This is a genomic window from Campylobacter troglodytis, from assembly GCF_006864425.1.
In the GTDB taxonomy this organism is placed as follows: Bacteria; Campylobacterota; Campylobacteria; order Campylobacterales; family Campylobacteraceae; genus Campylobacter_D; species Campylobacter_D troglodytis.
In genome coordinates this window covers 1-56555 of the sequence record NZ_QHLI01000006.1, presented here as the reverse complement: position 1 = coordinate 56555, position 56555 = coordinate 1, and the positions used below count along the sequence as shown (strand labels likewise).

Annotated in this window: 61 protein-coding genes and 6 pseudogenes (1 of these 67 running past the window's edge); 29 read left to right on the top strand and 38 right to left on the bottom strand. The window is 36.4% G+C overall.

Annotated features, from left to right (window positions below; translation table 11 throughout):
- From DMC01_RS02565 to murJ, 5 genes are all read right to left on the bottom strand, one after another.
- On the bottom strand, nucleotides 1-49 hold the beginning of the coding sequence (locus tag DMC01_RS02565; protein ID WP_142692730.1) for a quinone-dependent dihydroorotate dehydrogenase. Its footprint begins 1010 nt before the window's first position; only the first 49 of its 1059 coding nucleotides appear in the window; it begins with the start codon at nucleotides 47-49; its stop codon lies beyond the left edge, outside the window.
- 349 nt (nucleotides 50-398) lie between these two features.
- Entirely contained in the window at nucleotides 399-2174 is a 1776-nt protein-coding gene (locus DMC01_RS02560; RefSeq protein WP_246058953.1) for an ABC transporter ATP-binding protein, read from the bottom strand.
- Nucleotides 2175-2202: 28 nt separating this feature from the next.
- Complete coding sequence (locus DMC01_RS02555) at nucleotides 2203-2412, bottom strand: hypothetical protein (protein WP_142692729.1); 210 nt, start codon at nucleotides 2410-2412, stop codon at nucleotides 2203-2205.
- Nucleotides 2402-3946, bottom strand: a complete 1545-nt coding sequence (gene cysS, locus DMC01_RS02550; protein ID WP_142692728.1) for a cysteine--tRNA ligase — start codon at nucleotides 3944-3946, stop codon at nucleotides 2402-2404. The genes DMC01_RS02555 and cysS overlap by 11 nt, the downstream gene beginning before the upstream one ends.
- Before the next feature lie 225 nt (nucleotides 3947-4171).
- Nucleotides 4172-5617 (bottom strand): murein biosynthesis integral membrane protein MurJ, encoded by a 1446-nt coding sequence (gene murJ, locus DMC01_RS02545; RefSeq protein ID WP_142692727.1) that lies wholly within the window; start codon nucleotides 5615-5617, stop codon nucleotides 4172-4174.
- A gap of 484 nt (nucleotides 5618-6101) precedes the next feature.
- On the opposite strand from murJ, the gene DMC01_RS02540 reads away from it, so the two are divergent.
- Genes DMC01_RS02540 through DMC01_RS02515 form a run of 7 tightly spaced genes read left to right on the top strand, consistent with a single transcriptional unit; the run spans nucleotide 6102 to nucleotide 12123 of the window.
- The gene (locus tag DMC01_RS02540) at nucleotides 6102-7964 is read left to right on the top strand and encodes a FapA family protein (protein ID WP_142692726.1); all 1863 of its coding nucleotides are present in this window, start codon (nucleotides 6102-6104) and stop codon (nucleotides 7962-7964) included.
- Nucleotides 7937-8488, top strand: coding sequence for a Holliday junction branch migration protein RuvA (gene ruvA, locus DMC01_RS02535; protein WP_142692725.1), 552 nt, complete (start codon nucleotides 7937-7939; stop codon nucleotides 8486-8488). The genes DMC01_RS02540 and ruvA overlap by 28 nt, the downstream gene beginning before the upstream one ends.
- Nucleotides 8489-8497: 9 nt before the next feature.
- Entirely contained in the window at nucleotides 8498-9550 is a 1053-nt protein-coding gene (locus DMC01_RS02530) for a D-alanine--D-alanine ligase (protein ID WP_142692724.1), read from the top strand.
- Nucleotides 9550-9759, top strand: coding sequence for a type II toxin-antitoxin system Phd/YefM family antitoxin (locus DMC01_RS02525; protein ID WP_142692723.1), 210 nt, complete (start codon nucleotides 9550-9552; stop codon nucleotides 9757-9759). Before DMC01_RS02530 ends, DMC01_RS02525 begins: the two co-directional genes overlap by 1 nt.
- Before the next feature lie 2 nt (nucleotides 9760-9761).
- Complete coding sequence (locus DMC01_RS02520) at nucleotides 9762-10505, top strand: alpha/beta fold hydrolase (RefSeq protein ID WP_142692722.1); 744 nt, start codon at nucleotides 9762-9764, stop codon at nucleotides 10503-10505.
- Nucleotides 10502-10663: a hypothetical protein gene (locus DMC01_RS13130; RefSeq protein WP_185908629.1), complete on the top strand. Its 162-nt coding sequence runs from the start codon at nucleotides 10502-10504 to the stop codon at nucleotides 10661-10663. The genes DMC01_RS02520 and DMC01_RS13130 overlap by 4 nt, the downstream gene beginning before the upstream one ends.
- 35 nt (nucleotides 10664-10698) lie before the next feature.
- Nucleotides 10699-12123, top strand: coding sequence for a Mur ligase family protein (locus DMC01_RS02515; RefSeq protein ID WP_142692741.1), 1425 nt, complete (start codon nucleotides 10699-10701; stop codon nucleotides 12121-12123).
- Between the two features lie 654 nt (nucleotides 12124-12777).
- Here DMC01_RS02515 and DMC01_RS02510 read toward each other — a convergent pair.
- The 5 genes and pseudogenes from DMC01_RS02510 to DMC01_RS14425 all read right to left on the bottom strand — a co-directional run.
- Entirely contained in the window at nucleotides 12778-13134 is a 357-nt protein-coding gene (locus DMC01_RS02510; RefSeq protein WP_142692721.1) for a RidA family protein, read from the bottom strand.
- A gap of 81 nt (nucleotides 13135-13215) precedes the next feature.
- Nucleotides 13216-13338 carry a hypothetical protein gene (locus DMC01_RS15755; protein ID WP_282432229.1) on the bottom strand — a complete coding sequence of 41 codons (123 nt, stop codon included), beginning with the start codon at nucleotides 13336-13338 and terminating at the stop codon, nucleotides 13216-13218.
- A gap of 106 nt (nucleotides 13339-13444) precedes the next feature.
- On the bottom strand, nucleotides 13445-13570 hold the full coding sequence (locus DMC01_RS15750) for a hypothetical protein (protein ID WP_282432228.1): 126 nt from the start codon (nucleotides 13568-13570) through the stop codon (nucleotides 13445-13447).
- Complete coding sequence (locus tag DMC01_RS02505) at nucleotides 13570-13755, bottom strand: hypothetical protein (RefSeq protein ID WP_142692720.1); 186 nt, start codon at nucleotides 13753-13755, stop codon at nucleotides 13570-13572. The genes DMC01_RS15750 and DMC01_RS02505 overlap by 1 nt, the downstream gene beginning before the upstream one ends.
- A 301-nt stretch (nucleotides 13756-14056) precedes the next feature.
- Nucleotides 14057-14275, bottom strand: a pseudogene (locus DMC01_RS14425) (GntT/GntP/DsdX family permease); the annotation flags it as partial.
- Nucleotides 14276-14429: 154 nt separating this feature from the next.
- On the opposite strand from DMC01_RS14425, the gene DMC01_RS02495 reads away from it, so the two are divergent.
- Nucleotides 14430-14642, top strand: coding sequence for a hypothetical protein (locus DMC01_RS02495; RefSeq protein ID WP_142692719.1), 213 nt, complete (start codon nucleotides 14430-14432; stop codon nucleotides 14640-14642).
- Here the strand turns inward: DMC01_RS02495 and DMC01_RS02490 are convergent.
- On the bottom strand, nucleotides 14639-14857 hold the full coding sequence (locus tag DMC01_RS02490; protein ID WP_282432230.1) for a GntT/GntP/DsdX family permease: 219 nt from the start codon (nucleotides 14855-14857) through the stop codon (nucleotides 14639-14641). The genes DMC01_RS02495 and DMC01_RS02490 overlap by 4 nt on opposite strands.
- Before the next feature lie 173 nt (nucleotides 14858-15030).
- The gene (locus DMC01_RS02480; protein WP_142692717.1) at nucleotides 15031-15255 is read right to left on the bottom strand and encodes a hypothetical protein; all 225 of its coding nucleotides are present in this window, start codon (nucleotides 15253-15255) and stop codon (nucleotides 15031-15033) included.
- A 364-nt stretch (nucleotides 15256-15619) separates the two neighbouring features.
- On the opposite strand from DMC01_RS02480, the gene DMC01_RS14715 reads away from it, so the two are divergent.
- Nucleotides 15620-15913 (top strand): helix-turn-helix domain-containing protein, encoded by a 294-nt coding sequence (locus tag DMC01_RS14715; protein WP_246058950.1) that lies wholly within the window; start codon nucleotides 15620-15622, stop codon nucleotides 15911-15913.
- Between the two features lie 678 nt (nucleotides 15914-16591).
- Here DMC01_RS14715 and aat read toward each other — a convergent pair.
- From aat to DMC01_RS02425, 10 genes and pseudogenes are all read right to left on the bottom strand, one after another.
- Nucleotides 16592-17254: a leucyl/phenylalanyl-tRNA--protein transferase gene (aat, locus tag DMC01_RS02470; protein WP_246058949.1), complete on the bottom strand. Its 663-nt coding sequence runs from the start codon at nucleotides 17252-17254 to the stop codon at nucleotides 16592-16594.
- A gap of 868 nt (nucleotides 17255-18122) precedes the next feature.
- Nucleotides 18123-20252 carry an AAA family ATPase gene (locus tag DMC01_RS02465; protein WP_142692715.1) on the bottom strand — a complete coding sequence of 710 codons (2130 nt, stop codon included), beginning with the start codon at nucleotides 20250-20252 and terminating at the stop codon, nucleotides 18123-18125.
- Nucleotides 20249-20539 carry an ATP-dependent Clp protease adaptor ClpS gene (locus tag DMC01_RS02460; RefSeq protein WP_142692714.1) on the bottom strand — a complete coding sequence of 97 codons (291 nt, stop codon included), beginning with the start codon at nucleotides 20537-20539 and terminating at the stop codon, nucleotides 20249-20251. The genes DMC01_RS02465 and DMC01_RS02460 overlap by 4 nt, the downstream gene beginning before the upstream one ends.
- Entirely contained in the window at nucleotides 20526-21131 is a 606-nt protein-coding gene (locus tag DMC01_RS02455; RefSeq protein ID WP_142692713.1) for a TlpA disulfide reductase family protein, read from the bottom strand. The genes DMC01_RS02460 and DMC01_RS02455 overlap by 14 nt, the downstream gene beginning before the upstream one ends.
- 424 nt (nucleotides 21132-21555) lie before the next feature.
- Nucleotides 21556-22014 carry an SsrA-binding protein SmpB gene (smpB, locus tag DMC01_RS02450; protein ID WP_142692712.1) on the bottom strand — a complete coding sequence of 153 codons (459 nt, stop codon included), beginning with the start codon at nucleotides 22012-22014 and terminating at the stop codon, nucleotides 21556-21558.
- Nucleotides 22011-22772 (bottom strand): 4-(cytidine 5'-diphospho)-2-C-methyl-D-erythritol kinase, encoded by a 762-nt coding sequence (locus DMC01_RS02445; protein ID WP_142692711.1) that lies wholly within the window; start codon nucleotides 22770-22772, stop codon nucleotides 22011-22013. The genes smpB and DMC01_RS02445 overlap by 4 nt, the downstream gene beginning before the upstream one ends.
- The gene (csrA, locus tag DMC01_RS02440) at nucleotides 22769-22996 is read right to left on the bottom strand and encodes a carbon storage regulator CsrA (RefSeq protein WP_142692710.1); all 228 of its coding nucleotides are present in this window, start codon (nucleotides 22994-22996) and stop codon (nucleotides 22769-22771) included. The genes DMC01_RS02445 and csrA overlap by 4 nt, the downstream gene beginning before the upstream one ends.
- Nucleotides 22990-23808, bottom strand: a complete 819-nt coding sequence (gene truB, locus DMC01_RS02435; RefSeq protein WP_142692709.1) for a tRNA pseudouridine(55) synthase TruB — start codon at nucleotides 23806-23808, stop codon at nucleotides 22990-22992. The genes csrA and truB overlap by 7 nt, the downstream gene beginning before the upstream one ends.
- Before the next feature lie 386 nt (nucleotides 23809-24194).
- Entirely contained in the window at nucleotides 24195-26333 is a 2139-nt protein-coding gene (locus DMC01_RS02430; protein WP_142692708.1) for an ATP-dependent helicase, read from the bottom strand.
- 77 nt (nucleotides 26334-26410) lie between these two features.
- Nucleotides 26411-26845, bottom strand: a pseudogene (locus tag DMC01_RS02425) (hypothetical protein); the annotation flags it as partial.
- A 273-nt stretch (nucleotides 26846-27118) separates the two neighbouring features.
- Between DMC01_RS02425 and trpB the strand changes: the two are divergent.
- From trpB to DMC01_RS16370, 6 genes and pseudogenes are all read left to right on the top strand, one after another.
- Entirely contained in the window at nucleotides 27119-28297 is a 1179-nt protein-coding gene (trpB, locus tag DMC01_RS02420; RefSeq protein ID WP_142692707.1) for a tryptophan synthase subunit beta, read from the top strand.
- Nucleotides 28290-29027, top strand: a complete 738-nt coding sequence (gene trpA, locus DMC01_RS02415; RefSeq protein WP_142692706.1) for a tryptophan synthase subunit alpha — start codon at nucleotides 28290-28292, stop codon at nucleotides 29025-29027. Before trpB ends, trpA begins: the two co-directional genes overlap by 8 nt.
- 62 nt (nucleotides 29028-29089) lie before the next feature.
- Nucleotides 29090-29512 carry a hypothetical protein gene (locus DMC01_RS02410; protein ID WP_142692705.1) on the top strand — a complete coding sequence of 141 codons (423 nt, stop codon included), beginning with the start codon at nucleotides 29090-29092 and terminating at the stop codon, nucleotides 29510-29512.
- The gene (gene fliN / locus DMC01_RS02405; protein ID WP_142692704.1) at nucleotides 29509-29820 is read left to right on the top strand and encodes a flagellar motor switch protein FliN; all 312 of its coding nucleotides are present in this window, start codon (nucleotides 29509-29511) and stop codon (nucleotides 29818-29820) included. Before DMC01_RS02410 ends, fliN begins: the two co-directional genes overlap by 4 nt.
- Entirely contained in the window at nucleotides 29820-30575 is a 756-nt protein-coding gene (locus DMC01_RS02400) for a hypothetical protein (protein WP_142692703.1), read from the top strand. The genes fliN and DMC01_RS02400 overlap by 1 nt, the downstream gene beginning before the upstream one ends.
- Nucleotides 30576-31072: 497 nt before the next feature.
- Nucleotides 31073-31777, top strand: a pseudogene (locus DMC01_RS16370) (hypothetical protein); the annotation flags it as partial.
- Nucleotides 31778-31843: 66 nt separating this feature from the next.
- Here DMC01_RS16370 and recR read toward each other — a convergent pair.
- From recR to DMC01_RS02380, 3 genes are read right to left on the bottom strand one after another with little or no spacing between them, the layout of a single operon-like run.
- Entirely contained in the window at nucleotides 31844-32419 is a 576-nt protein-coding gene (gene recR / locus DMC01_RS02390) for a recombination mediator RecR (RefSeq protein ID WP_142692701.1), read from the bottom strand.
- A gap of 9 nt (nucleotides 32420-32428) precedes the next feature.
- On the bottom strand, nucleotides 32429-33682 hold the full coding sequence (locus DMC01_RS02385; RefSeq protein ID WP_142692700.1) for an ArsS family sensor histidine kinase: 1254 nt from the start codon (nucleotides 33680-33682) through the stop codon (nucleotides 32429-32431).
- Complete coding sequence (locus DMC01_RS02380) at nucleotides 33679-34353, bottom strand: response regulator transcription factor (RefSeq protein WP_142692699.1); 675 nt, start codon at nucleotides 34351-34353, stop codon at nucleotides 33679-33681. Before DMC01_RS02380 ends, DMC01_RS02385 begins: the two co-directional genes overlap by 4 nt.
- 120 nt (nucleotides 34354-34473) lie before the next feature.
- Between DMC01_RS02380 and dnaJ the strand changes: the two genes are divergently transcribed.
- A complete protein-coding gene (gene dnaJ / locus DMC01_RS02375; protein WP_142692698.1) occupies nucleotides 34474-35583 on the top strand; it encodes a molecular chaperone DnaJ in 1110 nt (369 codons plus the stop codon).
- A 162-nt stretch (nucleotides 35584-35745) separates the two neighbouring features.
- A pseudogene (locus tag DMC01_RS16365) lies at nucleotides 35746-36079 on the top strand (hypothetical protein); the annotation flags it as partial.
- A gap of 1780 nt (nucleotides 36080-37859) precedes the next feature.
- On the opposite strand, the pseudogene aroE reads toward DMC01_RS16365, so the two are convergent.
- Nucleotides 37860-38663 (bottom strand): annotated as a pseudogene (aroE, locus tag DMC01_RS02365) (shikimate dehydrogenase); the annotation flags it as partial.
- A 1-nt stretch (nucleotide 38664) separates the two neighbouring features.
- On the opposite strand from aroE, the gene DMC01_RS13120 reads away from it, so the two are divergent.
- Entirely contained in the window at nucleotides 38665-38832 is a 168-nt protein-coding gene (locus DMC01_RS13120) for a hypothetical protein (protein WP_185908623.1), read from the top strand.
- A gap of 53 nt (nucleotides 38833-38885) precedes the next feature.
- Here DMC01_RS13120 and DMC01_RS13115 read toward each other — a convergent pair whose 3' ends face one another.
- The 10 genes from DMC01_RS13115 to gatC form a co-directional block, all read right to left on the bottom strand.
- Entirely contained in the window at nucleotides 38886-39023 is a 138-nt protein-coding gene (locus DMC01_RS13115) for a hypothetical protein (protein ID WP_185908621.1), read from the bottom strand.
- Nucleotides 39024-39212: 189 nt separating this feature from the next.
- Nucleotides 39213-39404: a hypothetical protein gene (locus tag DMC01_RS02360; protein WP_142692695.1), complete on the bottom strand. Its 192-nt coding sequence runs from the start codon at nucleotides 39402-39404 to the stop codon at nucleotides 39213-39215.
- A 58-nt stretch (nucleotides 39405-39462) separates the two neighbouring features.
- Entirely contained in the window at nucleotides 39463-40287 is an 825-nt protein-coding gene (locus DMC01_RS02355; RefSeq protein WP_142692694.1) for an SPOR domain-containing protein, read from the bottom strand.
- Between the two features lie 11 nt (nucleotides 40288-40298).
- Complete coding sequence (locus DMC01_RS02350) at nucleotides 40299-40844, bottom strand: DUF1882 domain-containing protein (RefSeq protein ID WP_142692693.1); 546 nt, start codon at nucleotides 40842-40844, stop codon at nucleotides 40299-40301.
- Complete coding sequence (locus DMC01_RS02345; protein ID WP_142692692.1) at nucleotides 40831-41139, bottom strand: hypothetical protein; 309 nt, start codon at nucleotides 41137-41139, stop codon at nucleotides 40831-40833. Before DMC01_RS02345 ends, DMC01_RS02350 begins: the two co-directional genes overlap by 14 nt.
- A complete protein-coding gene (locus DMC01_RS02340) occupies nucleotides 41136-42380 on the bottom strand; it encodes a serine hydroxymethyltransferase (protein ID WP_142692691.1) in 1245 nt (414 codons plus the stop codon). Before DMC01_RS02340 ends, DMC01_RS02345 begins: the two co-directional genes overlap by 4 nt.
- 2 nt (nucleotides 42381-42382) lie before the next feature.
- A complete protein-coding gene (lysS, locus tag DMC01_RS02335; protein WP_142692690.1) occupies nucleotides 42383-43987 on the bottom strand; it encodes a lysine--tRNA ligase in 1605 nt (534 codons plus the stop codon).
- Nucleotides 43987-44457: a Fur family transcriptional regulator gene (locus DMC01_RS02330; RefSeq protein WP_142692689.1), complete on the bottom strand. Its 471-nt coding sequence runs from the start codon at nucleotides 44455-44457 to the stop codon at nucleotides 43987-43989. Before DMC01_RS02330 ends, lysS begins: the two co-directional genes overlap by 1 nt.
- An 11-nt stretch (nucleotides 44458-44468) precedes the next feature.
- Nucleotides 44469-45041 carry a CvpA family protein gene (locus DMC01_RS02325; RefSeq protein ID WP_142692688.1) on the bottom strand — a complete coding sequence of 191 codons (573 nt, stop codon included), beginning with the start codon at nucleotides 45039-45041 and terminating at the stop codon, nucleotides 44469-44471.
- 10 nt (nucleotides 45042-45051) lie between these two features.
- Nucleotides 45052-45333 (bottom strand): Asp-tRNA(Asn)/Glu-tRNA(Gln) amidotransferase subunit GatC, encoded by a 282-nt coding sequence (gene gatC / locus DMC01_RS02320; RefSeq protein WP_142692687.1) that lies wholly within the window; start codon nucleotides 45331-45333, stop codon nucleotides 45052-45054.
- A gap of 117 nt (nucleotides 45334-45450) precedes the next feature.
- On the opposite strand from gatC, the gene DMC01_RS02315 reads away from it, so the two are divergent.
- Genes DMC01_RS02315 through DMC01_RS02290 form a run of 6 tightly spaced genes read left to right on the top strand, consistent with a single transcriptional unit; the run spans nucleotide 45451 to nucleotide 50927 of the window.
- Nucleotides 45451-45999 carry a hypothetical protein gene (locus DMC01_RS02315; RefSeq protein WP_142692686.1) on the top strand — a complete coding sequence of 183 codons (549 nt, stop codon included), beginning with the start codon at nucleotides 45451-45453 and terminating at the stop codon, nucleotides 45997-45999.
- Nucleotides 45996-46991, top strand: coding sequence for a hypothetical protein (locus tag DMC01_RS02310; RefSeq protein ID WP_142692685.1), 996 nt, complete (start codon nucleotides 45996-45998; stop codon nucleotides 46989-46991). Before DMC01_RS02315 ends, DMC01_RS02310 begins: the two co-directional genes overlap by 4 nt.
- Before the next feature lie 41 nt (nucleotides 46992-47032).
- A complete protein-coding gene (locus DMC01_RS02305; RefSeq protein ID WP_142692684.1) occupies nucleotides 47033-47665 on the top strand; it encodes a type III pantothenate kinase in 633 nt (210 codons plus the stop codon).
- A gap of 24 nt (nucleotides 47666-47689) precedes the next feature.
- Nucleotides 47690-49033: an FAD-dependent oxidoreductase gene (locus tag DMC01_RS02300; protein WP_142692683.1), complete on the top strand. Its 1344-nt coding sequence runs from the start codon at nucleotides 47690-47692 to the stop codon at nucleotides 49031-49033.
- A 56-nt stretch (nucleotides 49034-49089) separates the two neighbouring features.
- A complete protein-coding gene (pyk, locus tag DMC01_RS02295; protein WP_142692682.1) occupies nucleotides 49090-50535 on the top strand; it encodes a pyruvate kinase in 1446 nt (481 codons plus the stop codon).
- Between the two features lie 2 nt (nucleotides 50536-50537).
- Nucleotides 50538-50927 carry a hypothetical protein gene (locus tag DMC01_RS02290; RefSeq protein WP_142692681.1) on the top strand — a complete coding sequence of 130 codons (390 nt, stop codon included), beginning with the start codon at nucleotides 50538-50540 and terminating at the stop codon, nucleotides 50925-50927.
- A 25-nt stretch (nucleotides 50928-50952) separates the two neighbouring features.
- On the opposite strand, the gene DMC01_RS13110 is transcribed toward DMC01_RS02290, so the two are convergent.
- Together DMC01_RS13110 and DMC01_RS14705 are read right to left on the bottom strand one after the other, a co-directional pair.
- Complete coding sequence (locus DMC01_RS13110) at nucleotides 50953-51096, bottom strand: hypothetical protein (protein WP_185908619.1); 144 nt, start codon at nucleotides 51094-51096, stop codon at nucleotides 50953-50955.
- 26 nt (nucleotides 51097-51122) lie between these two features.
- A pseudogene (locus tag DMC01_RS14705) lies at nucleotides 51123-51278 on the bottom strand (IS1595 family transposase); the annotation flags it as partial.
- 291 nt (nucleotides 51279-51569) lie between these two features.
- Here DMC01_RS14705 and ribH point away from each other — a divergent pair.
- The 5 genes from ribH to DMC01_RS02265 all read left to right on the top strand — a co-directional run bounded on the left by ribH (nucleotide 51570) and on the right by DMC01_RS02265 (nucleotide 55447).
- Nucleotides 51570-52040, top strand: a complete 471-nt coding sequence (gene ribH / locus DMC01_RS02285) for a 6,7-dimethyl-8-ribityllumazine synthase (RefSeq protein WP_142692680.1) — start codon at nucleotides 51570-51572, stop codon at nucleotides 52038-52040.
- A 1-nt stretch (nucleotide 52041) separates the two neighbouring features.
- Nucleotides 52042-52434: a transcription antitermination factor NusB gene (gene nusB / locus DMC01_RS02280; protein WP_142692679.1), complete on the top strand. Its 393-nt coding sequence runs from the start codon at nucleotides 52042-52044 to the stop codon at nucleotides 52432-52434.
- Nucleotides 52431-53111: an orotidine-5'-phosphate decarboxylase gene (gene pyrF, locus DMC01_RS02275; RefSeq protein WP_142692678.1), complete on the top strand. Its 681-nt coding sequence runs from the start codon at nucleotides 52431-52433 to the stop codon at nucleotides 53109-53111. The genes nusB and pyrF overlap by 4 nt, the downstream gene beginning before the upstream one ends.
- Before the next feature lie 293 nt (nucleotides 53112-53404).
- A complete protein-coding gene (locus DMC01_RS02270; protein ID WP_142692677.1) occupies nucleotides 53405-54613 on the top strand; it encodes a saccharopine dehydrogenase family protein in 1209 nt (402 codons plus the stop codon).
- 399 nt (nucleotides 54614-55012) lie between these two features.
- Complete coding sequence (locus DMC01_RS02265; RefSeq protein ID WP_142692676.1) at nucleotides 55013-55447, top strand: hypothetical protein; 435 nt, start codon at nucleotides 55013-55015, stop codon at nucleotides 55445-55447.
- Nucleotides 55448-56555: the final 1108 nt, after the last annotated feature.

The window sequence follows — 56555 nt, the reverse complement described above, 5'->3', positions numbered from 1 at the left end:
TTTCAGGGTCCAAAAGAAAGAGGGCTTTTTTGAAATAATCATAATTCATCTTCGTCCTTTGCGTGAATTTTAGCACAGTTTCTTAAATTTGACAGCATTTGAAAAGTCTTGCCTTTTTACTCATACTTATCATTTTTGTGCAGAGGCTAAAAAATATTTCTTATGTTTTACAAAGGCTTTATTTTAAAAAAAATATTGATTTTAGATGAAATACCATATTTGTCATTCTAAGACTGTGCCAAGAATTTACGAATTTATGAAGAATGCCTTAAATTTAATGAATTCTTCGTCCATAGGCTAATGACAAATCAACACTTTTTTAAAAAAGATCCTTTACAAAAAGCGAAAAAGCTTAGAGTTTTAAAAGCCTCTAATAAATTCAACACTCTATAAAAAGCTTAATATTCAAGCTCCTCAGCCGTTTTTTGCTTGAATTTTTGATACAGCTCACAGCTTTTCATAAGTTCTTCGTCTGTGCCTATGTCAAGCACCTCGCCCCTGCTTATAACTACGATTTTATCGGCATTTTCTATGGTTGTTAGACGGTGCGCAATTATTAAAATGAGATGATTTTTTTTAAGTGCCTCTATGGTCGCCATTACGAGCTTTTCGCTTTCATTATCAAGTGCAGAAGTGGCTTCGTCAAAGATTAAGAAATTTGGACGCTTATACAAGGCTCTTGCTATGGCTATTCTTTGCTTTTGTCCGCCGCTTAAATTCTTGCCGTGTTCGTTAATTTGAGCGTAAATGCCCCCCATAGCCTCTACAAATTCAAGGGCATTTGCTTGTTTTAGAGCATCCACAACTCGCTCTTCGTCAAATTCCTCGCTGTAAGCTATGTTTTGAGCAACTGTATCGTTGAAAAGGTAGATATTTTGAGTTACCAAAGCGATTTTAGCCCTCAAGGACTCTAAATCATACTCGCTAATGTCGTTTTGATTTATGAGAATTTGCCCTGAGTTTTTATCATAAAAACGCACTAAAAGGTTGATAATAGAGCTTTTCCCACCCCCACTAGGACCAGCAAGTGCGATGATTTTACCCCTTTGCAAATCAAAGCTCACATTTTTAAGCACTTCCTTGCCTTCTTCGTAGCTAAAATTCACATTTTTAAGGCTTATCTTGTCGATTTTTTCTAAATTTTTATCTCCACTTTTAATTTCAGGCAATAAATCCAAAAGAAAAAAGGTTCTTTCACAAGCAGCCACAGCCCCTTGAATGCCCCCATAAAGCCCTGCTAGACTTTTAATAGGACCATAAGCCATAAACAAGGCTGCTATAAAGCTTGAAAAGGAGCCGGGCGTCATATTTCCAGCTATGACCTCGCGTCCGCCTATTACTATGACGGCTGCAACGCCTATGGCACCAAACATTTCCATTAAGGGAGTTACAAGAGAGCCTATCCTAGCACCCTTTAAGCCTATTTTGGCTAGGGCATTGTTGTCAAGGTTAAATTTCGCAATTTCCTTTGCCTCGGTGTTATCAGCCTTGATTAGCTCTATGTTTTGATAAATTTCATTAAGACGTGAGTTCATATCAGCACCCTTTTCTTGCCCCCTACGCCCAAGGGTTTTAAGCTTTTTAGCAAAGATATTTAAAGGATACACAGCACAAGGGACAACTATAAGGGCGATTAGGGCTAGCTTTGGGCTTTGATAAATGACAACGGCTAAAAGCCCTATGAGTTGAATTAATTGCTTTAAAAACTCAGGCACAGTGCCTACTACTATGCTTTGAATGGCTCCAATGTCGCCTGTGGTGCGAGACATAAGCTCTCCGGCTCGGTATTTGGCAAAAAAAGCCATATCGAGCCGTAGCAAGTGCGAGAGCATCATTTCTCGAAGCTTGGTGATTAAATCAATGCCTATGTAGGCTAGGTAGAAGCCCTGCAAGTAAGCCCCAAAATCCTTCATAAAATAAAACAAAATCACCCCAGCAGGTAAAACATAAAGCATAGTCATATCTTTATTTATGAAAATCTCATCAATGACGGGCTTTAAAAGCCAAGCACTTAGCGCTGTGCCTGCTGCACCGATAATCATACCAAATAAAACTATGGCAAAATACTTTGCATAGTGCCTATAATAATGCTTAAACTTGCCAAGCACCTGCCAAATAGTCATATCCTTGTGCTGTTTTTCTTTTAACTCTGATTTATAGACATCGTCTTTCATAGCTTTCCTTAAATTTTGCTTGAATTTTTTAGTTTTTTAAAAATTTGCTAAAACTCGTCATTGCGAGCGAGTGTAACGAGCGTGGCAATTTATAGTTTAAAAAGCCCTCTTTGCTATTTTTAAAAAGGCTAAATAAATTCACGCTTTTTTTGAAATGGTTAAGGCTAACAGTCTGCCACTTGTCCATTGCCACAGTTTTACTTCGTCCAATCTCGCAATGACGATTTTCACTCAGCATTTTTCTCCCAAATAGTGCCTTGTGCTGTATCTTGCAAGATGATCTTTTGCCTTGCTAAGTCGTCTCTAAGCTCATCAGCAAGGGTGAAATTTTTAGCCTTTTTTGCCGCGTTTCTTTGTGCGATTTTTGCCTCAATTTCTGTTTTAAGCTCAGCACTCACGCCAAATTGAAAATACTCATTTGTGTTTATAAAACCCACACCAAAAATCATAGCACAGTCTTTTAAACTAGTTTCAATGCTTTCTTTTAATGCTGAATTTTTAGGGCTTTCATCAAGTTTTGCATTTGAGCTTATGATAAACTCATCAAAAAAAGACAAAGCCAAAGAAACATTTAAATCATCGCTTAAAGCCTTTAAAATGCTTTGTGCTAGCTCGCTTTGAAATTTAAATTTTTGTGAATTTTCTTTTAAAGCTTGTGTGTCTTTGTTTGAAGGGACTAAGTTTTGTGAATTTAAGCTTGAATTTAAAATAGAATTTGTCTGTGTTTCTTTGCTTGAATTTTCATTTAAATTTGGCTCAAAATCCCTAAATTCAGCCAAATTCAGCCGCTTTTTAAGCCTATAAAGCTTATCAAGCCTTTTTTTTGCTACTTCTAAATCGCTTAAAGCATAGTTAAAATCACTTCTGTAATGAGTTTGAAGTAAATAAAAACGCAAAACCTCGCCATTGAATTCACGCAAAGCGTCCTTGATGAAAAAGCTATTATTTAGGCTTTTGCTCATCTTTTCGCCCTTGATTTTAACAAAGCCATTATGTAGCCAAATGCGTGCAAGCTCGCCCCCACAAGCACAGCGGTGTTGTGCGGCTTCATTTTCGTGGTGTGGAAAGAGCAAATCTGCTCCCCCGCAGTGAATGTGAAGTGTGTCAAAAAGGGCATTTATCATAGCCACGCATTCTGTGTGCCAGCCCGGACGCCCCTTGCCAAAAGGCGACGTGGGGTAGAAATTTTCGTCAAAGCCAAAGGAAGTGGGGTCGAAGCTTTCATCAAATTTCCACAGCACAAAATCGCTTTCGTTTTTCTTTGCAACCTCATTTTCAAGGCGGCTTTGATTTTCGCCCAAAGTCCTATGAGATAGGCTTAGATACTCGCTATCCTTTGAGCTATCAAAATAAACCCCATCAGACAAAGTATAGGTAAAGCCCTTTTTTTCAAGGCTTTCAATTAGTTTTATCATTTGAGAAATGTATTCAGTAGCCCTTGGCTTGAATTTTGGCTCTAAGACATTTAATGCCTTCATATCGGCTTCATAAGCCTTTATATAATGCTCTGTCAGGGCTTTGAGCGTTAAATTTTGCTCTTTCATTTTGTTTAGAATTTTATCATCAAGATCCGTGTAATTTCTTGCAAAATTCACGCAAAAGCCCAAAGCAAGTAAGGTTCGGTGTAATAAATCAAAGCAAACAGCAGATCTTGCGTGTCCTAAATGAGCATCATCATATACGGTTGCTCCGCAAAGATAGATATTTATAATGCCATTTTTATCGGCATTTAGCTCAATTTTTGCCTTTGTTTTGCTATCATACAATCTCATATCTTTTCCTTAAAAACTATAATTTAAATTCAAGCTTTTTTATAAACTTAGTCAAAACTTCAAAAAATTCAAGCTTCTTTTATTAAACTTAAACAAAAACTCATAAAATTCAAGCTTTTTGTTGAATTTAGCTAAAACTTCATAAAATTCACAGTTTTAAAATTTAACCAAAAAATTCAAAAAATTCAAAGTTTGCTTAGCCAAGAATTCACAATTTTTAAAACCCTAAATAATAAACTCATAAATATTAACAAAAAAGCCTATTATATGTGCTTTAAACTCAAATAAAACAAGGCCAAAAATCGCCAAAAAAATCATCCCCAAAAGCATTTTTTTAAGATTTATAAGCCCCAAAAACGCTCGCACGCCAAACTCTTTTATATTCGCACCAAGCAGATAAAAGGCACTCAGTGAGCTAGCCAAAGCAACTCCTAGCACCTTAAATTCAGGGCTTTCAATGACTAAGATAAAAATTATAGAAAAGCTAGCAGAAATGCCAAGTGCCTTGAAAGCTATGATGGCGGCGATTTTTTGCTTGAATTTCGCATAAAGCCACAAAGAAAGCAGTTTTTGCAAGCCAAAAGGCAAAAGCCCTACTAGATAAGCCATAAGCACAAAGGCTGTGATCTTTGAGTCATTACTGCCAAAATTGCCCCGCTCAAAGAGTAAAGTAGTGATTTCAGGAGCAAAGATAATGCCTAAAATGCTTGCCATTACAAGCATAAAGCTTAAAGCTGCAAGGGCTTTTTGCATAAAATTCAAAGCCAAAGCCTCCTCCCCACTTTTAAGCTGTTTTAGGATTTTTGGGAAAGAAACCTGAGTTAAGGCTATGGCAAAGAGGGCAAGGGGCAACTGAAAAACGCGGTTAGCATAGTAAAGATAGGAAATTGATCCTGTGATTAAAAAGCTAGCTATGGTGGTATCAAGCAAGGTGCTTAATTGAGTAGCTGAGGAGCCTAGTACGCCGTGAAAGAAGTTTGAGTAGAAATTATCAAGCCTTGTTTTAAGCCTTTTAAGGCGAAGACTAAGCCACATTGCCTTGAATTTAAGGCTATTTCTAAGGGCTATTAGGTGTAAGATAAGCTGTGCTAGTCCGCTTAAAACGATGGCATAGGAAAAATAATACATATTTTGCAAGGGACTGGTCTCATCTACAAAAAAGACGCAAAGGACTATGGAGAGATTAAAAAGTGCAGCTGAGAAGGAGGTGATAAAGAATTTATGCTCATAATTTAAAAGGGCTGCGAGTAGGGTTACTAAGAAGATAAAAAAAAGATACCAAAAATTTATGGCTACAAGTGGAGAGGCTAGCTTGATGGTCTCTTCATTAAAGCCAAAGGCAAAGAGCTTTGTAAAAAAGCCCGCAAAAAAATTCACTAGCAAACAAAGCAAAAGCACGGCCAAACCAAATCGAAGCAAGACGGCTACACAAAAGGCACCCTTTTTTCTAGCCCTTGTGAAATTTGGCAAGAAGCTTTGTCCGAAGGCTCCTTCTGCAAAGATCCTACGAAAAAAGGCTGGCATCTTTAAGGCTACAAAGAAGACATCGCTATAAAGTCCAGCTCCTAGGTATAAGGCTAGGATAATGTCTCTTGCAAGTCCTAAAACACGGGAAAAGAGTATGCCAAGGGCATTTGTGATGAAGTTTTTAAAGATGAGATTTTTAGCCATCTCTGCCTTTTTGGGTGATTAAATCAAGCTTTAATTGTAACGAAAATTTATTAAAATTATATATAATTTTTTAGTTTATGTCGATTTATAACATAGACTTGTAGTTTTGACAAGAATGGTGCTTGTAAGCTTGGTGCTTGTTAAGAAGGGATTTTTATAAATAAAGTTGTGGCTTTATATGAAAAAATGCCTTTGTAAAAGAGGCTTTGCTAACAAAACTTTGCTTACAAAAGAAGCTGTGTTTTTGTAAAAAACTTGACAGCAAAAAAGATCTTTTGCAAAAATTGCTTTAATGGATAAACTGAGTTTGCTAAAAATGCTAGAATTTAGTCAAGAAAGATCTTTGGCAGAAGAAGCTAAAAATTTAGCCAAAAAAGATCGTTTTATAAAGAGGCTAAACTTTACTAAAAGCTAGACTTTAAAGCGCTAAGACAAAGAGCTTTGATGCTTTAAAGAACAATAATTTTACTAAGAAAGAGTTTTTATGGATGCTATATGGACTAAGGATCCTTACGAGGAGCTTTTAAAAGAAAGTGCGAGTTTGGGAGTAGGTGTTAAGGCACTTGATTACACCCTACTTAGCTATACTACAAATTACAGCCTTGATGATAGAGAATTTCAAGAACTTGGCGAAAAGGATCTTTTTATCTTTGATGATGATGATGTTTTTTTGGATGATAAGTTAAAAATTTCGCAAAATTATAAGATCAAGATCAAGCAAATCAACCCCCACGAAGCTCATATCTCTCAAAAGGTAACATTACTAAATAATAAAGATTATACAAAATTACTAATTGATCTAGATCTAAACGGGGTCAGCTTTCACTCAAACATAGCTATGGAAATTTTGCAAGAAATTTATAAAAAGATGATAAAAAATAAATTATTATTGGGGCTTAGGATGGGCAAATTTAAAGAAGATCTTTTACATACCCTAAAAGCATTTAGGGCTAAAACCTTGCATAATAACAAGGCTAGATTGCTTTTAGCCAAAGGAATTCCTTCTATCTCAGCTCATGTTGAAAGCCTAACTCTAAGCTACAAGGATAAGATCCACGAAAACAAAAATGTCCTTCAAAAGGTAAGCATCATAGGTGTCAATGAAGGAGATCTTATCTTAAAGCACATCCAGCCAGGTCAGGGCAAAAGAGGAAGGAATTTAAGATTAGAATTCATAGAACCTCATATCCCACCCCAGCAAGATATAAAATTTTCTGTGTCTGAAAACCTAGAAGGAAGGGATATATGTGAGATAGGCGCTAAGTCTCATATAACTGAGTATTATGCAAGGAAAAAGGGCTTTATAAGCTTAAAAGAAGGACATTTTGACATAGAAAACGACTTAGAGCTTAGCTCGGTTACCTTTAAGGAATTTGGAGCTGTTTTAGGAGGCACAGATAATAATATCACCATAAATGTAAAAAGCAATTCTCAATTAGAAGATGCTGTGGGTTCGGGCGTTCACATAGAGTGTGAGACCCTAACAGTTAATGGCATAGTAGGAGGAAATACTGTGTTAAGGGCAAAGACTGTTAAGGTTTATGGGATCACTTCTCCTACTGCAAAGATCTACGCTCAAAATGCTTATATATCAACCCACAGAGGCTTTGTGGAGGCTGAGTATGTGGATATAGATAGCGTTGAAAATGGGGTTGTTAAGGCCAAACACATAGCCAAGCTTAAAAAAAGCCTAGGAGCAAATATCACAGCCTCTCTCATTTGGATAAATTCCCTAGCAGCAAATAATAATATCACCTTTAATCAAATCACAGTCATAGAAACTTGCTCAGGTGCAAATAATAAATTCACAGTTAAACCCGTTTTAGATGAAACAAAGGATCCTATGAATGATTTAGAAGAGCTTGAATTAAGAGAAAGAAAACTGCCAGAACTAATAGAAAAGCTTGAAGAAACCATAAATTCAAGTCAAAGTGCGGTAGAAAAGATCAAAAAAAAGATTGATCAGCTTAAAAAGCAAAATCTGCCTGTTCCTAATAATTTCAATCAAATGTTAAGGCAGTTTGTAAATTATAATCACAAATTAAGTGCTCTTCACAAAGAAGAAAGCCAATTAAAGCTAAAAAAAGAAAAGCTCATAAAGTATTTACAAGAGCTAGACCATGAGCTTTTTGATTCAAGACTAATTAATAAAGGCTCTAAGTGGAGTGATATGTGCTCTGTGAATTTTATGTTTTCTCATTCTAAACTTAGCTATGCTACAAAAAAGGATGAGGAGATCAAGCTTTTTTACGCAAGAAGGGATCAAAATGATCAGGTTAGAATAGAACAAAACACCAAATTCGAGGACAAGGATCTGGAATGGTTGAAGGAATCGAAGGCACAGTAAGTCATAAGGAGCCAACCTTCATAGTGCTTAAAACAAATGGGGGTGTAAGCTACGGCATAAGTGTCTCGCTTTTTTGCTCCGCACACCTTGAAAAGGGACAAAAAACCGAGCTTTTCACCACTATGATAGTAAAAGAGGACTCACAAAGGCTTTATGGCTTTTTGGATAAGAACGAGCAAAAAATGTTTGAGCTTTTGTTAAAGGTAAATGGCATAGGCGCGACAACGGCAATGGCGGTTTGTTCTAGCCTTGATACAAATTCTTTTTATGCAGCCTTGCATTCAGGAAACGAGGAAGCCTTTAAAAAGGTAGCTGGAATTGGACCAAAGAGTGCTAAACGCATTATAATTGAGCTTGGCGATGCTAAAATAGCCCTTGAAAGCACTGATGAGGGCAAAGCTCAAGCCCTACAAGCTCTCTTATCGCTTGGCTTTAAGCAAGATAGGGCTTTAAAGGCATTAAGCGAGTGCAAGGCTAGTAGCACAAGCGAGCTTATAAAAGAAGCGCTTAAAAAACTTTCATAAGGATAAAGGGTGAATTACGGGGTGATTTTTGGAGGCAATTCTTACGAACACGAGATTAGCATAATCAGTGCTGTGGTGCTTAAAAAGGTATTTCGTGGGGAGATGAGCTTTATCTTTTGTGATGAAAATAGAAGATTTTGGCTAATTTCAAACGACAAAATGAATGCTAAGACCTTTAGCGGTGGTGCTTACTTAAAAGAAAAAGAGCTTTTTTTAAGGCAGGGGGGCTTTTATCACAAAGGTGCTTTTGGAGAAAAGCCCTTAAACTGCGAGGTTTTTATAAATTTAATCCACGGCAGGGATGGAGAAGACGGCAAGCTAGCAAGCCTTTGTGAATTTTATGGCTTAAAATACATAGGACCACGTATTGAGGCTAGCGTGCTTTCATTTAACAAAGCCCTGACAAAGCTTTACGCTCAAAAGGTTGGCGTTAAAGCCCTGCCTTACACACTTTTAAAGCGTTATGATGAAAGCTCACTCTCTCAAAGCCTTGAATTTCCTTGCATCATAAAGCCAGCAAGACTTGGAAGCAGCATAGGAATTAGCGTTGTAAATGATAAAAAAGAGCTATCCTATGCCCTTGATGTGTCCTTTGAATTTGATGAGGAAGTGCTTGTCGAGCCTTTCATCAAAGACATTAGGGAGTTTAATCTAGCAGGGTGTAAGATAAAAGATGAGTTTGTTTTTTCTTTAATCGAGGAGCCTAAAAAAAAGGAACTCTTAGATTTTGAGCAAAAATATCTTAGTTTTTCAGGGCATAGCAAAGTTAGTGAGGCTACTTTAAGCGAGGAAATGAAGGGCAAATTCAAAGAAGCCTTTGTAAAAATTTATGAGCCACTTTTCAGGGGCGCTTTAATTAGATGTGATTTTTTCCTCATAGAAAATGAGGTCTATATAAACGAGATAAATCCAAATCCAGGCTCTATGGCAAACTATCTTTTTGAGGATTTTAGCGTGGTGCTAGAAAGGCTTGCAAGAAGTGTTTCTATGGGCTGTGAGAAAAGGCTTAAAATCGAGTATGCCTTTTTACACTCCATAAACGGACAAAAGGGGAAACTTTAATGGCTAGTTTTAGCAAGGATGAGATTTTCACCGCAACTGAGGTGGTTCGCAATTTTAGCTCTATTTTAAGCAAGGTAGGTGAAAACAAAAGGATAGTCATCCTAAAAAACAACAAATTTGAGGCTGTAATGCTGAATTTAAAGGAGTATGAGAGGCTTTTAAATGCTGTTGAGCTGCTTGAAAACATCTATAAGCATCAAAAGGCTTAAAAATGGCATTAGCAAGGCTAACTTACGAAAATGATACTTTGAATTTAAGCTACGAGCTAGTAAATGCTAACAAGACCTCGCAAGTGCTTATCCTACACGGCTGGGGAGCAAACAAGGAGCTTATGAAAAGGGCTTTTGAAAAGGAGTTAAACGAGCTTTGTCATATTTATGTGGATTTATGTGGCTTTGGTAAATCAAGCATTGCAAAGTCCTTAAATAGCCTTGATTACGCAAAGATTATATCTCTTTTTTTAAGGCAAAAAGAGCTTTCACCGCAAATTATCATAGGACATTCTTTTGGAGGCAAAATCGCCACGCTTTTAAGCAAGGATTTAGCTTTAAAATGCCTAGTTTTGCTTTCTTCTGCTGGAATTCTTTGGCAAAAAAGCCTTAAAGTTAGGGCGAAAATAGCCCTTTTTAAAATGCTTAAAAAACTTGGCTTTGCTTCTTTTAAACACCTCTTTGTAAGTAAGGATGTAGAGGGTATGAGCGAGATAATGTATGAAACCTTTAAAAAGGTCGTTGATGAGGATTTTAGCGAGGCTTTTAATGAAGTGGAGTGCAAAACCCTCATCTTTTGGGGAATTGATGACAACGCAACGCCTTTAAAAAGTGGGGAAAAAATTCACACCCTCATTAAAAATAGCGAATTTTACCCACTAAATGGGGGGCATTTTTTCTTTTTGGAAAATGCTAAATTCATAGCCGAACGAATTTTAAGTAGCTTTAAAAAGGATAAAGCGTGAATTTTTTTAAAAAACTCTTTGAAAATTTAAACGAGGGCTTGAATTTAAATTCAAGCAAAGAGGGCTTAAATTTCGCTACAAGCGATAAGTGTTTAAATTCAGCAACAAGCCATATGTTAAAAAATGAAAACTTAACTCAAAGCAAGGACAAAACGTGAATTTTTTTGAAAATTTGCTTGATACGCCTGAATTTATCACCCACTTTAATGACATAGCAAGTTTAATCATCTTAAATTTCGCCCTTGCCTTTTATCTAATCACCGCCTTGCAGTGGTATAATTACAAGTTAAGCCGAGTAGCCTTTCATTTTACCCGTTTTTCTTGGCATATTTATTTTATCTTTTTGCCCTGGTTTGTTTATATCATCTTTTCTCGCTTTTTTCTCATATACGCTCTTGTCTTTTGGTTGCCTTTTTTGTATCTGTGGCACAAGAAACTTGATAAAAAGCTAGTTTTTACCACAAAGATAAAAGCCTTTTTTGCCTTTTTAACGCTTTTTATTTTGCTTTTTATATTTTTAAGCCTTGAATTTAACTTCACAGCAAATGTCTTGCCACTCATTTTTGCTCTCATAGTGCTTAAAATCTTTGAGCTAGCTCAAACTCGCTATTTTTTAAAAAAAGCCCACAAAAAACTAGCCGCAAACAAGGATTTAAAAATCATTTTAATCACAGCAAGTTTTGGCAAAACAAGCATTAAAAACTTCCTCTTTGAGTGCTTAAAGGCTGATTTTGTGGTGCATAAAAGCCCAAGAAGCGTAAATACCCTGCTTGGCATAGTAGCTGACATAAATGAAAATTTGCCCTCAAACGCTGAGATTTACATAGCCGAAGCAGGTGCAAGAAAAAAAGGCGACATTTTGGATATAACACGCCTTTTAAGCCCTCAAATAGTCATAATCGGCGAGCTAGGGGGGGCGCATTTGGAGTATTTCAAAAGCCTTGAAAATATCCGCACCACAAAGCTTGAAGCCTTACAAAGCGTGAATTTAAAAAGGGCTTTTTGTCATAGCTCAACCTTGCAAAATGAAGATGAAACTTGCGAAATTTACGACAAACATTTAAAAAGCGTAAATTCTAGCCTTGATGGGCTTGAATTTGAGCTTGAAATAAAGGGCAAAAATGAAAGATTTAATGCAAATTTGCTTGGAGGCTTTAACGCGCAAAATCTTTGTGCTTGTGTGCTTTGCGGACATTTTTTGGGCGTAAGTTTAAACACGCTTAAAAATGTGGTTTCAAAAATGTCAAGCGTAGAACACCGTTTGCAAATCATCTCAAAAACCCCTAAATTCATCATAGATGATGGCTTTAATGGCAATTTTAAAGGTATGAGTGAGAGTTACAAGCTCTGTGCTAGTTACAAGGGACGGCGGGTTTTGGTAACTCCGGGCATAGTAGAGGTAAGCAGAGAGGAAAATGCAAAATTAGCAGCTGTGATAAATGAGTGCTTTGACTTAGTCATCATCATAGGCGAGGTGAATTCAAGGGTATTAAGCGAGAATTTAAGCATTTCAAAGCTGGTTTTAAAGGACAAAGCCCTTTTGGTGCAAACACTAGCCGAACAAACGCAGGCTGGGGATTTGATCTTATTTTCAAACGATACTCCAAGTTTTATGTGAGACGGAATGCAGACTACGGAAAATGGAGTACGAAATACGGAGGGGTGTTTTTCTTTTCTAATATACAAGACAAAACCGTTATAAAAAGCGAAGTAAAATTGCCACAAAACACATAAGTTAAATTTAAAGACAAACTCACTCAGTAAATTTGAAAGCTTATGCTTTAAGTTTAAAGAATTCAAGGCTTGTTTTTTGAATTTTTTAATAAGCTTTGAATTTGTTAAGAAAGCTAAGTTTTTTTATCTTAAATTTTGGCTATTTTTCAAAAAAGTTTTGTAATTATAAGCTTAGGGGCGAAGAATTTATCAATTAAAGGCATTTTTCTATAAGGTTATGAATTCTTAGCACAAGCTTATAATGATAAAGATGATATTTTGTCTAAAATCAATACTTTTTTGAAAAAGAGCCTAAATTTTATAAGTCTTTTTAGGCAAAGAGGCTTAAAAAATTCACGCTTTTGTGTGAATTTATTTGCTTTTAATTTTTAAATCTATCTTGCGAAAATGCCTAGTTTCTTCTTAAATGACAAATTTTGTCTAAGATACCTTTTTAAAAAAGCGTTTAGATGCACTTAATCTTTGCTTGAAAATAAAATTAAGCTCTTTAAAATAAGTAGCAAGATAAAATTGTAAAATTGCAAAAAGCTAACTAAGCTTATTTATGAGCTATGATTTCAATTTCCACTCTCGCACCCTTTGGCAAGTCCTTTACCGCCACAGCTGAGCGAGCTGGGTAAGGTGTGCTAAAATAACTAGCATACACCTCATTCATAGCCGCAAAGTCCTTTATGTCGGCTAAAAACACGGTTGTTTTGACGACATTGCTGAATTTTAAGCCGTTTTCAGCGAGTATGCCCTTGATATTTTCAAGCACTTGCTTTGTTTGAGCGGCTATGTCGCCATTTACAAGCTCGTTTGTGGCAGGATTTAGCGGGATTTGCCCTGAGGCAAAAATAAAATCCCCCACCACCCTATAAACGCTGTAAGCACCTATGGCTTTTGGGTAGTTCATTGTTTGTCCTTTTGTGTAAATTTAGGCATTATTATAGCCTTTTAAGGTAAAAATGCCTAAAAGCTTAAAAACAAAGCCTTATCAAACTAAGGCTTTGCCCCTTTCAATGTAGCTTTGCATCTCATCTTTTGGCACCATAGCACCGCCCGTAGCCCAAATGATATGCGTGATATTTTTGTAATTTTGCTTACGCCACGAATTCATCGACATAGCCCTTCACGCCAGCCGGAGCACTTGGTTCAAGCCTTAGACTTTGCTCTAAAAGTGCGAGATAAATGAACATATTTTCATCGCTTATGCTAGTGCTTTGTCAATGACATTTTTCAGCACCTTGCTTACCAAAGCCGATGGGCGATAAGCCCGTCTGCTGCGGTTTTGTTGTCAATATGTCATTTACGCTGATTTTATCAAGCTTTTGGCTGATAAGTGTAAGCATCATACAGGGTGCGAGGGCTTGGCAAAAAAGCATTTGACATTTTCGCCAAAGATATGTTTCAAGCCGCACCGCCTCGGAGCTGCGCCTACTTGGCAAGGCAGATAAAGCGGATTTTCTTTATCTACCACTATGTCTAGGGCTTGAAGCTGTCCTTGCAAACCAGCTAAGCCGTAGCCTAAAAACAAATCTTTTGAATTCTCAGCTTAGGCAAAATGACAACTCAGATCATTTTGTGCTTACTTTGTCTCTTTAACCGATAAAAAGGGATTAAGCCTTGTTCTTTTTTTTTGATACCTAAGATAAACCAAGAAAAGCCATATAATCTAAACGGTTGTAGTGGCACTTGTGAAATACTTAAACATTTGATTAGCGCACATTCTTAAACTCTCTTTTACTAGCCAAAAAAGTGAAGTTGTAACAATGGTAAGCTGGGTAGCACTGGGCTATACAAAGCACTTCTTTTGACACCTGTGTCTAGCAATGAAGCTAGCCTAGCGCACTTATCATCGCCACAGTAGCACTACCCACAGCCATATGCAAGATAATCGCCACAAGCCACGCTAGAAATACAGGATTTAGGCTTAAATGCTCTAGCATAGCTTTTAAGGCATTTGAGGCGCCACTTTGCACCAAGATTTCATTAAAAGCACCGATTATCAAAAGCACGCCGTTGATGGAGTAAAATGAATCGGCATTTAAATCATTAAGCTTTGCAAGCCTTAATTTTGGCGAAGTCTAATAAGCCCACAAAAACGCTTATAAGCAAAGCAATGATAGGATTTGAAGCTGATAAGGTCCGCTTAAGACAAGGAAGATAAAACCGTTTTTAAGAGCATTAAAAAGGGAGCAACAAAAGAAAGTGGCTGAATTTGAGGGCAAATTCGCTTTGTCTATGTTGATATTTCACAAGCAAAGCTTCGAGCTTTTTGTGCCTTTAAAAAGTGGGGCCAAAGCTATCAAAGAAGCCACAAGTGATACGCAAGGTCCAAATCACAGTGCCGATATTTGCCCCCAAGCTCACTACTATAGTGGTAGCTATGGCGGCAAGATACAAGGTGCTTTAGCGAGCTAATCAAGGCTATGCCAAGCTTTATGCGAGATAGTCCAAGCTCTTTGGCGATAAGCCAAAGCCGCTAAAAGCACAAAGCCTAGCTCGACAAACACAGGAATTCCTGCGATAAAGCCAACTAGCATCATCACCAAATCCCCTAGCAAATTCAAAAGCCTAAGGGCGATTCTTGTCGCACTGCCTAAAAGCATCTTGCCCAAAATCGCACTACAAGCTATGAATAGCCAAAAAGCCCAAGGTTTGGCCCACGCCCAAGAGCTGAGTGGATTTGACTAAGGGGCATACAGTTGCAAGGGCGACAAAAACATTAACAAGCAAAAGGCTAGCGTGAATTTTAAGCCTTGCAATCAAAAACACTATCAGTAGTATAGAAACTGGATAATGACAAGTTTTAGCCCTTGTATCTTTTATACTTTTTGCACTCTTGCTTATGGCAGAGTTTAGGGGGATTTGCTAGGGCAAAGACTAAATTAGCAAAGACTTTACGAGTAGAATAACTGTCTGTGAATTTTGGATAATCTTGCATTAAAGTTATTAAAAAATTTATGCTCTTTCCTTTAAAATTTATCACAAAAATTTTATCAAATTTTAATTTTATGGCAAAAAATTTAGCCAAAGGGCTTAAAAATGCACAAAAAGCAAAAAGAAGATCAAACTAAGGCATTTTTTTTAAGGCAAGTACTTGACAAAAGCTAGGAGCTAGTCTTTCACAAGATCTCAAAAGAAGGCTCTTTCATAGCGCAGGTTGAAAACAGTCATAAGCAAACGCACCATAAATTCGACGCTAACAACTTTGCAAGCAAACTTTTGCAAGAATATGCGTATTTAAAATAGGATTTTTTGTGTAAAGGTAATAACACAAGAAAACAAGCTTAGGCTTGCCATTTTTTATAAAGCAGGGGCAAAATTTAGTTGGCATTTTGTGTATAAATCGGGGCACTAACGAGCTTGGCTGTGCATAAAAGAGCTTGAAAATTTAAGTGGCTTTGCCAACGCACACTTTAAATGCAAGCGAAACTAGCCAAAGTCCGCACAGCCAAATAGAGAATTTAAGCCTAGATATAGAGGATATTTTAGCTCAACACATTGACATAAACTATCTAAAATCAGATTTTGCGCTCAGTGCTACGCAAAAAAACGACATTATCAAAACGCTTTATGACAAGGGTATTTTCAACATAAAAGCTAAGCTGTACCTAGTCGCCAAGCTACTTAAAATATTGGGGCCAAGCGTATATCGCTATTTAAACAAGCTTAAAAGAGCTGAGGGGTGATTGATTACACTTTGTGGATTTTGTTTGTAAAAGAAATGGCTCAATATATTTTAATTTGATACAAGAACATTTTAAAGTATTAAGAGCAAAATGAAAAACAAGTATATGATTCATTTGTGAATTTCAAAGAACTTAAGTTGGGGAAATTGTAAAGCATTTTTCTTACACTCGCAATCTTGCAAGAAGCCTTGATTTAAAGGCAAAGAAAATCTTTGAAATTTGCAAAATTGCTCGTGCTTGTGTGAATAGAATTTTGCAAGAAATCCGCATTGTAATAGCCAAATAATGTGAAAAATCAGCAAAACAAAGTTTATTTAGAAAACAAGAAAAGCAAAGTTTTTGAAAAAATAAGCGTTGAATTTAAGCTTATGAAAGTTACTTCGGTGGTGTGCGTGTAAAATGTCGGTATGGTGCTGGTCATAAAACTATTATGTGTTTACTTGATATTCTTGCAACTGCATAATATAAATTTGCGAAATTTCATTTAACTACATTTAAGGGCTGAAAATTTTATCCTTCACTTGCAAAAAATTAAGACGAAAATTCAGAATAAAATTATAATCAAAATTTACTAAAATTGATAAGAGAAAATGCTGTTAAGTTTAATTTGGTCAATTTGATCAAAGCATCTTGAGTCTTTGCAATTTTAGCCTTTTAAATATCTAAAATTTACAAATTCTAGCTAGTAAGCAAAGATTTAAATTCAACAAACCCGCTTTTTTGCTGAATTTTTTTCTCCAAAATGCTTAAAAATTCAGCCCTTGGCACATTTTTAGCACCCATAAAGGCTAGATGGGGATTGTAGATTTGACAATCGATTATGAAATCATAGGGGGCTAAAAGCTCACAAAGTGCTATCATAGCAACCTTTGAAGCATTTTTAGCAAGGCTTACCATACTCTCGCCAAAAAAGATCTTTCCCATAATAAGACCATAAATACCCCCCACCAGCCTTTTATCCTCGTAAATTTCCACGCTATGAGCTATGCCATCCTTAAAAAGCTCGCTATAAATTCTTATAAAGTCCCTATCTAGCCAGGTTTGTTTTCTAGAATTTGCGCACAAAAATATAAGCTCCTCAAAGGCTTCATCAAGCCTTATTTCATAGCGGTTTAAAAAGCGGCGAGTGCTTTTTTGCTTGTAAATTTCAGTAGGATATAAAATCATTCTCGGGTCAGGACACCACCAAGAAACAGGCTTGTTCGTCCAAGGAAAAAGCCCAAATTTATAGGCTTCAAGCAAGAGTTTTTTTTCAAGCCTATCGCTTAACAAAACAGGAGCATCCTTTGGTGCTTTTAAAAGGAGTTGATAAAGTTCTTGTGGGGCAAGCTTAGAAAACATCAAAGCCCCTTTCATTTAAAGTAAAATATTTTCAAGCACAATAAGGCTTAATTTCTTATATAGGGTTCTTTGTTTAATTAAATTTGGCCTAATACAACTTAAGCGGATTTTTGCTTATCAATTTTAATAAATGTTGATTTTAATAAATTTTGCTGAGAATTTTATCCTAAATTTTCATATTCATGTCTTTTAAATGAAGGATAAAATTTGCTCTTTTAATACCACAAAATTTATTTAAGCTATGTCAAAGCCTATTCTACTACGAAGTTACAAGAATGCGAAGTAAAAAGAAGGCATTTTTACCAGCATCGCATCCACGCTTACCGCACACACCACCAAAATAACTTTCATAAGCTTAAATTCAGCACTCATTTTTTAAAAAACTTCACTTGTTTTCCAAAGAAACTTTGTTTTGCTGATTTTTCACATTCTTTGGCTATGAAAATTCAAAGTTCTTGCAAAATTTTATTCACGCAAACACAAGGAATTTCGCAAATTTCAGCAATTTCTTTGCCCTTAAATCAAGGACCTCTTGTAAAATTGCAAGTATAACGAAAATACTTTAAAATTCCCTAACTTAGATCTGTGAAATTCAAAGCTAAGCCCTTTTTTTCATAGCTTTTAATTTCAAGATCCTTTGCTTTAAGCTTAATTTGGACAAAATATATTCAAACAAACAAGGCTTAATTTCTTAATATAAAGTGCTTAATTCACAGCTATGCTAAATTCAAGGCTTTGTTCTTCTTGCAATCTAGCTTGTTATTTGAAAATAAAAAGCTAGATTTGCAAGATCTTCTTTTTAATATGCCTTCCTACAAAGGGATATATTTTTAAAATTCAACACCCTTTAAAGCCAGGCTAGTAGAATTTAAAAGCTAAATTCTATAAGTTCGTTTTTGAGCCTAAGCCTCACAAGTCCTCCATTTTTAAGCTTACCAAAGAGGATCTCATCGCTTAATTTCTCTCCAATTTCTTCTGAGATAACCCTTTTAAGTAATCTTACTCCAAATTCCTTCTTGTAAGCCTTTTTTGCTAGATAAATCTTTGTCTTGCTATCTGCTATTATGCTTATATTTTTAAGATTTTTAGCCATCTCATCAAGTTCTTTTTGAACTATCTTTTCTAGGCTCTCATCACTTAGATCATTAAAGCGCAAGATCTTATCGATGCGGTTTATGAACTCAGGGGCAAAAAAGTCCTTAATGGCACGGTTGCTTTTTTCTTCATTCTTGCTTAAAAAGCCCATTTCAGCACTTTCTTTTAAGCCTAAATTTGAGGTCATTACTATGATGGTGTTTTTAAAATCTGCTTTAAGTCCTATGTTATCAGTAAGACTTGCATTGTCAAAAATTTGCAAAAAGGTATTGCTTAGCTCAGGATGAGCCTTTTCTATTTCATCAAAAAGCACCACACTGAAAGGATTTTTACGCACAGCATTGCTTAAAAGCCCCCCATCCTCATAGCCCACATAGCCAGCAGGAGCTCCTATTAGCTTACTAATGGTGTGTTTTTCAGCATACTCACTCATATCAAAGCGCTCTAAATGAAGCCCCAAACTCTCAGCCAAAACCCTACAAAGCTCGGTCTTACCAACCCCACTGCTGCCTGTGAATAAAAATACCCCACGAGGTGAATTTGCACCCTTAAGCCCAGCATAGCTTTGACGAAGGGTGGCACAAAGAGAGCTAATCACCTCATCTTGCCCAAAAATTCGACTTTTTAAAGACTTTTCAAGATTTTTAAGCATCTTTGATTTGTCTAATTCAAAGACCTTATGAGAATGCGTCATCTTTGCTAGGGTATCTTCTAAATCCTTCAAGGTGGCTACTTTTTTAGGCTCTTTAAGCACAAAGCTGGCTCCAAGCTCGTCTATTAAATCAATAGCAGAATCAGGAAGGAATTTGTCCTGAAAGAATTTCTTTCCAAGCTCAACACTGGCCTCAAGCACCTCATCGCTGAATTTAATATTATGATGCTCCTCATACTTACTTTTAAGCCCCTTGACTATAAGCAAAGCCTCATCTTTGCTTGGCTCATCCACATCGATCTTAGCAAAACGGCGACTTAAGGCCTTGTTTTTATCAAAGGTATTTTTATACTCCATAAAGGTTGTAGCACCTATGCATTTAAGTGAGCCATTTGAGAGGGCTGGTTTTAGGAGATTTGACATATCAGTGTGGCTCTCACTTGCAGCACCAGCACCAACTATGGTGTGAATTTCATCTATAAACAAAATGGCATCTGTAACCTTCATAAGCTCATTAACTATGTCTTTAAGCCTCTTTTCAAAGTCTCCTCTATACTTTGTGCCTGAAAGCAAAGAGGCTATGTCAAGGGCGTAAATTTTGGCATTTTGCAAGCTTTTTGGCACCCTTTTTTCGGCTATAGCCAAGGCTAAGCCCTCAACAATGGCTGTTTTTCCAACCCCAGCCTCTCCTACAAGCACGGGGTTATTTTTCTTTCTGCGAGATAGAATTTGTATCATTCTATCAAGCTCAAAGCTTCTGCCTATTAAAGGATCTATGCGTCCGCTTTTGGCTAGGGATAAAAGATCAATTGTAAAATTTTTTAAATTCTCAAAGTCCTCTGTGCTTTTAAGCTCCTCTATCTTACTAAAATCTAGGGCATGCTTTTCAAGCAAAAACTTAGAATAAGTGCGGTTATCCCTACTTACACCCTCTAAGAAGTCAATGATCTTAAGTTCTTGGGTGTTTTTTTCCCTTTCTAGGGTAGCAAGTATGTCATCAAGCACGACAGAATGCACAGGCTCAACATCCTGGCTTAGAATTTGATTTCTTTGGGCTATGTGGTTTTTTAGCTCATTTTCTAAGATGTCAAACTCCCCATCAGCAAATTCCTCAAATATATGTCTAAAATCAGGGCTTAGCTTCAAAAGAGCAAAGAGCAAATGCTCACAAGTAACAAACTCGTGGCGGTTAATCATACTTAAATGCTTAGCGTTTGCTAGGTATTTTTTTAAATCTTCTTGGTATTTCATTCTTCTTCTATCCTTGTTTGTAGTGGAAAGTTCGCTTCTTTTGCGGCACTTTCTACTTGTTTTTTCTTTGAAAGGGCGATTTCTTCGGTATAAATTCCACACACCCCACTTCCATTGCAATGTATATCAAGCATTATCCGGCTAGCACCTTCTAAATCATAATGAAAAATGCTCATCAAAATCTCGATCACAAAGTCCATAGTGGTGGTATCATCATTAAGCAAAAGCACCTTAAACATCTTGGGTTCTTTAAGATCTAATTCTTCACAAAAATCAGTTTTGTGCATCTTTTTTTCCAAAAATAAGATTTAAATCATCTTGCATAAGAGACATAGGCACAGCACCCAAATAAAAATGCCTTTTTAAATTCTTATCAAAGCCAGAGCTTAATTCTTGATACTCGCCGTTTTTCAAAGCCACCTTGAAGGGAAGTTGTTCCATATTTTGATAGTTTATGTCTTTTAAGACCTGAGAGACTATCCTAGCATTGACATTTTCATTGCTTAAAAAATAAAAAGCCCCATAATCCTCTGCAAATTCCCTAACCACCTCATCGCTTACATCCTCAAAATGACTTAGACCTATGAGGGTGAATTTATCTGAATTTTTTTGCCAAAGCTGGGTTAAAAGGGCAGCTTCTTCCTTGCAAGGAGCACAAAAGGTGCCAAAAAAATCAAACATCAAAACCATATCCTCATCACCTTCAATAACAAAGCCCTTTTGAGTGCGAATCAAGCTTATGCTTTGTCCGCTGACACTTTTTAGCCCTATCCTTTCTCCAAGCTTAAACTCCTCAAAGACAAAGTCATTTACCACCTCTTCTTTGAAACAGCCCACAAAGGCACAAAAAATAACAAGCATAGTTAAAAATTTCTTCATAAAGCTTCCTTCATTCAATCCGAGTACTTGAATTTAAACCCTTTTTTCTTGCCACTGTCTACTTATCAGCCTTTTTTTTAAAAATAGCCTTAGTTATAAAGCTAATCAAAAACGCTTTTACAAAAAAACACCTTTTTTAAAAGCATTGATTTGTCCGCACAAGCTTGTCATTTTAAATCTTTAAAAAAGCGATTCAATTGCTACAATACCAAGCAAAAAGATCTCTTTTGAGATCTTTTGCAATGCTTAAACAAAATTCAACACTTTTAAAAAGTTCTTTTTTAAAAATATACACCTTCTTAATACATTTCATTTTTTAAACAAACTAAACTTCAAGCACCTTGCTAGTATCTTACAAAATTACACACCTTAAAAAACGCATTCTTGCTTATTAAAATTCAGCTTTTTAAACTCTTTAAATTTACTAGTATCCCCTTGTTCTCTTTATAGCTGCTCTTGCCTCTAAATCTGCTTGCTTTTTTTTCAAAGTTTCTCTTTTGTCGTGCAACTGTTTGCCCTTGGCTAGACAAAGTGTGCATTTGACACGGTTTTTGGCGTTAAAATACATATCAAGCACTATGAGTGTGAGTCCGCCAAGACTTACCTTGCCAAAAAGCTTGTCGATTTGCTTTCTATGCATCAAAAGCTTTCTAGGACGCCTTTCATCGTGGCGAAAGTGTGCATTTGTCGTGCTAAGATGTGAAATATGTGCATTTAGCAAAAAAAGCTCACCCTTAATAATCCTAGCAAAGCTATCCTTTAAATTCGCCCTACCAGCCCTTAAAGCCACCACCTCGCTACCTTTTAGCTCTATGCCAGCTTCAAATTTTTCTAAGATCTCATAGTCAAACAAGGCTTTTTTGTTTCTAGCGATAAGCTTCATTCATCTACCTTAAAGACAGCACTCCCGCTACCGCTTAGAAAATAATTTCCTTGTAAAAACATTGACATTTTAGGATATAAACTTACACAAGGAGTAAATAAATCGTTTAAGATGGTATTTTTTATTTCAAGAAGTCTTTTACTTGTGTGATTTTGAAACTCTTTTGCTAGGATGGCACTTTTTTTAAGATCAAAAGCACCCTTGTCAAACTCCTCATAAACTAAGGCTGTATTGCAACTAAGATCTGGAAAAGTAAAGTTAAGCCTTGGCAACTCGTCATCAAATTCTTTAATAAGCTGTCCTATGCCGCTTACATTTGCGCTTTTAAAGCCACTTAAAAAAAAGCTAACATCGGCTCCAAGCCTTGCTCCTAGCTTCATTAGCCTTTCTGTTGAAAGCTTTAAATTCAAGTTTTCATTCATTAATCTTAAAAAGCAAGCCCCATCAGAGCTACCACCGCCAAGCCCACCTCCAACTGGAATTTTTTTATCAAGTTTTAAAGAGTATTGAGAAAAGCAAGCTTCAAGCTCGTTTTGAAAGCCTTCCTCGCACAAGAGCTTGTAGGCTTTGTGCAAGATATTATCCTCGCAGCTAAAATCGCTTAAAATCTCAAAGCCCTCTTTTTGCTTGTCTTTGCTTAGCTCAAGCTCATCAAAAAGCTCATCTAAAAGCACATAGCGAGATTCTATATAATGATATCTTCTCCCATCAAAGCCTGTGATCTTTAAAAATATATTTGCCTTGGCATTTGCTTTCATTGCTTTATTTTCTGGCTTAGACCATCTAAGATAGCCTCATCTTTTCCAACAGAAAACAAGTTTTTATCCTTGATTTCCTCACAAAGTTCCTTCCTTAAAATCAAGATATTTTTTGGAGCCTCTATGCCTATCTTAGCAGATCCCTTGGCTGTTTGAACGATTTTAATCTCTATATCCTCTCCAAGCCTTATGCTCTCGCCTTCTTTTCTTGAGAGTATTAGCATTTTTCAACCTTATTTAAAATATAACTTACCTTGCCCTCTTTTATGCTTATGATACTAAAATTTTCTTTATTGTCGATTAAAAATTCGCCATTTTTTTGAATTTTTAACTCAGTTAAAGCAAGTTTAATGCCATTTTCTAAATTTTTAGGCACTAAAAGCTCATTTTTTGGCAAATTTAAAAAGCTCATCACATCAAGCGGCTTTTCGTTTTCATAAACAAAGTCCCCCTCGCTAAGCCTTTCAAGGCTACTTAAAGTCGCATTTATGCCAAGTTTTTTGGCAAACATTTCACAATATGAGCGAATGTATGCCCCCTCGCTGACACTCAAACGCAGGCTTAAATAGGGGTGTTTATAGCCTAAAATCTCGCTTTCATAAATGCTCATAAAGCAAGGTTTTAGTGCGACTTCCTCGCCTTTTGCAGCGAGCTTGTAAGCCCTTTTGCCCTCAATGCGTTTTGCACTGAATTTTGGAGGCGTAAATTCTAGCTCGCCAAGTAATTCTTGCCTAATTTTTTCTAAAAGTTCGCTTGAAAATGGCTGAATTTCATCTATTTTTGTTATATTATGCGTATCAAGGCTTTTTGAGCTTGCACCTAGCCAAAGCGTGCATTCATAGCGTTTGGGCGTTTTTTTCAAAAAGCGAAAAAGGCGAGTGTAGCTTCCAAAAGCGACTATCAAAACGCCCTTTGCAAAGGGGTCTAGCGTGCCAGAATAGCCTGCTTTTTTGACCTTATACTTTCTTTTAAGCGTGGCTAGAAAGGCGTTAGAGCTAAGATTTTCAGGCTTATAAGCAACGAAAAGTTTATTCAATCCATCCCCTTTAATTTTATGTTTTGTGAATTTTAGCGTTTTTTGTAAAATTTAGCATTTTTTGTTGGCTTTTTTATAAAATCGGCTTGGTTCGTCTTTCGGCGATAAAATGCTTTTTGGCGTTTAGCAGACACTTTTTTAGTCTAGCCCTCACGCACAAAAATCATTTTCTCACTCGAAATACTGCACCTTTGATTTTAATTTAACGGAAAATTCACGCAAGCGTGAATTTTCGTTCTCGTTTTGGCGTTTTTGGTGTGGAATTTTGTGAATTTTTTAAGCATTTTGCGTGAATTTCATAAAAAATGCGTAAAATTCAGACTTTACCAAAGCTAAAATTCAAGTAAATTCACACAAATTTAAATAAATTCAAGCAAAGTTAAAAGCTATTCAAACCCCTTCACCCTTTCCAAAAACTCAGCCAAAATTGTCCTTTCAATGCCACCAAAATTCACGCCCACCTTGTCTTTTGACGAGACTACAACGCGCCCTATGCCAAAGATTTTGTGTTTGACTAAATCGCCTTTTTTAAAAGGCTCATTTGCTTTAAAGTTCTGTGAATTAGCGTTTAGCTTGTTTAGCCTAGCATTAAAACTCTCATCTTGTAGGGCTTGCACCGTTTCAGGCTCAAAATCCTCGTCAAAAACGCCCATTTCCTTTAAAAATATACTCGTTTGCAGGCTGTAACTACGGCTTCCGCGGTGAAAACGAGAGTTGACACTACTTAAAAATAGCCTCTTTTTCGCTCTCGTGATTGCCACATAGGCAAGGCGGCGCTCTTCTTCTAAGTCGCTATCATCACCAAGTATAGGAAAAAAGCCATCCTCAAGCCCCACTATGAAAACGCACTCAAATTCAAGCCCCTTGCTAGCGTGTATGCTCATCAAATACACGCACTCGCCCTCGATGCCGTCTTGCTCGCTTTGCAAGGAAATCTCATTTAAAAGCTCGTTTATGCTCGCTAGCTCCCCACTCTTTGCCCTTTCCTTGACATTTGCGTAAAACTCATCGATATTTCGCACCCTATCATTTTCATCTGCACTTTCTTTGTAAAAATCTTTCAGCTTTATATTATTCTCAAACTCATCAAGCAAAAGCCCCAAATCATCTATTTGCCTTAAATCCTCTATTATGCCTATAAATTCACTCATTTCCTTGTCAAGTTTTGTGCTTAAAAATTTACTTCCTTGCAAAGCACAAAGTGTTTCAAATAATGATAAATTTAGCTCCCTAGCCTTAATTTCAAGTTTTTTTAAGCTCGTATCCCCAAAGCCTCTTTTTGGCTTGTTTATTATTCGTTTAAAAGAAAAATCATCCTTTACATTTAGCAAAAAACGCAAGTATGCTATTATGTCCTTTATCTCAGCCCTTTCGTAAAATCTCATTCCGCTTAAAATTTTAAAGGGTAGTTTCACTCTCATCAAGGCTTCCTCCAAGGCACGAGAGAGGGCATTTACGCGGTATAAAATGGCTATTTCATTTGGCTTTGTGCCTGTGTTTAAAAGCTCTTTGATTTTAGCAGCTACAACCTCGCCCTCGTCCTTTTCATCGGCATTTTGCAAGATTTCAAGGTCCTCGCCCATTTCTTTTGTGGAAATTAAAGTTTTTCCAAGCCTATTTTTATTATTTGCGATTAAGGAATTTGCAGCCTCTAAAACCGTCCCCACAGAGCGATAGTTTTGTTCTAATTTTACAATTTTAACATTGTGAAATTGGTGCTGAAAATTTAAGATATTTTCGATTTTTGCCCCACGCCAAGCATAAATGCTTTGATCATCATCGCCCACAACGGCGATATTTTCGTGCGTGGTGCAAAGCTTGCGTAAAATTTGATATTGTAGCTCGTTTGTGTCTTGATACTCATCTACCATTATGTATTGATACTTCGTACTCTGCTCTTTTGCAAAGGCTTCATCTGCCTGTAAAATGGTGTATGTAAGCAAAAGCAAATCATCAAAATCCACAAAATTAAGCCTATTTAAAGTCTCTTGATATTCCTTATAATAACGCACCTTTTTTTCAAGCCTTTCCTTATCGCTGCTTGGTAGGTGAATTAGCTCCCTAAACGCATCCTCCACGCTCATAAGCTCGTTTTTACAGCTACTTATGAAGCTCAAAACGCTTGAAACGGTCATTTTTTCATCATCGCTCGTAAGCCCTTTTATGATTTTCTTTTGATCATCCGTGTCAATGATGACAAAATCATTCTTTCGTCCAAGTTTTTCTATGTATAACCTTAAAAACATTAACCCAAATTTATGAAAGGTGCAAAGTAAGGGATTGTGCGAGGCTTTGTTTGTTAGTAAATTCAAAGCCCTTGTCCTCATCACACTTGCGGCTTTGTTTGTAAAGGTAAGCGTAAGCGTAGAGCTTGCAGGAATGCCCACCTCATCGATGAGATAAGCAAGGCGGGTTGTGATGGTTTTAGTTTTGCCACTTCCTGCACCTGCTAAGATTAGCATAGCTCCGTCAATGTGCTTTGCAGCTTCTATTTGTGCCTCGTTTAAGCTAGAAAACAAGCTCATTTTTTAAGCTTATCCTCGCCCTTTGGGTCTTTTAAAAATATAGAGCCTTCTTCTTTATCCTCTTCTTTTAAATTATTTTTAAGCTTGTCCTTGTTTTTGGGATTTTTAAGGAAGATATCTGCTGAGTTTTGAGTTAGTTTATCTTCATCAAACCCTTGATAAAAGCTAAAATTCACAAAGATCACATTATCTTGCACCTGAATTTGTGCTATGGCTGCTAGATCCACAGTAACAAAAGAAGCAAAGTCGTTGGGTCCAAAGCCAGCGTGAAAGATCAGCTTATCCTTTTGTAAATTCACACTCTCAAAGGTATAACCTGCTAGCACAAACATCACAAGGGGATTTTTGCTTGGATCTAAATCCTTTGGAAGTTCTGGCTCATAAGAGCAAAATTTGGTATTTGCCACTATGTTAAATTCTATCTTTAAGTCAATTAATCTTGAAATTACCTCATAACAATGCCCTTGCATAAGCCTTATAAAGCCCTTATCATTTAGAATTTTATCTATCATTTTTACTCCATTTTTTGTAGTTTTTAGCATTTAAAAGCTTGAATTTATTTGTGTGAAATTTAACTTTAACTTCTATCTTTAATTAAAGCCTTTTGCATAGTCTTAATTTAATACTCTTTCATTTTAGCATAATTTCTTAAATCTTACTAAGTTAGAAAAAATGGCTTAGCTTATTAATTTTTTCATTAAATTTATTTGATTTTTAACAAAAATTCACGCAAATTTTAAGTAAAATTCACAAGATAAATTCAAGCAAACACAAGAGGTAGATAAATGAAAGCTAAAAAATCCTATTACGGCAAATTTGGAGGGCAGTTTGTGCCTGAAACGGCTATGAATGCTTTGATAGAACTTGAAAAAGCCTTTGAAAAATTCGCCCCCTCAAAGCCCTTTAAAAAAGAGCTTGAAGAGCTTTTAAAAAACTATGTAGGACGTCCCTCGCCTCTTTATTATGCTAAGAATTTAAGCAAGCATTTTGGCTTTGAAATTTATTTAAAACGCGAGGATTTAAATCACACAGGAGCTCATAAGATTAATAACGCACTAGCTCAAGCACTTCTAGCAAGATATATGGGCAAAAAAAAGCTAATTGCCGAAACAGGTGCAGGGCAGCACGGCCTTGCCACAGCAACAGCAGCAGCACTGTTAGGGCTTGAATGTGAGGTTTTTATGGGCGAGGTGGATGCTAAAAGACAGGCCTTAAATGTTTATAAAATGAAGCTTTTAGGAGCGAAGGTCAATGAAATAAAAACAGGGCTTAAAACCCTTAAAGAAGCCACCACAGCAGCCATACAGTCTTGGGTAGCACAGATAGAAAATGTTTTTTATGTTATAGGAAGTGCGGTGGGTCCTTATCCTTATCCACAAATGGTAACGCATTTTCAAAGCGTCATAGGCAAGGAGGCTAAAAAGCAGTTTAAAAAGCTAGGCAAAAAGCCAGACATCATCATAGCTTGCGTTGGTGGGGGCTCAAATGCCATAGGCATTTTTAACGAGTTTTTAAAAGATAAGAGCGTTCGTCTAATAGGCATAGAAGCAGCAGGACTTGGAGCAAATACCCCTTACCACGCAGCCACACTTACAAAGGGGCGAGATGGCATAATACACGGAATGCTTACAAAGGTCTTGCAAGACAGCCTTGGCAACATTTTAAGCGTGCATAGCATATCTGCTGGGCTTGATTATCCTGGTGTTGGTCCTTTTCATGCACATTTGCACGACACAAAAAGGGTTGAGTACTATGCCATTAGCGATGATGAGTGCGTTGAGGCCTTAAAGCTACTTTGCGAGAAAGAGGGCATCATACCTGCCATTGAAAGTGCACACGCTCTTGCTTATTTGTCAAAACTTCGTGTGAAAAAGGACACAAGGGTGCTTGTAAATGTCTCAGGCCGTGGAGATAAGGACATTCACACCATACAACACTATGAGAAAGGAAAGATTTATGGGTGATTTTCATTTCAAAGGCAAGGCAAATGTAGGCTACATAGTCGCTGGCTATCCAAATTTAAGCTTGACGCGTGAATTTTTAGAGCATTTAGATGAGAGTAAGCTTGACATTTTAGAAATAGGCATTCCTTATTCTGATCCTATCGCTGATGGGGCTGTGATCTTTGAGGCAGCTAGAAAGGCTATGGAGGAAGGAACAGACATTCACAAGGTATTTGAGCTTTTAAAAGGCATTAAAACAAGCAAAACCTTGGTGCTTTTGGTGTATTATAATCTCATTTTTTCTTATGGGCTTGAAAAATTCGTTAAAATGGCAAAAAGCGTTGGAGTTAGCGGTTTAATCGTGCCTGAACTGCCCTTTGAGGAAAATGAAGCCCTTTTTAAAGAGTGTCAAAGGGCAAAACTTGCCCTCATCCCCCTTGTAAGCGTAACCACAGACAAGCAAAGGCTTAAAAAGATTTTAAGTAGGGCATCTGGCTTTGTATATGCACTTGCAAGCATAGGCATCACAGGGGGCAATCAAATAGAACATCAAAGGCTTCAAAGCCTAATTACAGAGCTTAAAAAGCTTACAAACTTGCCCATTTTTGTGGGCTTTGGAGTAAAAACAAGATCTGATGTGAAGGAATGTCAAAAGATAGCAGACGGAGCCATAGTTGGCACAAGCCTCGTGCAAGCCTTTGAGAGTGGGAAGTTAAGTGAGGTATTGGCTAGGCTTGATGAGATTTTTTGAATTTAGCTTAAAATATTTTTTATTTTTTAATATAATATACAAAATACTTTGAGGAGAGGGGAATGTTTAATATTATAGAACAGTCCGTTAAGCATTTTTTTGAGGAAATTTTACAGTGTAAGCTTGTTAAGACAAAAGAGAAGTTAAGCGGTGAGCTTTACGGCTCGGCCATACCTCTTACAAGTAAGGACGAGGGCGAGTTTAATTTTTATCTTTTTTTTCCAAAAGAAGCCTTTGAGACCTATCAGGAGGTTTATTTGCAAGATGTGGTTCTTAATGAGGATGATTGGTGCGATTTATCCAAGGAATTTGCTAATCAGATCATAGGTTATGCAAAGATCAAGCTAAATGAAAAGGGAGAAAACTATAAACTTGGCATACCTGAATACCTAGGCAGAATAGACTTTGCAAATTTCAAGCTAGACAGTGAAGTAGCCTATGAGTCTGGTTCTTTTTCTTTTAGAGTGGGCTATAAAAAGATATGAGTGAGCAATTAAACGAATATGGTAACCATATGGGTCTCATTGAGACCTATGAGGATATACTTGATATTACTGTTGAATTTGTTAGCGAACTTGGCACTACTACTATGTCTGTGGCTTCCTTGTTGAAATTAGAGGTTGGTTCTGTTATAGATCTTGAAAAGCCAGCAGGAGAAAGCGTTGAGCTTTATATAAACAGACGCATCTTTGGCAAGGGAGAGGTGATGGTGTATGAGAGAAATTTAGCCATTCGTATCAATGAAATTTTAGATTCTAAAACAGTTTTGCAGTATTTTAAAAAAGAAGTTTAATGAAATTTTATGTGCTTCTTTTTCTAGCCTTGCCCCTTTTTGCACTAAATATCATAGACTACAAAATTCACAGTAACAATGCCAACAGTGTCAACATAACCCTATCTTTTGATGGAGTTTATGAGGGGCAAATAGATCAAAAAAGAAGCAAAAATGAGCTACTTATCACACTAAATAATCTTAATTACTCAAAAGAAGAAGTAAAAAACATCAACTCAAGCCTACTTAGCAAGATGCTCATTTCTCCTTCTAAAAACAAAACCGTCATTATGTTTGAGGCTAAAAGCGAGGCAAAGATTGATCTAAGTCTTATAAATGATAAAACAGGACTTATGATAAGAGCCTTGCCTCAAACAGCGGTTATATCAAGCACCTTGCCACTTAGACAAGAACAAGAAGCCAAGATAGAGGGCTTTGATTATACAAATTATATTATTGTTATCTTGCTTTTATTTTTGCTTCTTATCGCACTTTGGATGCTTAATAAAAGACTTACCAGACGAGGTGCTACTTCAAACAAGGATTTTAGAATCATCTTTCAAAGACCCCTTGACAGACACAATCAATTCATCATCTTAGAATACGGCTTAAAACGTTTTGTAATGATCATAGGAAATTCAAACATCATCCTAGAAAGCACAGACATAAAAGAAGAGCAAAAAACACCCATTAAAAAAGAAGAAAAAAGCTTTGAAAGCTTTTTTGAGGAAAACAAACAAAGATTGCAAAGGCTCATTAAGGGTAAGCAAGAGTGAGGTTAATGTCTAGCTTTAAGTAGCTTTGAAGGATTTTAGGTGCTTTTATAATTGATTTTGGCTAAAATACTTTAATAGGATTTGTATCAAATTAAAGTGTCTTGAGCCTTTGATAAAATAAAATCTTTTTAAAAAGCATTGAAAAAAGCCAATTTCAAAGCAAAATAAGAAATAAATTTTGTTACACTAAGCCTTGAAAAAGATCTAATTATTCCTCTATCATAACTAAGCATTACAAAGCATCTCAAACAAAGGCCTCTTTAAAAAGAGAAGTTTTTTGGCAAAGTGTCGCTTTTTTGTGAAAAATCACTTTTGTAGAAAATATAATTTCTTTGACAAACGAAGTTTTTTAAAAGGCTGAATTAAACTTAAACCAAAGGGTTTTTAAGCTAAGTCCTATGAAAATCAAAGATCTGTTTGCGAATTTCGCTAAATGTAAAGGAAATTTTAAGATATTTTTAATTAGCCCTTCGGCACATCTCTTTGCAAGAAGCCTTGATTTAGAGGCGAAAAAAATCGCAGAAATTTGCAAAATTTCTCGTCCTTGTGTGAATAGAATTTTGCGTGAAATTCGCATTTTAATAGCCAAAGAGTGCGAAAAAATCAGCAAGATGAGTGGTTAAATCGAAGTTGATGAGAATTATTTTTTACTTCGTTTCGTCTTGCAACTGCTAGCAGAAGGGGCAAAAAGGATGCGTGGAAAGCGTGGGCGTGGGGCTGACAAGAAAATGTCCGTGTTTTTACTTCGTGCTACACACTCGTAACCTTGCAAGAAGTGATGCTAAAACGCAACGGCTATGTTTATACACTCAAATACTTACTCTATCAAAAGGCTATTGCTTATCATAAGGGACCTTGCAAAGCTTAAAGAAAGTGAAATTTACAGTAGGGCTTCAAAGCTTATGATGGTTTGGTGGATTTTTACTTCATGTTACTCACTCGTTTCTTTGCGGAGTAAAAGCACAAGATTTTGTAAAACACTCTAAAAACGAGTTTGCGAACGGACGAAATCATATCAACGGCATAGATACTTTCTAGGGATTTGCGAAGTTTCGTTTAGCTAAATTTAATAGTTAAAAAAAGAAAATTTTGTGTTTCATTTCAAAGAAATAGAATTTATATACAATACTAAAAATTTGGGACACAATTATCATCAAAATTTACTGAAATTAATAAAAGAAAATCCTATTAAAGTATCTTGAGCCTAAAATTTTTTTGTCAATGAGCTTGTGGAGTAAATGGCTAAAATTAGCAAGTTTTAAATAAACTCACTTTAACTTCGTGCGAAAAACCATAGCCTTATGCAAGGAGATGAGATCTACATTTTCTAAATGCACCCCACTTGGAATGCCTTGGGCTATCTTGCTAAACTCCAAATTCATATCTTTGAGTTTATCTTCAACAAAAAAGCTCATTGCATCAGCATTCACAGAATGCGTGAAGGCAAAGATTAGCTCCTTAACCCCAAATTCAGCTATCATCACACGCAGTTTGGTTAGCTTTTCATCACTTAACTCATCAAGCACAAAATAAAGCCCATTAAAGCTTCCACTTTCTTCTAAGATCAAAACATCCCTTGCACTTTCTACCACACAAAGAACAGCTCTTTGCCTGTCCTCATCGCTGCAAATTTCACAACACTCATTCTCGCTTAGTGCCCCACATTTACTGCAAGGCTTGATGAAACGAATGGCATTTTCTATGTCTTGGGCTAGTTTGGTGCCTAAGAGGTGATTTTTACTCACAAAATAGGCTAGGCGAATGGCTGTTTTCTTACCTATGGTTGGTAGGCTTGCAAAGCTTGCTACTAGTTCGTTGAATTTTTCGCTGGTTTTTTTACTCACTGTTTTTTCTTAAAAAATGCTTTTGTTTTTGGTAGATAAGGGGGGGGGGGTAGTTATTTTGAAGGAGTGTAAAGAATCAACATAGCTATAACTTAGATCAAAATTATGACTCTTACAGGTCTTATCCACTATGTAAAGTCCTAGCCCCATACCCTCTACGCTATTATCCTTATCTCTGACAAAGGCCTTTACATACTCCTTATAATCATACTTCAAAGCTCTGCCCTTGTTTTTAATGTATATACAGTTTTCAAAGCATTCTATGAGGCAAAGCCCATCGTCTGAGTATTTAAGGGCATTGTCTATTAAATTTTTAAGCACCAAGGCAAAGATGTCAAGATCTACATTGAAGAAAGGATTGTCATTTTTTTTGATGATGATGTTTTTATCAAATTCCCCATCAAGAAGTAGTTTTTTAGCCTTAGCCAAGATCTCATTAAAGCTATAAGGGCGAATGTTTAGCTTGTAGTTTTTTGAAAACAAGCTTTCTATTTTAGCACTTTCATCAATCAAAGCATTAAGCCTTTTAAAGATGGTAATTAGCCTCTTTTTTTGCTTTTCTTCTTTTACCATTTCAGCTACTATCCTGCCCTTGCCTATGGGGGTTTTAAACTCGTGCATAATGGTGCGTAAAAAAAGCTGTCTTGATTCTATAAGCTCTTTCATCTTTTTAAGGGTGATTAAGAATTCTGTGGCTATTTCTCCTATCTCATCGTTTGTGTATTCACTGGGATGAAAGTCCTCTCCGCTCATAGTCTTGGCAATTTGTCTTCTTAGCCTTTCAAGTGGATTTAAAGAACGTATTATGGATAGATACAAAAGCAAGGTGATAAACAAGGAAAGCAAAAAGCCAAACAAGATCACCTCAAAGGACATGGTCTTTTTCTTTGTGGTTAAAAGCAGATCATAGTCTTGATTTTCTATCCTTAAAAGCACAGCATCTCGGTAGGAAATAGAAGAAAAAACCGACAAATTCGTTTCAAGCCTAAAAAGCTCCTTGCCATCCTCTTTGATCCTTTTAATTAGAGCTTGATCCTTGATCACATTAAAGCCTCTGCTGTCTAAATACTCTACCACATCGATCTTGTTGTTTGAGCTGTAGGTGCTAAGAAGTTGATTTACCATTTTTTCATTGTATTCATTTTGTTCTTGATGGCTTGAATCAATGGCTAGATTAATACAAATAATAAACAAGGCAGCAATTAGGGCAAAAACAATGGCAAATAAAACGCTAATCTTAAAGCGAATGGAATAATATCTCATCCTATGAGCTTATACCCTATACCCCTAACAGCTACTATGTGTCTTGGGGACTTGGAATTATCATCGATCTTTGATCTTAAACGACCAATGATAACATCTAAGCTCTTAGAATTTCCGTCCTTTAAGCTTTTGCAATGCTTGGTAAGCTGCTCTCTTGATATTGAAAAGCCGTGTTGGGAGATAAGATAATCTAGAATCTCATACTCAGCTGGGGTTAGGGTTAAAACCCTACCCTTGTAGCTTATCTCGTGTCTTTTTTCATCCACCTTAAAAGAACTTTCAGAGCTAGAAGTTGCGTTATTTTCAGCATTTTTCTTAGAGCGGCGAATCAAACTCATAATCCTTGCATACATCTCCCTTGGATCATAAGGCTTTGCTAGATAATCATCAGCACCAATTTGAAGTCCCACTACCTTGTCGCTTAGATCCCCTCTGGCTGAGGAGATAATGATGGGAATATCACTTTTTGCTCTAAGCTCTCTACACACCTCAAGCCCATCAAGTCCTGGTAGGGTTAGATCTAGGATTAAGCAGTCATAGTTTGCTATGTTTGCATCGATTTTTAGATAAGGATCTTCGTAGTTTGTTATTTTAATATTAAACTGAGCCAAATACTCTGAAAGCAAGGTAGCAAAATCAGCATCATCCTCTATCATCAATACATTAATCATAATTTTTGTCCTTTTTTAAAGTTAATCCTTGCAATTGTAACAAAATTAAGTGAATTTAACCTAAGATTTACAAAATTTGGTAAAATAATTCTTTATTTTAGCTAGGACAAAGGAAGTTAAGTGGATATAGATTATTATGAGCTCTTAGAAATTTCAAGGGATGCAGATAAACAAAGTATAAAAAAGGCTTATAGAAAACTTGCCCTTGAATTCCATCCTGATCGCAACCAAGGAGATGCCAATGCCGAGGCTAAATTCAAGCTCATAAACGAAGCTTACGAGGTTTTAAGCGATGATGAAAAAAGAGCAATTTATGATAGATACGGACGAGATGGACTTAAAAATTCAGGTGGCTTTGGGGGCTTTGAGGACTTTGATCTGGGCGATATTTTTTCAAGCTTTTTTGGGGGAGGCTTTGGGAGTAGCTCTAAAAAAAGTAGTACCCAAGATAGCTACAAGGCAAATTTGGCTGTAATGCTCAATTTAAGCTTCAAAGAAGCCATTTTTGGATGCAAGAAGACTGTTGATTTTAGCTATAAAAGCTCTTGCAAGGCTTGTAAGGGCTCAGGCTCAAAGGATGGAGCATTAACAACTTGTCATCAGTGCAAGGGCAAGGGGCAAGTAGGGGTTAGCAGAGGCTTTATGACCTTTGTGCAAACTTGTCCTGAGTGTCTAGGCAAGGGACAGATCATAAAAGAAAAATGCACCCAGTGCAAGGGCAAGGGACACGAGGAGCTTAAAGAAAGTGTTGAGGTGCAAGTTCCTGAGGGCATAGATGAGGGTATGAGTTTAAGGGTAAGTGGCAGGGGAAATGTGCTAAAAGATGGAAGTAGGGGGGATCTACTTGTTCGCATAGAGGTAGCAAATGATGAGTTTTTCGTAAGAGACGGACAAGATGTCTATATAGAATTTCCTATCTTTTTTACCCAGGTTGCACTTGGAGAAAAAATCAAGGTGCCAACTCTTAGATCCCACGCCTTCTTGCAGCTTCCCTTAGGAGCAAAAAGTGGGGATAGATTTGTGCTTGAAAATGAAGGTATTAAGGACTTACACAGCCAAAGAAGAGGAAGGCAAATAGTTCAAATAGACATAAAATTCCCACAAAGGATAAACGAGGAACAAAAAGATTTATTACAAAGGCTAAATAAGAGCTTTGGCATTAATGAAGAGGGCTTAAATGAGGAACAAAAGGGCTTTTTTGACAAGCTTACTGAGTGGTTTAAGGGCTGAGTTAATATTTTTACGGGAATTTATACTTTTAGCTAAAATTAGCTAGGATTTTCACTAAGCTATTTTTTTAATAAGGCTTAGTCTAGCTTCAGCGGATTGTGCCTTATCATTTTAGACTCAATTTAATTTGATACAAGATCATTTTAAAGTATAAAGAGTTCAATGAAAAACAAGTATATGATATATTCCCCTAATTGTCTTAAAAAATTTATGGCAATTTTGAAGTATTTTTTACTTCGTTAATCCTCTTGTCCCTTTGCAAGAGGTCCTTGATTTAGAGGCGAAAAATCGCCAAAATGTGCAAAATTTCTCGTGTTTGTATGAATGCAATTATGCAAGAAATTCGCATTTTAATAGCCAAAGAGTGTGAAAAATCAGCAACACGAAGTTTTTTTAGAAAATGAGTGCTGAGATTGAAGTTGATGAGAGCTACTTTGTGGCAAAAAGAGTGCGTGGAAAATGTGGGCGTTGGGCTGGAAAAAAGACATCTATGTTTTTGCTTTGTGATACTCATCTTGCAACTGCAAGCAAAAGGGGGCTTGCGAAGTTGACACTTGTTGAATTTATATGGCTAAAAGAGGAAATTTCGTGCTTCATTTATAAAAAAACTGAATTAAGATGAAAATTTTAGGACAAAATTCTCGTCAAAATTTACTGAAATTGATAAGAAAAAATTCTGTTAAGTTTAATTGAGCCATTACTCTTAGCTAAAATTAGCTAGGATTTTTCCTAAGCTATTTTAATAAGGCTTAATCTAGCTTAAGCGGATTTTGCCTTATCATTTTTAATAAGATTTTATACAAAGCTTGATCTTGAATTTTCGTGTTGTATTTACATTCTGTTTTTGTAAGTGAAACATAAAAATTTTTTGCTTTCTTTGGATTTAGCAAGTTTATGCTTGGTAAAAGCTCTTCTACTACACAGTTAAAAGAGTAAGAAACAAACAAATTCACACTTGAATTTATGTGTTTCTTAGTTAAACTAAACTAATTTTTAGAATGCTTAACACTACCCCATGCTTTAGCACCTTCTTGCAAAGACACGAGCTAAGTAAAGAATTTATAAGTTAATCATAGGCTTTGCAAGTATCGCTATAAATGATAGATTCTTGCAAATTGCTAGAATCTTACGGCAAAAGCTCCTTGCTAGAACAATATTACTTGCGTATAAACGCTAATCTAGTGTCTAGCAAGCCTTTTGTTTGCAGCTACAATACGAGTAGCACAAAGTAAAGACTTTTGCGACAAGCCCCCATGTCCACGCTTTATTCTTTTTGTCCCTTTTGCTTTGCAGTTACTAGCCTAGTGTTGCAAAAATACTCTCATCAACTTCAATCTCACCGCTGAGATTTTTTCACATTCTTTGGCTATTAAAATGTGAATTTACTTTTACACACAATTTTGTTTTGAGCTTTGACAAAGATGAGCGTTTTTAGCCCCTAAATCAATTCTTGCAAAGGAGGGGTTGGAGGCTAAGTAAAAAATACTTCGTAATTCCTTAAATTATATCTTTTAAATTTGAGAATGTGTCATATACTTGTTTTTTATTTTGTTTTTTATACTTTAAAAATGATCTTGTGTCAAATTAAACTGTCTCGAATTTTCCTTTAAGAAAAGCTAAAATTTAGGTTTTGCCTAACTTTGTCGTAAAAAATTCAAGGCACAAGATATGCAAAAGGCTAAATACAAAAAATGCAAGACTAGGTTTTTGTCAAAGTAAATTCACGCAAAATTAAAATTTGTAAGCTATTTTGAGTGTTTTATAATTCACATAAAGCCAAATCTTTCAAATTCATAGAAGCTCACAAATAAATTCACAAACTTAGCATCAAGTTGCTTATAAATGTAGCAAAGCAAAGTCTTCATAAGGTAGGTCTTTACATAATTTGTTAAATTTAGAATAAGGCCCAAGATCTTTTAAAAAAGACTTTTTTAAAAACAGTGTTGATTTTGTTTCACAAAACTTCTTAGATTAATTCTTTTAAAAAAGAGTATATTCAAGGCTAAATGTTTAAGCAAAAGTTACTTGTTAAGATTTTCCAAGAACTAGCCTTGCTTGTCAAGGTTTAAATGAGAAAGTTTTGTAATCTAAACTTTTAAATTCAAGGCCTCGCTCATAGCATTAAAAATGAGCCTTCTTAGTTTTAAATTCTTTGAATTTTTAGAATTTAAATTGTGTGAGCTTTTTGAATGTGTTGAATTTTTTAAGCTTGAATTTAAACTGGTTTTTGAATTTTTAAAGAGTTTAGAATCTAAATCAAAAATCTCATTTTTGTAAAGATCAAAAAACAACTCAAAGGCAAAAACGCCCTGCCATAAAAGCATTTCCGCTCCGTCCTTGCAAGGTATTTTAAACGAGTGTGCAAGATGCAAAAATGGAGTTTGTTTACCATAAATCACCTCAAAGGCATATTTTGCCTTGCTTAAAAGTGCTTTTAAAAGCTGCTCATCGCAGGGCAAATTCTCATCTTTAAGTCCTGCTGAGGTCGTGTTTATGATTAGATCAAAGGCATTTGTGCCAAGAATTTTATTTAGATTTTTGCTTAAAAGCTCGTTATTTTTTTTGCTTGAATTTTTATCTAAATTTTCAAGCAAATCTTCATAAAGAGCGGTTTTATAATGTGCAAAATGCTTTAAAGACCCCATACTGCGATTTGCTATGCTTACTTTTATGCCATTTTGTGCCAAAACAAAAGCCAAGGCCCTTGCCGTGCCTCCAGCACCCAAGATCAAAGCACTTTTAAGCTCCTTAAATTCAGCAATTGCTTGCAAAAAGCCTATGCCATCAGTATTATATGCGTGAATTTTAGAGTCTCTTACAAGCAAGGTATTTGCCGAGCCTATATTTAAAGCCATCTTGTCCTTAAAATCCGCTATTTTTAAGGCTTCTTCTTTGAAAGGCAGAGTTATATTTGCCCCTCTTAATCCTAGCTTAAAAATACTTTCTCTTAAATCATTTGCATTTGTGAGATGAAAACGGCCATAAAAGGCATTTAAATTCAACTTTTTTATGGCATTGTTGTGTATGCGTGGCGAGAGCGAGTGAGAAATTGGATTTCCAAATACAGCAAAGGCTTTCATTTTGACACTTTCGTTTTTAAATATGCTAGGCTTTACCTTGCAAATGCCCACAGGGCTGGTTGCGAACATAGCGAAACAATCCACAAATTCAAAGGTTATTTTTGCAACACTTGTGGCAAAAACAAAGTTTCAAATTTGGGTTGCCTTTGAACGAGCCTTAATCGCTTGAGAGTGATTTTTTAGCTCGGATCAAAGAGTTTCGATTCATTTTTTTGCTTCGTGCTACACACTCGCAACTGCAAGCAGAACACTTTGTTTTTGCGGTAAGCATTTTTTGTCGCCACTTTCAAGGCTCACGCCTTGATACCCACCCCCAACCCCCTCCGCAAGGGAGGGGGTTTTTATACTAAAAAAATTCACAAATTTACTCAAAATTACAGCTAAAATTCAGGCAAAAGCCTGAATTTTCAGTTAAATCAAATCAAAGGTGCAGTATTTCGAGTGAGAAATTGATTTTAGCGGACGAAGGCTAGACTAAAAGCGACAGCGGTCTGCCGAGTTCGCTAAAATCAATTTATCGCCGAAAGACGAGCCTGCCTTGTGATTTTTTTAGAAATTTAAACAAAACTTACCCACCCCAACCCCTCTCCGCAAGGGCGGGTTGCAAGACGCGTAGCACGAAGCAAAAGTGAGGGGGCTTTTGCGTTTTCCAAAGCATAAATTCAAAGCAAAGTCAGCTTTAAATTCAAACATTCTTTGAATTTGATTTAATTCAAAGCAAATTCGCCCTTTTAAATTCAAGCATTTACCCTGAATTTTCGCTAAATTCAGCAAAATTCAAAGTAAATTCAGCACATTTTCATTTTACCTGAAAGACAAAGGCTTCTTTTTTTATCTTTTCTTGCACCTTTTTAAGCTCGTTTTGCAACTCATCCTTTGTAAAGGGTCCTACAAGCACCCTTGTGATGTCCTTGTCGTTTAGCTTGGTCTTGTAAAGCTTGTATTTGTAGCCGTTTTGTTCTATGAGGGCCAACTCTCTTGATTTGGGATCAAAATTTGAAACCGAAAAGATCTGTATGTAAGAACCAGCACTTAGCTTTTGATCTGAAAGATTTGCTCCTTCAAAGAGCTTTTCTGGATTCGTAGGAGCTGGTTTTTGAGAAGCTACTGGCTTTGATTCAGGTTTTGGCTCAGGCTTTGGAGTAGCCACAGGTGGCTTTGGGGTGGCTACTTGTGGTGCAACAACCGGCTTTGACTCAGGTTTTGGTGTAGCTACTTGTGGAGTAGCCACAGCTGGCTTTGACTCAGGTTTTGGATCTGCTTGAGGCTTTGGAGTGGCCACAGGTTCTTGAGGCAAGGGGGCAACAAAACTGCTTGTTTGATTGTCTTCAAGGGACACGCTATCATCTCCTCCTTGCATTATCTGTCTTAGTCTAGCAAAATCATCAAGCTCGGTTGCATTATCCATCACAGGTATGTCTTGAAAGCCTGTATCTGAGCCAGGCTCTGGTGGGAAAAGCGTTTGAGAGGGTCTTTCCTCTCCGCTATTTATAAGCTTCATAACTATCATCACCACTAAAAATAATATAACTAAGGCTATTACCCTTAAAAGTATCTTTTTTATCTTTTCGCTTTTGTTGCTCTTGCCTAAAATCAAATCATCAAAATTATTCTTATCTTGCATCCTCTCTCCTTTTACATATGCTTAGACCAAGCTGAGCCTCGTTCTTTTTTGAAAACCTCATAAGGAAGTGCCATTATGTTATACTCTTTTGGTAAATTAATGGTAGGAAAGGCTCTCCACTCAACAGGCATCTTGCTAGCAAAGAGCATAGACAGCTTACTTGCAAGCTGACAGCCTTCGTTGAAGGTGGTATGTCCCTTGTGTATGTAGAGGTGCAAATGTCCCCTTGTTTTTGTCTTGTAAGCAGTAAAATTCATAAAGCCCTCTTCTCTTAAAACAAGCTGGGCTCTGTGCCAAAATCTATCGGCATTAAAGCCATTATAATCAAAAACTATGTTCTCAACTATGCCGTTTCTTCCAAGCAGATCGTGGGCTATAATGATCTTGCGATCAAAATGATCTCTAATTAGCATAGAATTCAAGGTGGCACTAACCCTTTCAAAGCGATCAAAAAAATACCTTCCTCTATAAGTAAATTTATTTACTATCTTATCTTTTTTGATGTAATAATGATCGCTCACCATTTTAATAAGTGCAAGCTCGTTAGACGGTATCAAAACTAAATCCTTTTATCTTGTTTAAAATATTATAAGCTTTAAAATATCTTACCTTGTGCAAGATTTTTGTGGCTGAATTTATGTTTTGCATAAATTCACAACAAAACTGATTGTTTAATGTTCTTAAAAATGTGGCTATTTTTTTGTCTTTCTTGTTTATAAAATTCAAAAACACCTCATTCTTTTGAAGCCTTGTGTAATTTTTAAATTTCACCAAAGATCTATTATTTAAATTGGGCAAACTTATGAATTTTAACAAAAACTTAAAATAAAAATTTAAAGCCAAAACCCTCAAAACATAGCCCTTTCATAGATGATAAATTTGCTTGCAAGCTCTTTAAGCTCGGCTTTTATTTCACTTTGCAAATTTTCATTTTTTATGTCGTCCAAAACATTTGCGATTTTATGTGCCACAAATTCAAGCTCTTTTTCCTTAAAGCCCCTTGCAGTAAGGGCTGGAGTGCCAAGCCTTAATCCGCTTGTTACAAAGGGAGAGCGGGTTTCGCCCGGCACCGTGTTTTTATTTGCCGTAATGCCCGCATTTTCAAGTGCCAAATCCGCTTCTTTTCCGCTAAATTCTTTATCTAAAAAGCTCATTAAAACCAAATGATTATCCGTGCCTTCGCTTACTAGCTTATAGCCCCTTGAAATTAGCGTTTTAGCAAGGCTTTGAGCGTTTTTAACAACCTGCGTAGCATAGCTTTTCCATTCCTCGCTTAGATTATACTTAAAGCCAACCGCCTTTGCCGCGATGATGTGCATTAGGGGTCCGCCTTGAATTCCAGGAAAAATGGCTGAGTTTATCTTTTTAGCAATTTCCTCATCATTGGTCATTATAATGCCCCCACGAGGTCCCCTCAAGGTTTTATGCGTTGTCGAGCTTACAATGTGAGCGTGTGGAAAAGGACTTGGATGCACCCCGCCCGCTACAAGCCCTGCTATATGGGCTATGTCGGCAAACAAGTAAGCGCCCACCTCATCTGCGATTTCTCTAAATTTGGCAAAGTCTATTATTCTCGCATAAGCACTTGCCCCACATACTATCATTTTGGGCTTTACTATATGTGCGATTTCACGCACCTTTTCGTAATTTATACGCCCATCAAGCTCTACCCCATAAGAAAAGCTCTCATAAATCTTGCCCGAGGCATTTACCTTTGCGCCGTGGGTTAGGTGTCCGCCGTTGCTTAAATCCATACCCAAAATCTTATCGCCCCTATTTAGCAAAGCCATATAAACGCCTTGATTTGCCTGCGAGCCTGAATTTGGTTGCACATTTGCGAACTTGCACTCAAATAATTTCTTGCAACGCTCAATGGCAAGGCTTTCTATCTCATCGACAAATTCACAGCCTCCATAATATCTTTTTTGCGGATAGCCCTCGGCATATTTATTTGTAAGCACAGAACCTGCTACCTCCATAACTTCGGGTAGGGTAAAATTCTCGCTAGCTATCATTTCTAGGTAATTACACTGCCTTTGCCACTCTTTGTTTGTTAACTCATAAATTTCTTTATCAAAGTTTTCTAAACTCATTTTTACTCCTTTTTTTGTGCCAAATTTTCTTTAAAATTTTCGTTTTTGCTTGAATTTTTTGCTGAATTCTCACTTAAATTCTCATTGAAATTCAAGGCTTTTGCTGAATTTTCGCCTTGCTCGCTCTTTAAAGGGCGCATAGCTGGGAATAAAATCACATCGCGAATGGATTTTTTACCCAAAAGTAGCATCACAAGCCTATCTATGCCTATGCCCTCGCCTGCTGTTGGTGGCATCGCGTAGGCAAGGGCATTTACAAAGTCCTCATCCATCTCGCAAGCTTCCTCATCGCCAGCACGCTTTGCCTCCACTTGCTTTTTAAAACGCTCATATTGATCCAGTGGGTCGTTTAGCTCATTAAAGCCATTTGCTAGCTCTTTGCCAGCTATGAAAAGCTCAAACCTTTCGGCTATTTCAGCATTTGCCTCGCTTCTGCGTGAAAGTGGGCTAATTGAAATGGGAAAATCCGTGATAAAGGTGGGATTAACTAGCTTATCCTCCACGAATGTGTCAAAAAGCTCGGCTTGTAAATGCCCTAAATCAAGGCTTTCATTCACCTCAACGCCCTCGCTTTTTAATTTTGCTAAAATCCTTTCTTTGTCATTTATCAAATTTTCATCTAAATTGCCATACTTAATCAAGGCATTTTGATAAGAAATTCGCTCAAATGGCTTTGAAAAATCGATTTTAAGCCCATCAAATTCCAAAATCTGCCCTAAATTCAGCTCTTTAAGCAGAATTTGTAATAAATTCTCCGTTAAATCCATTAAATCCTTATAATTATGATAAGCCCAGTAAAACTCAATCGTGGTAAATTCAGGGTTATGCGTCAAATCCATACCCTCGTTGCGAAAGCAGCGATTTATCTCAAAAACAGCCTCAAAGCCCCCTACGATGAGACGCTTTAAATGAAGCTCAGGGGCGATTCGCAAATATCTATCAACCCCAAGTGCATTGTGATGAGTGATGAAAGGCTTTGCGTTTGCACCACCTGCAATGGGGTGCATCATAGGCGTTTCCACTTCTAAAAAGCCTTTGTCTTCAAAAAATTTACGCACAAGGCTTACTATACGCGAACGCAAGGCAAAATCGCGGCGAATGTCGCCATTCATAATCATATCTAAATATCTTTTGCGGTATCTTGTCTCAATGTCGCTAAGCCCGTGAAACTTCTCAGGCAAAGGCGTGATAGCCTTTGCAGCAAGTTTTAACTCCCTTAAATGCAGGCTAAATTCGCCTGTGTTCGTTACGAAAGGATAGCCTATTGCTAAAACTATGTCGCCAACTTCTAAATTCTTTTTAACGAGCGTGTAAAATTCATCTCCGAGCGCGTCTTTGTTAAAATAGATTTGAAGTGAGCCGCTTTCATCCTCGATATTTGCAAAGGTCGATTTGCCAGCCACCCTAAGCAGTTTAAGCCGTCCTGCTAGGCTTAAATTCACGCTTTCATCGCGTTTTATTTCGCTGTCTTTTATATAGCTGAATTTTTCGCGAAATTTGGCAATGCTTATTTCCTTGCTTAAAAAATGCGGATAAGGGTTGATTCCGGCACTGCGAAATTCGTTCGCCTTAATGATTTTTTGCTGTTCGAGCTGGCTTTGAAACATTAAAATTTCACTTTGCCTTGGTTGTTGCAAGTTTCGCAAATGCCATAAAGTTGCATCAAATGTCCTGTGAGCTTGAATTTATGTTCCTTTGCGATTAGGGCTTGTTGTCTTTCTACTATGGAGTTTTCAAATTCAACGATCTTGCCGCAGTTTTTACAAATCAAGTGGTCGTGGTGAGGCTTGTTTGCAAGCTCAAATTTTTTCCCAGCAGCTCCAAAGCTAAGAGATGTTACCATTTCTGATTCTTCAAGCAAATTCAAGGTTCGATAAACTGTGGCTATGCCTATATTTAAATCGGGTTCTCTTTTTTTAACTTCCAAATACAAGGCTTCTGGGGTATAGTGCATATCGCTATGATAGAGTATTTTAAGCACAACCTCCCTTTGTCTTGTGTATTTAAGTCCGCTTTCTTTGAGAATTTTCTTAAATTTCTCCAAAAGCACATCATACTCCATATTTTCTATAAACATTTTTTCTCCTTTTAGTGTGTAGTGTTGTTTTCAGCTGTGTTTTCTAGCTCTTTGCTTTCTAGATCAAAGCTATTTATGGTCTCATCTATGCCCTTTTTAACTGAGGGGTTATTCATTATAAAGGCACCTGCCTTTTTGAGTGTGGGTAAGATGAAGCTTCCTTGGGTGTATTTATCAAGCTGCTCGTCAAAATAGCTAAATCTTCCTATGCAAAAGATGAGTATGGCAAAGATTAAAAAGATCTTAGCACATCCAAACAAAAAGCCACCCAAGCGGTTTAAAAAGCCAAGCCCACTCATAGTAACTAGCTTTGATAATAAAAGCCCCATAAGTAAGCAAAGTATCCAAAAGATGATTAGGATTACAAGAAAGCCAGCAAAGAGCATAAGATCATCGTTTGCGATCTTATAAATTTTACTATCTATAAGCTGACCTACTGTTTGAGAATATCTAGAAGCAAGTAAGACACCACCTATGATGCCCAAAAGCCCAAAAACTTCCTTCACAAGTCCGCTGATTATGCCCCTTAAACCTAAAAGAAAGGTAAAGGCAAGTATTAGTATGTCAAACCAATAAAGATTCATCATCTCTTCCTTACTCTATAATCTTTGGCACCAAAAAAAAATGCTCCTTTTGAGCAGGAGAGTGCTTTAAAAGAGCCTCGATTACCTCAGAGCTTTTAGGCTCATCCTTTCTAAAAGGAAGCTTTTTTGTCTCTAAATTTGCTTTAAGCTCTTTAAGATCAAGCTCATTTAGCACCTCAACAAAGCCCACGATCTCACTAAGCTGATCCTTAATCTGAGCCCTTTTGTCATCTTGGATAATTATAGCACTTAATTTTTCTAATTTGTTTAATAATTCACCGTCGATCTTCATTTTCTCAGTTTATCCTCTTTGAAATTTCAAAAATCATTATAACATAAAATTATCATTTTTTAAATTATTTGTAATTTTTTAATGTTACAATAAGCCATTTGATTTTAAGGATAGACAATGAGTTTAAAAGATAATCTACAAGCTGTTAAAAGCCGCTTAGGAGCTGAGGAGCAAATGATAGAAAATTTTATAAAAGGAGAAAGATTTTTTAGAAAATACAAATTTATCATCCTTTCCTTGCTTGGCATTTTTTTAATTTTTATTATTTATTATTATGCAAGTAGTGCCTTTAAAAGTGCTGCTGTGTCAAAGAATAATGATCTTTTTATGAGCCTAATTGATAATCCAACCAATAGCGAGAATTTAGAGCTTCTTAAAAAAAATAATCCAAACTTATATGTCATCTTTTTGATGTCTTTGGAGGATTCAAATGCCTTGCAAGAGGCCTTAAATTTAAAGCTTGATCCCTTGGTTAAGGAGATATTAAATGCAAATTTTATGGCTGATTCTAAATTTTTAAAGGAGTATAAGCTTATTTTGGAGGCTTATGAGCTTTTAAAGGAGGGTAAGATCGAGGAGGCTGATCTAATCTTAGCTCAAATTCCTCTTAATTCTGAGCTTAAAGATCTAGTCAATAATTTCAAGCATTATAAGGGCATTAAATGATAAGGCTTTTTACTTTTTTTGTGTGTCTTTTGCTCTTTGCTGGCTGTGGGACCAAGAGGCAGTATTTTGAGCCTGAAAGGATAGAGGGTAAATTAAGCTATGATAAAAAATTAAAAGCCGGTATCATTGATACAAATTTAAATTACGCAAGGCTTAAAAATAGACAGGTTTTAGATGGCTTAGGGGTGATTGAGAATTTTTCTTTGCCTAAGGGCTGGATGCTTTTAAGGCACGAAGCAGACGAGTTTGTAATAGCTGATAGGGAAGGAAATTTAAGGATCTTAGATACTCAAAACGAGGAGCTTTATTCTTATAAATTTGACGCTGCTGTTTTAAGCGTTGCCTTAAGTGGGGATGATTTGGCCCTTGTTTTGGCTGATAACACTATCATCTTAGCAAATAGAAGCCTAGGCATTAAATTTAGCCAAACCCTTGCTGCTGCACCAGCCCAAGATAGTAGGGTAGCCTCTCCTCATTTTTTTGAAAGCATTATCGTTTATCCAAGTTTAGATGGAAAGTTACTTATAGTAAATAGGCAAAGCCAAAGGATAATCAAAGATGTGCTTGTTTCAAGCGAGGAATTTTTTAATAATATCATCTATCTTGATGTGATTGAAGATACTATGATAGCAGCTACTAGCAAGAAGATAGTAGTGGTAAATCCTACTGAGACCTTTTCTTTGAATGAGGATCTTAGAACTGTGATCCTAGCTGATAATTTTATCTTTATTTTTGCTAAGAATGGTAACATTATCAAAACAAATTTAAATTTAAATAAGCTAACTGAAAGAAAATTTAAATTTGCAATATATAATGATAGCACTGTTTATGATGGAAACTTATATGTGTTTGAAAAAACTGGGTATTTGATTAAAAGTGATTTAAATTTAGAAAAGATACAGGTTTTTAGGCTCAAAGGCGCTGTAAATGAAAAATCCTTTATGCAAGAAGGTAAGTTTTATTATTCTAATAAGATTTTGAATTTATTATAGTAGGGTTTAACTGTGAAGGCTCTAAGATGGATTAAACTATTATGATTTTATGTGATATAGGAAATTCTAGTATTAATTTTTTGGAGGATCAAAAATTTAGCTCAATGAATGTAGAAGAATTTTTAGGCTTTCAAAGCGAAGAAAAGATCTTTTACATAAGCGTAAATGAGGGCTTAAAAGAACACACAGCTGCAAAAAGAAATTTCATAAATTTAGAGCCTTATTTTCAATTTGATACCATTTACTCAGGTCTTGGCATTGATAGAGTAGCAGCTTGCTATACTGTGGCTGATGGGGTTGTTGTGGATGCAGGAAGTGCCATTAGCGTAGATGTTATCTCAAATCATATGCACCTTGGAGGCTTTATCTTGCCAGGGCTTGCTCATTATAGAAAAACCTATGCTGAGATCTCTCTTAGATTAAAATGTGAATTTAATACCCAAATAAGCCTTGATGCCTTGCCTCAAAGAACTGTTGATGCTGTAAGCTATGGCACCTTTAAGGGAATTTATTTGCTTATTGACAATGCTGCTAGAAATAGAAAGCTTTATTTTACCGGTGGGGATGGGCAGTTTTTGGCAAATTTTTTTGATAGGGCTATTTATGATAAGCTTCTTGTTTTTAGAGGTATGAAGAAGATCATAGAGGAAAATTCACAACTTTTATTTAGCTGATTGAAACTTGATTAAGGAGAAGAAATGAAGGAATTTGATGTTGTTGTAATTGGTGCTGGCATCTCGGGTGCGGCTTTATTTTATGAGCTAGCAAGGTATACGGATCTTAAAAATATAGCCTTGATTGAAAAGTATCACGGACCGGCTACGCTTAACTCTCGTGCAAGTAGCAATTCTCAAACCATACACTGCGGCGACATAGAGACAAATTACACCATAGAAAAGGCAAGAAAGGTAAAGCCTAATGCAGATATGGTAGCTAGATATGCAGTGGCTAAAAAAGAGGAGGGCAATACCTTTGTATACTCTCATCAAAAGATGGCTTTGGCTGTTGGGGATGAGGAGTGTGAGTATATGAAGGGTAGGTTTGAGCAGTTTAAGGAGCTTTATCCTTACTTGCAGTATTTTGATAAACATAGAATCAAAGAGCTTGAACCAAAGGTTGTTTTAAGCAAGGATGGCACTGGTGATAGATCTGAGAATGTAGTAGCTATGGGAGCCTTAGAGGGAGATAGCTACACTACGGTTGATTTTGGCAAGATGAGCGAGAGTTTAATAGAAGATGCTATGAAGGAGAACAAAAATACCTTCGTAACCTATAATCAAGAGGTAAATAAGATAGAACAAAAAGACGGTGCCTTTCATATCTACACAAAAAGCTATGAGGAATTTGTAGCAAAGGCTGTTGTTGTAAATGCTGGAGCACACTCACTTTACCTAGCTCACAAGATGGGAGTAGGGCTTGATAAGTCTTGTTGGCCTGTGGCTGGTAGCTTTTATATGACTAAGAAAAAGCTACTTCGTGGCAAAATTTACACAGTGCAAAATCCAAAGCTTCCCTTCGCAGCACTGCATGGAGATCCTGATATGCTCTTAGATATGAATACGCGCTTTGGTCCAACAGCACTTGTTATACCTAAACTAGAAAGGTATCACGGACTTAAATCTGTGCCTGAGTTTTTTTATACCTTAAAATTTGACAGCAAGATAGCCAAGATCACATTTGGTATGATGAAGGATGAAACAGTTGGAAAATACATACTTTCAAACTATCTTTTTGAAATTCCATATTTTAACAGAATCTTTTTTGTAAAAAATGTCCGAAAGATCGTCCCTAGCCTAAAAGCCAGTGATATAGAGTACGCCAAGGGCTTTGGCGGCGTTCGTCCTCAGGTTATAGATAAGATAAAAGGAGAGATTATGCTAGGCGAGGCTAGTATAAATGAAATAGATGGGATTATCTTTAATATGACCCCAAGTCCTGGTGCTACAAGCTGTTTGGGTAATGCAAGAAGAGATGCTAGAAAGATTTGTAAGTATTTAGGCGTGAAATTTGACGAGGATAAATTCTACGAGGAGTTGATGTAGCTTGTATTTTTTTTGTTTCCAAATTTTGCTAAAATGTCCCTTAAAAAAGGGAAAAAATGCTTAAAAGAACAAAGATTGTAGCCACAGTAGGACCAGCAAGCGAGGATGAGAGTGTTTTAAGAGCTATGGTGAAAAGCGGTGCAAATGTTTTTCGCTTGAATTTTTCCCATGGCTCACACGAGTATCACAAAAAAAATTTACAAAGCATACGCAAGGTAGCAAGAGAGCTTAATGTCAGAGTTGGTATCTTGCAAGATATAAGCGGACCCAAAATAAGAACCACAGAGCTAAAAGAACCCTTTGAGCTAAAAAGCGGAGATAGGATAGATTTTTATAAGGAAAAGATTATAGGAGAAAGGCTTAGTGAGGATCATTACAAGCTTAGCATAAATCATCCTGAAATCCTAGATATGCTTAAAAAAGATGAACTAATTTATCTTTATGATGGAAGCATCTCAGTGCAAGTGCTTGAAACTAGTGCGAGTATCATTAAAACAGTTGTGCAAAATGATGGCTTTTTAAATTCAAACAAGGGCGTGAATTTTCCAAACACAAGGATAAATATAGATGTTATTACTCAAAAAGATAAAGACGATCTACTTTGGGGCATAGAAAATGAGGTGGATTTTTTAGCCATATCCTTCGTGCAAAATGCCCACGACATAGCTGAGGTTCGTAAAATTTTAGCTGAAAATGAGGCTGAGATTGCTATTTTTGCTAAGATTGAAAAATTTGACGCTGTGGAGAACATAGACGAGATTATAGCATCAAGCGATGGTATAATGGTAGCAAGGGGGGATTTAGGTATAGAGGTTCCTTATTATAAGGTGCCAAATATACAAAAGCAGATCATTCACAAGGCAAACTCAGCAAGTAAGCCCGTAATCACTGCCACTCAAATGCTTTTTTCCTTGACAAAGACCAAAAATGCCACCAGGGCTGAGATCTCAGATGTAGCAAATGCCGTCTTAGACGGCACAGATGCAGTTATGCTTAGTGAGGAAAGTGCCATTGGCATAGATCCTGCAAATGCAGTTGAGATAATGAGCAAGACCATCATAGAAACCGAAAAAAACTATCCTTACAACAAATTTGACAGCTTTATGTTTTGCAATGACACGGAAAAGATCATGCACTCAAGTGGGGTTTTGGCTATGGATTTAAACGCTCAGGCCATCTTTGCGCTTACAAGTAGCGGACAGTCAGCCCTTAAAATAGCTAGATACAGACCAAGTGTACCTGTCATAGCAGTAGCTCACAGCGAGAGGGTGTTGAATTCTTTATGTATAGTTTGGGGCATAGAACCTGCGGTTTTAATAGCTAAGAGCGAAGAGCTTATAGATCTTATATCAAATGCCATAAAGGCTACTGTTAAAGCAAAGCTAGTGGATCTAAATAAAACCTACATACTAACAGCAGGCTTTCCAACAGGAATTCGTGGCACAAGCAATCTTGTAAAAATCCTCAAAAAAGAACAAATTGAATACTATCTAAGCCTTTAAAAATGTTTTTTTCAAAAACTAAGATTCAAAAAAGCTACAAAAAGCTTATACAAAATGTGCAAATTTTACGCATTGAAACCGAGGATGAGAACGAGGATTTCATAGAAATAATATTTCCTTTAAATGAGGATTTTATCAAAGAGCTTAAAACCTTACTTGATAAGGGTGCAAAGCCAGATCAAGAGGATCTGGATTTTGTGAGGGATAATTTTGATTGTTTTGTTAAAATGCTAGAAGAAGCACCGTTTCATTATCAAGATGAGGATTACTCATTTGATGATAGTTTAGATGAAAATGGGTTAAGAGAGTGGATAAAAAATCATCCAAGAATCTTAGCCTTTCAAAAAATTTATGAACTACTTTGTGAAAAAACTAGCTTAAATAAAAACTAAAAATCTTTTTATAAATTTGCAAGGCTTAATCCAAGCTCACATAACTTAGCTTATAGCGATGAAAGTATATTACTAACTTAAATCTTTTATAGACTAAATTTATGATAGCCTTTGAAATGTTTTTCTTAGAGCTTTGCAAGGGTTTTATATGTGGTACAAGATATTTCAATAAGATCTTTTTTATTAATTTTAGGCTCAATTTAATTTAAGCGGATTTTGGCTTATCAATTTCAGCAAATTTTGATGAGAATTTTGTCTTAAATTTTTATCTTAATGTTATTTTTTTAAGTGCAGAATAAAATTTCTTCTTTTAATGCTTTTAAATTTAGAAAGCCTATGTTTAGCATAGCCTATTTTGCCTTACAAAAACACCGAGTAAAAATATATACATTTTTCTTAGCCTAATGGGACCCTTAATAACCATATCTTTTAATACACAGTTGCAAGTAAAGCAAGATAAAATGCTTTCAACTTTACCTAAATTTTTTAAAACTTTAAAAACTAAGAATACATTTTTCATTGCGTAAATAATGCCTTGAACTAGCTTTGATATTATTCAAGGTTTTGCCTTAAAGGGTCTAAAAATTTGCCAACTTTTTGTAAAATTCAAGCAAAATGAAAATTCGCTCAAAAGGACAAAAAATGACCATCATTGAAGGAAAATTAGCATTAAGTGGCAAGGAAAGATTTGCCATTATAAACTCCCGTTTTAATCACCTCATCACAGACCGCTTGGCAGAGGGTGCAAAAGACGCCTTTTTAAGACACGGAGGAAGCGAGGATAAACTCTCGCTAATCCTTGTGCCAGGGGCATTTGAAATCCCCTTCGTGCTTAAAAGTGCCATAGAAAGTGGCAAATTTGACGCCATTTGCTGCGTGGGTGCGGTAATTAGAGGCTCTACTCCGCATTTTGACTATGTAAGTGCCGAGACAACAAAGGGCATAGCAAATGTCTCCCTTAAACACGAAATCCCTGTGAGTTTTGGTGTGCTAACTACCGATACTATCGAGCAAGCCATTGAACGAGCAGGCTCAAAGGCTGGAAACAAAGGCTTTGAAGCTATGGTTAGCCTCATTGAAATTTTAAGCCTCAAACAGGCTCTAAAAGCCTAAGATGGCAACAAGGCATCAAGCAAGAAGGGCTGCTGTGTCCTTGCTTTACGCGAGTGAATTTAACGCTCAAAGCGAGGAGGGCGTGGCTGAATTTTTGGAGGACAAAAAGGTGCGTGGGACTCAAAGAGACTTTGTGCTTTCTTTGTATCAGGGCGTGCAGACGAATTTAGAGCTTTTAGACGCTAAAATTCAGCCTTTTATTAAGCAGACACAAAGACCAAGCATTGTAGAAATGGCGATTTTAAGGCTTAGTGCCTATGAGTTTTTTTACAGCGACACTCCAAAAGCCATCATCATCAACGAAGCCATCGAGCTTGCAAAGGAATTAGCAAGTGATAATGCCCCAAAATTCATAAATGCCGTGCTTGATGCCTTGAAAGGTGCGAAAAAATGAAGCTTTGCGTTGCCTTTGATATGGCAAGTAGCACTGAGTGCTTAGAGCTAGCAAAGAAGCTTAAAGGGCTTGATATTTGGCTAAAAATAGGACTTCGTAGCTATTTGCGAGATGGGGCAAGATTGCTTGATGAGCTTGGCAAGATAGCTGAATTTAAGGTGTTTTTGGACCTAAAACTCTACGACATACCTAATACTATGGCAGATGCTTGCGAAGAGCTTGCTAAAATCGGCGTTGATATGATAAATTTACACGCAAGTGCTGGTTCAAAGGCGATGAGCGAGGTGATGAGCCGCTTAAATGCCCTTTCAAAACGACCCTTGGTGTTAGCGGTGTCGGCACTTACGAGCTTTGAGGAAGCTGAATTTAAAGCCCTTTATAAACAAAATATAAATGAAGCCGTGCTTTGTATGTCAAAGATGGCTTATGAAAGCGGGCTTGACGGGGTTGTTTGCTCTGTTTATGAAAGCTTGGTTGTGAAAAATGCCACAAATTCAAGCTTTATAACCCTAACTCCGGGCATTCGTCCCTTTAATGAGGATAAAAATGATCAGGCAAGGGTGGCAGATCTTGCCACAGCCAAGGCAAATAAAAGCGATTTCATCGTTATAGGACGTCCTATTTATAGGGCTAGTAATCCTAGGCAAGTGGTTGAGAGTATCCTTTCTGAGTTATAAAAAGGCTTTTAAAAAAGTATTTCACATAGGCTTGTCAAATTGATCATTTTGAAAAATAGAATTTAGGTGGGCTTTAGTCGTAAAGCAAAAAGAACTATTTTTATAAAGAAGGATTCTTTGTATAAGAAGTTGTGTTTTAGCAAAAAACTTTGTTTTGCAATGCTTTATACAAGATCCTAGCATCACAAGTTTTTTAAGATGCCTTGCAAGATAGACAACAGTTTTTAAAAAATGCTAAATTTTTTATAGCAATTTTTGCTAAAATTCACATAAATTCACAAAAAGGACATAAGATGAGTCATATTTTAATCATAGGAGCAGGTGGGGTTAGTAGGGTAGCTACTGTTAAATGCGCGATGAATGCTGATATCTTCACGCAAATCACCCTTGCAAGTAGGACCAAAAGCAAATGCGATGAAATAGCTGCTTTCATAAAAGAGCGTTTGGGGGTTAGCATAAACACAGCACAAATAAATGCTGATGATAGCGAGGCTGTGGCTGAATTTGCAAGTAAGATAAAGGCTGATTTGCTTTTGAATTTAGCCTTGCCTTATCAAGACTTAGCCTTGATGGACGCTTGCCTTAAAGCTAAAATCCCCTACATTGACACTGCAAATTATGAGCACCCTGATTTGGCGAAATTTGAGTATAAGGAACAATGGGCGAAAAATGAAGCCTTCAAAAAAGAGGGCATTTTAGGGCTTTTAGGAAGTGGCTTTGATCCTGGCGTAACTAATGTCTTTTGTGCTTATGCGGCGCAAAATCTTTTTGATGAGATAAATTTCATAGATATTTTAGACTGCAACGCAGGGGATCACGGATATGCCTTTGCTACTAATTTTAACCCCGAGATAAATTTGCGTGAGGTAAGTGCCAAAGGGCGTTTTTGGCAAGAGGGCAAGTGGATAGAAACCGAGCCTGTGTCTGTTAAGATGCAGTGGGATTACCCAGAAGTTGGGGTGAAGGATAGCTATTTGCTTTATCACGAGGAGCTTGAAAGCCTTGTGAAAAATATCAAGGGGCTTAAACGCATTCGCTTTTTTATGACCTTTTCGCAAAGTTATCTAACTCATATGAAATGCCTTGAAAATGTCGGTATGCTAGGCATTAAGCCTGTGCTTCATAAGGGAGTAGAAATTATTCCCATCGAGTTTTTAAAGACGCTTTTACCTGATCCTGCTAGTCTTGGTCCTCGCACAAAGGGCAAGACCAACATAGGCTGCGTGATAAGGGGGCTAAAAGATGGCAAGGACAAGCAAATTTATATCTACAATGTCTGCCAGCACGAGGAATGCTACAAAGAAACGGGCGCACAAGCTGTTAGCTACACCACAGGCGTTCCTGCTATGATAGGTGCAAAGCTTGTTGCAAAGGGCATTTGGAGCGGAGATGGCGTGAAAAATATGGAGGAATTTGACGCAAAGCCTTTTATGGATGAGTTAAATTCACAAGGACTTCCTTGGAAAATTTTAGAGATGAAACCGAGTTTAGCTTTGGATTAAATTTGCGTTAAGCGTGGCTTTGTGCGTGAATTTTGGGATGCTTTTGTGTGGGCTTTTGAAGGTTTTTGTGTGAATTTGAATAGTGTTTGACACGAATTTTTACTTAAATTCAATTAAAATTCAGTTCCCACAAAGCATTGATTTATCGCATAAGCTTGTCATTGTATAAACTTCGTTTTATAAGAAAACTATGTTTTATTGAAAGAGACTTTGTTTGTAGGAGAAACTAGGCTTTGTCTGAGAAACTTAGCTTTGAGATACTTAGTGTAAACTTAGTATGACAAAGATTAATGTTTTTTTGAAAAGAACCTAAAATTTTTTGTGAAGTTTTCAATTTTTGTGTGTTTTTATAAAAGTATGTGAGTTTTTATGAAAGAGCTTAAATTTTAAGGAAAAACAGTGAAAAAATTTATCTTGCTTTCTTTGTGTATTTTAAACACGGCAAGCCTTGGCGAAAATGCCCTCACAGCCGCTAAGAGCCAAAGGCTTGAATTTAAGGCTCAAAGCAATGCCTTTGATCTTTATGCTGATTCTTTTGTAGCCTTTGATAAGGGTGTAAGTATAATGCAAAGCTATGAAAAGCTAGTGCAAATGCACGGCATACTCGATGAAAATAACTCAAATACCCCAAATGACTCAGCAGGATGTGCTTGTGTGGGCTTGACACCAAGCTTAAAATTATATGAGGAACTTAATCATCAAGGAAATAAATATATATGGCAGGATAAAAAACTCATCATAGAACGTAGGTGCTGGGGTGCTGGGGAGTATTATTTTGAGCTTGAAGCGGTAAATGGTGGGGTAAAAATAAGTACTAAATTTAGCAGAGATTAGGACTTTGTGTTGGTTCTGTGAATTTAAGCTTTTGAGAACATTTATTTAAAATTAACTAAACATTTGTATTTGATTAAAGATAGCATTTTGTTTAGAAAAATAAGGTGCTTTTTAACTTCGATCTTAAAACTGTCTTTAAATTATTAATTCTTCATAAGTCATTTATTAAACTGAGATAGTGTCAAATGAGGCTTAATTCAAGCCCTTGTTTTTATCATTTTTAAGAAGTTCTTATATAAATCTTGTTATAAAATTTTTCTTTACGTAAATGTAAAATTTAGATCAAGATCTTGGCTCAATTCAACTTAACAGATTTTTGACTTATACGCTTTAATAAATTTTGATGAGAATTTCGTCCTAAATTTTTTGTATTAGATCTAAGTTCTTTTAAATGAAGAAATTTTATTGGTGCCACGAACTTTGGTAAAGCAAACTAGCAAGGCTCATTTTACTTTGTAGTTATGATGAGTAGTGCGAAGCAAAAATATTAGTGAATTTTCTTTGAATTTTTGTTTAAAAATTAAACTTAGATCTTAGCGTTTAAATTTAAGGCTTAATTTAAAAACTACTCTAGGTTTTTGTTAGCTTAACACCAAGCTTTATCCTTACCCTTTTGGCTTTTTTACTCAAAGTTACGAACGAGGTATTGTAAAAATAGCTTAATTTCACCTTGCATTTTAGAGCTTTTTCACGCTCTTTGGCTATTAAATGTAGTGCGTAGGCTTTCTTGGCTTAAAATTTAAGCATCATTGTGCAAATTCAAAAATTCAGGCTCATTTATTTTCTCAAGCCAAATTTCATTTTGCCTTTTAGCAAAAACTTATTTTTATATGCTCTTTAACTTCGCACAAAGCTTGTATAAATTTAGGATAGATTTATTTGTGCTGTTTGTAGCATTTTGCGCTATGTGTGTTATCAATCAAGCAAATATAAGTTTGTGGCTTACAAGTTTTATCTAAGAGCAAAATGATTTATTGTATCTTTGCTAAATGCTAAAAATAACAAGCTTATATGCTAAAATAAAGCTTTCAAAAAGCGATTTTAGTTTTTCAAGGCTTTCACGCAAGGCAGAACTAAGCATAAAAAAACTAAATATAAAACATAACTA

Excerpts from the sequence above, each read along its gene's own strand:
- DMC01_RS02540 (WP_142692726.1), top strand. The coding sequence starts at position 6,102 with ATGGATGCTATATGGACTAAGGATCCTTACGAGGAGCTTTTAAAAGAA.
- DMC01_RS02465 (WP_142692715.1), bottom strand. The coding sequence starts at position 20,252 with ATGAAATACCAAGAAGATTTAAAAAAATACCTAGCAAACGCTAAGCAT.
- DMC01_RS15755 (WP_282432229.1), bottom strand. The coding sequence starts at position 13,338 with ATGAATTCGTGGCGTAAGCAAAATTACAAAAATATCACGCATATCATT.
- DMC01_RS02325 (WP_142692688.1), bottom strand. The coding sequence starts at position 45,041 with ATGAATCTTTATTGGTTTGACATACTAATACTTGCCTTTACCTTTCTT.
- DMC01_RS02355 (WP_142692694.1), bottom strand. The coding sequence starts at position 40,287 with ATGCAAGATAAGAATAATTTTGATGATTTGATTTTAGGCAAGAGCAAC.
- DMC01_RS02455 (WP_142692713.1), bottom strand. The coding sequence starts at position 21,131 with ATGAAGAAATTTTTAACTATGCTTGTTATTTTTTGTGCCTTTGTGGGC.
- cysS (WP_142692728.1), bottom strand. The coding sequence starts at position 3,946 with ATGAGATTGTATGATAGCAAAACAAAGGCAAAAATTGAGCTAAATGCC.
- DMC01_RS02385 (WP_142692700.1), bottom strand. The coding sequence starts at position 33,682 with ATGAGATATTATTCCATTCGCTTTAAGATTAGCGTTTTATTTGCCATT.
- fliN (WP_142692704.1), top strand. The coding sequence starts at position 29,509 with ATGAGTGAGCAATTAAACGAATATGGTAACCATATGGGTCTCATTGAG.
- lysS (WP_142692690.1), bottom strand. The coding sequence starts at position 43,987 with ATGTTTCAAAGCCAGCTCGAACAGCAAAAAATCATTAAGGCGAACGAA.
- DMC01_RS02445 (WP_142692711.1), bottom strand. The coding sequence starts at position 22,772 with ATGAAAGCAAATGCCAAGGCAAATATATTTTTAAAGATCACAGGCTTT.
- DMC01_RS02380 (WP_142692699.1), bottom strand. The coding sequence starts at position 34,353 with ATGATTAATGTATTGATGATAGAGGATGATGCTGATTTTGCTACCTTG.
- ribH (WP_142692680.1), top strand. The coding sequence starts at position 51,570 with ATGACCATCATTGAAGGAAAATTAGCATTAAGTGGCAAGGAAAGATTT.
- nusB (WP_142692679.1), top strand. The coding sequence starts at position 52,042 with ATGGCAACAAGGCATCAAGCAAGAAGGGCTGCTGTGTCCTTGCTTTAC.
- DMC01_RS02340 (WP_142692691.1), bottom strand. The coding sequence starts at position 42,380 with ATGAGTTTAGAAAACTTTGATAAAGAAATTTATGAGTTAACAAACAAA.
- DMC01_RS02270 (WP_142692677.1), top strand. The coding sequence starts at position 53,405 with ATGAGTCATATTTTAATCATAGGAGCAGGTGGGGTTAGTAGGGTAGCT.
- pyrF (WP_142692678.1), top strand. The coding sequence starts at position 52,431 with ATGAAGCTTTGCGTTGCCTTTGATATGGCAAGTAGCACTGAGTGCTTA.
- DMC01_RS02330 (WP_142692689.1), bottom strand. The coding sequence starts at position 44,457 with ATGTTTATAGAAAATATGGAGTATGATGTGCTTTTGGAGAAATTTAAG.
- DMC01_RS02310 (WP_142692685.1), top strand. The coding sequence starts at position 45,996 with ATGATAAGGCTTTTTACTTTTTTTGTGTGTCTTTTGCTCTTTGCTGGC.
- DMC01_RS15750 (WP_282432228.1), bottom strand. The coding sequence starts at position 13,570 with ATGCTTACACTTATCAGCCAAAAGCTTGATAAAATCAGCGTAAATGAC.
- trpB (WP_142692707.1), top strand. The coding sequence starts at position 27,119 with ATGAAAGCTAAAAAATCCTATTACGGCAAATTTGGAGGGCAGTTTGTG.
- DMC01_RS02410 (WP_142692705.1), top strand. The coding sequence starts at position 29,090 with ATGTTTAATATTATAGAACAGTCCGTTAAGCATTTTTTTGAGGAAATT.
- DMC01_RS02510 (WP_142692721.1), bottom strand. The coding sequence starts at position 13,134 with ATGAACTACCCAAAAGCCATAGGTGCTTACAGCGTTTATAGGGTGGTG.
- csrA (WP_142692710.1), bottom strand. The coding sequence starts at position 22,996 with ATGCTAATACTCTCAAGAAAAGAAGGCGAGAGCATAAGGCTTGGAGAG.
- DMC01_RS02460 (WP_142692714.1), bottom strand. The coding sequence starts at position 20,539 with ATGCACAAAACTGATTTTTGTGAAGAATTAGATCTTAAAGAACCCAAG.
- murJ (WP_142692727.1), bottom strand. The coding sequence starts at position 5,617 with ATGGCTAAAAATCTCATCTTTAAAAACTTCATCACAAATGCCCTTGGC.
- DMC01_RS02315 (WP_142692686.1), top strand. The coding sequence starts at position 45,451 with ATGAGTTTAAAAGATAATCTACAAGCTGTTAAAAGCCGCTTAGGAGCT.
- smpB (WP_142692712.1), bottom strand. The coding sequence starts at position 22,014 with ATGAAGCTTATCGCTAGAAACAAAAAAGCCTTGTTTGACTATGAGATC.
- DMC01_RS02525 (WP_142692723.1), top strand. The coding sequence starts at position 9,550 with ATGGCTAGTTTTAGCAAGGATGAGATTTTCACCGCAACTGAGGTGGTT.
- DMC01_RS02305 (WP_142692684.1), top strand. The coding sequence starts at position 47,033 with ATGATTTTATGTGATATAGGAAATTCTAGTATTAATTTTTTGGAGGAT.
- DMC01_RS02300 (WP_142692683.1), top strand. The coding sequence starts at position 47,690 with ATGAAGGAATTTGATGTTGTTGTAATTGGTGCTGGCATCTCGGGTGCG.
- DMC01_RS02290 (WP_142692681.1), top strand. The coding sequence starts at position 50,538 with ATGTTTTTTTCAAAAACTAAGATTCAAAAAAGCTACAAAAAGCTTATA.
- DMC01_RS02560 (WP_246058953.1), bottom strand. The coding sequence starts at position 2,174 with ATGAAAGACGATGTCTATAAATCAGAGTTAAAAGAAAAACAGCACAAG.
- DMC01_RS02555 (WP_142692729.1), bottom strand. The coding sequence starts at position 2,412 with ATGCTGAGTGAAAATCGTCATTGCGAGATTGGACGAAGTAAAACTGTG.
- DMC01_RS02400 (WP_142692703.1), top strand. The coding sequence starts at position 29,820 with ATGAAATTTTATGTGCTTCTTTTTCTAGCCTTGCCCCTTTTTGCACTA.
- pyk (WP_142692682.1), top strand. The coding sequence starts at position 49,090 with ATGCTTAAAAGAACAAAGATTGTAGCCACAGTAGGACCAGCAAGCGAG.
- aat (WP_246058949.1), bottom strand. The coding sequence starts at position 17,254 with ATGTTTTCTAAGCTTGCCCCACAAGAACTTTATCAACTCCTTTTAAAA.
- DMC01_RS02430 (WP_142692708.1), bottom strand. The coding sequence starts at position 26,333 with ATGAGCTTGTTTTCTAGCTTAAACGAGGCACAAATAGAAGCTGCAAAG.
- trpA (WP_142692706.1), top strand. The coding sequence starts at position 28,290 with ATGGGTGATTTTCATTTCAAAGGCAAGGCAAATGTAGGCTACATAGTC.
- ruvA (WP_142692725.1), top strand. The coding sequence starts at position 7,937 with ATGGTTGAAGGAATCGAAGGCACAGTAAGTCATAAGGAGCCAACCTTC.
- gatC (WP_142692687.1), bottom strand. The coding sequence starts at position 45,333 with ATGAAGATCGACGGTGAATTATTAAACAAATTAGAAAAATTAAGTGCT.
- DMC01_RS02520 (WP_142692722.1), top strand. The coding sequence starts at position 9,762 with ATGGCATTAGCAAGGCTAACTTACGAAAATGATACTTTGAATTTAAGC.